The 57,671-nt window shown below is 42.6% G+C and carries 49 protein-coding genes and 3 tRNA genes (2 of these 52 cut by a window edge); 35 read left to right on the forward strand and 17 right to left on the reverse strand.

Annotation, left to right across the window (positions count from 1 at the left end):
• A protein-coding gene (locus ACSX1H_RS03990) for a DEAD/DEAH box helicase (protein WP_439182373.1) crosses the window boundary here: on the forward strand, nt 1–1,254 show its 3' portion. The gene continues 72 nt to the left of window position 1, outside the view; 1,254 of the gene's 1,326 nt are visible here — the last part of the coding sequence; its start codon lies beyond the left edge, outside the window; it ends in the stop codon at nt 1,252–1,254.
• A 7-nt stretch (nt 1,255–1,261) separates the two neighbouring features.
• Here the strand turns inward: ACSX1H_RS03990 and ACSX1H_RS03995 are convergent, their stop codons facing one another.
• Both ACSX1H_RS03995 and ACSX1H_RS04000 read right to left on the reverse strand, forming a co-directional pair.
• A complete protein-coding gene (locus ACSX1H_RS03995) occupies nt 1,262–1,999 on the reverse strand; it encodes an NAD-dependent epimerase/dehydratase family protein (protein ID WP_439182375.1) in 738 nt (245 codons plus the stop codon).
• A gap of 2 nt (nt 2,000–2,001) precedes the next feature.
• Nucleotides 2,002–4,062 carry a S9 family peptidase gene (locus ACSX1H_RS04000; protein ID WP_439182376.1) on the reverse strand — a complete coding sequence of 687 codons (2,061 nt, stop codon included), beginning with the start codon at nt 4,060–4,062 and terminating at the stop codon, nt 2,002–2,004.
• 119 nt (nt 4,063–4,181) lie between these two features.
• Here ACSX1H_RS04000 and ACSX1H_RS04005 point away from each other — a divergent pair, with 119 nt between their 5' ends.
• Nucleotides 4,182–5,057, forward strand: a complete 876-nt coding sequence (locus tag ACSX1H_RS04005) for a DMT family transporter (RefSeq protein ID WP_439182377.1) — start codon at nt 4,182–4,184, stop codon at nt 5,055–5,057.
• Nucleotides 5,058–5,103: 46 nt separating this feature from the next.
• Here ACSX1H_RS04005 and ACSX1H_RS04010 read toward each other — a convergent pair whose 3' ends face one another.
• Nucleotides 5,104–7,368: an aconitate hydratase gene (locus tag ACSX1H_RS04010; protein WP_439182379.1), complete on the reverse strand. Its 2,265-nt coding sequence runs from the start codon at nt 7,366–7,368 to the stop codon at nt 5,104–5,106.
• A 192-nt stretch (nt 7,369–7,560) separates the two neighbouring features.
• On the opposite strand from ACSX1H_RS04010, the gene ACSX1H_RS04015 reads away from it, so the two are divergent.
• The 6 genes from ACSX1H_RS04015 to ACSX1H_RS04040 all read left to right on the forward strand — a co-directional run bounded on the left by ACSX1H_RS04015 (nt 7,561) and on the right by ACSX1H_RS04040 (nt 17,109).
• A complete protein-coding gene (locus ACSX1H_RS04015; RefSeq protein ID WP_439182381.1) occupies nt 7,561–8,805 on the forward strand; it encodes an ABC transporter permease in 1,245 nt (414 codons plus the stop codon).
• Between the two features lie 330 nt (nt 8,806–9,135).
• The gene (locus tag ACSX1H_RS04020; RefSeq protein ID WP_439182382.1) at nt 9,136–13,698 is read left to right on the forward strand and encodes a T9SS type B sorting domain-containing protein; all 4,563 of its coding nucleotides are present in this window, start codon (nt 9,136–9,138) and stop codon (nt 13,696–13,698) included.
• A 19-nt stretch (nt 13,699–13,717) separates the two neighbouring features.
• Nucleotides 13,718–14,725: a PorP/SprF family type IX secretion system membrane protein gene (locus ACSX1H_RS04025; protein WP_439182383.1), complete on the forward strand. Its 1,008-nt coding sequence runs from the start codon at nt 13,718–13,720 to the stop codon at nt 14,723–14,725.
• Between the two features lie 204 nt (nt 14,726–14,929).
• Entirely contained in the window at nt 14,930–15,427 is a 498-nt protein-coding gene (locus tag ACSX1H_RS04030; protein WP_439182384.1) for an SRPBCC family protein, read from the forward strand.
• Nucleotides 15,428–16,061: 634 nt separating this feature from the next.
• Nucleotides 16,062–16,592 carry a CIA30 family protein gene (locus ACSX1H_RS04035; protein WP_439182385.1) on the forward strand — a complete coding sequence of 177 codons (531 nt, stop codon included), beginning with the start codon at nt 16,062–16,064 and terminating at the stop codon, nt 16,590–16,592.
• 10 nt (nt 16,593–16,602) lie between these two features.
• Nucleotides 16,603–17,109 carry a lipocalin family protein gene (locus ACSX1H_RS04040; RefSeq protein WP_439182387.1) on the forward strand — a complete coding sequence of 169 codons (507 nt, stop codon included), beginning with the start codon at nt 16,603–16,605 and terminating at the stop codon, nt 17,107–17,109.
• 54 nt (nt 17,110–17,163) lie between these two features.
• On the opposite strand, the gene gap is transcribed toward ACSX1H_RS04040, so the two are convergent.
• The 10 genes from gap to ACSX1H_RS04090 form a co-directional block, all read right to left on the reverse strand.
• The gene (gene gap / locus ACSX1H_RS04045; protein ID WP_439182388.1) at nt 17,164–18,171 is read right to left on the reverse strand and encodes a type I glyceraldehyde-3-phosphate dehydrogenase; all 1,008 of its coding nucleotides are present in this window, start codon (nt 18,169–18,171) and stop codon (nt 17,164–17,166) included.
• A 285-nt stretch (nt 18,172–18,456) separates the two neighbouring features.
• Nucleotides 18,457–18,966: an HPP family protein gene (locus tag ACSX1H_RS04050; RefSeq protein ID WP_439182389.1), complete on the reverse strand. Its 510-nt coding sequence runs from the start codon at nt 18,964–18,966 to the stop codon at nt 18,457–18,459.
• Nucleotides 18,963–19,496: a TetR/AcrR family transcriptional regulator gene (locus tag ACSX1H_RS04055; protein WP_439182390.1), complete on the reverse strand. Its 534-nt coding sequence runs from the start codon at nt 19,494–19,496 to the stop codon at nt 18,963–18,965. The genes ACSX1H_RS04050 and ACSX1H_RS04055 overlap by 4 nt, the downstream gene beginning before the upstream one ends.
• Nucleotides 19,497–19,684: 188 nt before the next feature.
• Complete coding sequence (locus ACSX1H_RS04060) at nt 19,685–19,819, reverse strand: hypothetical protein (protein WP_439182391.1); 135 nt, start codon at nt 19,817–19,819, stop codon at nt 19,685–19,687.
• A 205-nt stretch (nt 19,820–20,024) separates the two neighbouring features.
• Entirely contained in the window at nt 20,025–20,516 is a 492-nt protein-coding gene (locus ACSX1H_RS04065; protein WP_439182392.1) for a hypothetical protein, read from the reverse strand.
• Nucleotides 20,517–20,674: 158 nt separating this feature from the next.
• Nucleotides 20,675–23,968, reverse strand: a complete 3,294-nt coding sequence (locus ACSX1H_RS04070) for a YCF48-related protein (RefSeq protein WP_439182393.1) — start codon at nt 23,966–23,968, stop codon at nt 20,675–20,677.
• Nucleotides 23,969–24,181: 213 nt separating this feature from the next.
• A complete protein-coding gene (locus ACSX1H_RS04075; protein WP_439182395.1) occupies nt 24,182–25,372 on the reverse strand; it encodes a S8 family peptidase in 1,191 nt (396 codons plus the stop codon).
• A 367-nt stretch (nt 25,373–25,739) separates the two neighbouring features.
• Nucleotides 25,740–28,127: a polysaccharide biosynthesis tyrosine autokinase gene (locus ACSX1H_RS04080; protein ID WP_439182397.1), complete on the reverse strand. Its 2,388-nt coding sequence runs from the start codon at nt 28,125–28,127 to the stop codon at nt 25,740–25,742.
• Entirely contained in the window at nt 28,111–28,887 is a 777-nt protein-coding gene (locus ACSX1H_RS04085; protein ID WP_439182399.1) for a polysaccharide biosynthesis/export family protein, read from the reverse strand. Before ACSX1H_RS04085 ends, ACSX1H_RS04080 begins: the two co-directional genes overlap by 17 nt.
• Nucleotides 28,888–28,891: 4 nt before the next feature.
• Nucleotides 28,892–30,094 (reverse strand): hypothetical protein, encoded by a 1,203-nt coding sequence (locus ACSX1H_RS04090; RefSeq protein ID WP_439182400.1) that lies wholly within the window; start codon nt 30,092–30,094, stop codon nt 28,892–28,894.
• 221 nt (nt 30,095–30,315) lie between these two features.
• On the opposite strand from ACSX1H_RS04090, the gene ACSX1H_RS04095 reads away from it, so the two are divergent.
• Both ACSX1H_RS04095 and ACSX1H_RS04100 read left to right on the forward strand, forming a co-directional pair.
• Nucleotides 30,316–30,675 carry a BlaI/MecI/CopY family transcriptional regulator gene (locus ACSX1H_RS04095; protein ID WP_439182401.1) on the forward strand — a complete coding sequence of 120 codons (360 nt, stop codon included), beginning with the start codon at nt 30,316–30,318 and terminating at the stop codon, nt 30,673–30,675.
• Nucleotides 30,676–30,680: 5 nt separating this feature from the next.
• Entirely contained in the window at nt 30,681–32,255 is a 1,575-nt protein-coding gene (locus tag ACSX1H_RS04100) for a carboxypeptidase-like regulatory domain-containing protein (RefSeq protein ID WP_439182402.1), read from the forward strand.
• Between the two features lie 69 nt (nt 32,256–32,324).
• On the opposite strand, the gene ACSX1H_RS04105 is transcribed toward ACSX1H_RS04100, so the two are convergent.
• Nucleotides 32,325–32,996 (reverse strand): hypothetical protein, encoded by a 672-nt coding sequence (locus ACSX1H_RS04105; protein ID WP_439182403.1) that lies wholly within the window; start codon nt 32,994–32,996, stop codon nt 32,325–32,327.
• Nucleotides 32,997–33,152: 156 nt separating this feature from the next.
• Between ACSX1H_RS04105 and dapA the strand changes: the two genes are divergently transcribed.
• Together dapA and ACSX1H_RS04115 are read left to right on the forward strand one after the other, a co-directional pair.
• On the forward strand, nt 33,153–34,043 hold the full coding sequence (dapA, locus tag ACSX1H_RS04110) for a 4-hydroxy-tetrahydrodipicolinate synthase (protein ID WP_439182404.1): 891 nt from the start codon (nt 33,153–33,155) through the stop codon (nt 34,041–34,043).
• Between the two features lie 134 nt (nt 34,044–34,177).
• On the forward strand, nt 34,178–34,918 hold the full coding sequence (locus ACSX1H_RS04115) for an NADPH-dependent oxidoreductase (protein WP_439182405.1): 741 nt from the start codon (nt 34,178–34,180) through the stop codon (nt 34,916–34,918).
• Between the two features lie 56 nt (nt 34,919–34,974).
• On the opposite strand, the gene ACSX1H_RS04120 is transcribed toward ACSX1H_RS04115, so the two are convergent.
• Nucleotides 34,975–36,045 (reverse strand): Ldh family oxidoreductase, encoded by a 1,071-nt coding sequence (locus tag ACSX1H_RS04120; RefSeq protein WP_439182406.1) that lies wholly within the window; start codon nt 36,043–36,045, stop codon nt 34,975–34,977.
• A complete protein-coding gene (locus ACSX1H_RS04125; protein WP_439182407.1) occupies nt 36,046–36,804 on the reverse strand; it encodes an SDR family oxidoreductase in 759 nt (252 codons plus the stop codon).
• Nucleotides 36,805–37,015: 211 nt separating this feature from the next.
• On the opposite strand from ACSX1H_RS04125, the gene purL reads away from it, so the two are divergent.
• The 5 genes from purL to ACSX1H_RS04150 all read left to right on the forward strand — a co-directional run bounded on the left by purL (nt 37,016) and on the right by ACSX1H_RS04150 (nt 43,096).
• Nucleotides 37,016–39,241 carry a phosphoribosylformylglycinamidine synthase subunit PurL gene (gene purL, locus ACSX1H_RS04130; protein ID WP_439182408.1) on the forward strand — a complete coding sequence of 742 codons (2,226 nt, stop codon included), beginning with the start codon at nt 37,016–37,018 and terminating at the stop codon, nt 39,239–39,241.
• A gap of 88 nt (nt 39,242–39,329) precedes the next feature.
• Nucleotides 39,330–39,848 (forward strand): TlpA family protein disulfide reductase, encoded by a 519-nt coding sequence (locus ACSX1H_RS04135; RefSeq protein WP_439182409.1) that lies wholly within the window; start codon nt 39,330–39,332, stop codon nt 39,846–39,848.
• A gap of 110 nt (nt 39,849–39,958) precedes the next feature.
• The gene (gene ubiE / locus ACSX1H_RS04140) at nt 39,959–40,687 is read left to right on the forward strand and encodes a bifunctional demethylmenaquinone methyltransferase/2-methoxy-6-polyprenyl-1,4-benzoquinol methylase UbiE (protein ID WP_439182410.1); all 729 of its coding nucleotides are present in this window, start codon (nt 39,959–39,961) and stop codon (nt 40,685–40,687) included.
• A 44-nt stretch (nt 40,688–40,731) separates the two neighbouring features.
• Complete coding sequence (gene porT / locus ACSX1H_RS04145; RefSeq protein WP_439182411.1) at nt 40,732–41,451, forward strand: type IX secretion/gliding motility protein PorT/SprT; 720 nt, start codon at nt 40,732–40,734, stop codon at nt 41,449–41,451.
• Between the two features lie 67 nt (nt 41,452–41,518).
• Nucleotides 41,519–43,096: an NAD(P)/FAD-dependent oxidoreductase gene (locus tag ACSX1H_RS04150; RefSeq protein ID WP_439182412.1), complete on the forward strand. Its 1,578-nt coding sequence runs from the start codon at nt 41,519–41,521 to the stop codon at nt 43,094–43,096.
• A gap of 3 nt (nt 43,097–43,099) precedes the next feature.
• Here the strand turns inward: ACSX1H_RS04150 and ACSX1H_RS04155 are convergent, their stop codons facing one another.
• On the reverse strand, nt 43,100–43,867 hold the full coding sequence (locus ACSX1H_RS04155; RefSeq protein ID WP_439182414.1) for a TrmH family RNA methyltransferase: 768 nt from the start codon (nt 43,865–43,867) through the stop codon (nt 43,100–43,102).
• A gap of 135 nt (nt 43,868–44,002) precedes the next feature.
• On the opposite strand from ACSX1H_RS04155, the gene tamL reads away from it, so the two are divergent.
• From tamL to rpoB, 18 genes are all read left to right on the forward strand, one after another.
• Nucleotides 44,003–46,321 carry a translocation and assembly module lipoprotein TamL gene (tamL, locus tag ACSX1H_RS04160; RefSeq protein WP_439182415.1) on the forward strand — a complete coding sequence of 773 codons (2,319 nt, stop codon included), beginning with the start codon at nt 44,003–44,005 and terminating at the stop codon, nt 46,319–46,321.
• Nucleotides 46,322–46,633: 312 nt separating this feature from the next.
• Nucleotides 46,634–47,710, forward strand: coding sequence for a class II fructose-bisphosphate aldolase (fbaA, locus tag ACSX1H_RS04165; RefSeq protein WP_439182417.1), 1,077 nt, complete (start codon nt 46,634–46,636; stop codon nt 47,708–47,710).
• A gap of 90 nt (nt 47,711–47,800) precedes the next feature.
• On the forward strand, nt 47,801–49,117 hold the full coding sequence (locus tag ACSX1H_RS04170; protein WP_439182418.1) for a sodium-dependent transporter: 1,317 nt from the start codon (nt 47,801–47,803) through the stop codon (nt 49,115–49,117).
• Nucleotides 49,118–49,128: 11 nt separating this feature from the next.
• Nucleotides 49,129–50,052 (forward strand): helix-hairpin-helix domain-containing protein, encoded by a 924-nt coding sequence (locus ACSX1H_RS04175; RefSeq protein ID WP_439182419.1) that lies wholly within the window; start codon nt 49,129–49,131, stop codon nt 50,050–50,052.
• Between the two features lie 150 nt (nt 50,053–50,202).
• Complete coding sequence (gene rpsU, locus ACSX1H_RS04180) at nt 50,203–50,394, forward strand: 30S ribosomal protein S21 (RefSeq protein ID WP_212188067.1); 192 nt, start codon at nt 50,203–50,205, stop codon at nt 50,392–50,394.
• A 74-nt stretch (nt 50,395–50,468) separates the two neighbouring features.
• On the forward strand, nt 50,469–51,374 hold the full coding sequence (locus ACSX1H_RS04185) for a tyrosine-type recombinase/integrase (RefSeq protein ID WP_439182420.1): 906 nt from the start codon (nt 50,469–50,471) through the stop codon (nt 51,372–51,374).
• The gene (hpf, locus tag ACSX1H_RS04190) at nt 51,371–51,670 is read left to right on the forward strand and encodes a ribosome hibernation-promoting factor, HPF/YfiA family (protein ID WP_439182421.1); all 300 of its coding nucleotides are present in this window, start codon (nt 51,371–51,373) and stop codon (nt 51,668–51,670) included. The genes ACSX1H_RS04185 and hpf overlap by 4 nt, the downstream gene beginning before the upstream one ends.
• Before the next feature lie 187 nt (nt 51,671–51,857).
• Nucleotides 51,858–51,940: transfer RNA gene (locus ACSX1H_RS04195), tRNA-Tyr, on the forward strand.
• Between the two features lie 77 nt (nt 51,941–52,017).
• Nucleotides 52,018–52,090, forward strand: a tRNA-Gly gene (locus ACSX1H_RS04200).
• A gap of 85 nt (nt 52,091–52,175) precedes the next feature.
• Complete coding sequence (gene tuf / locus ACSX1H_RS04205; RefSeq protein WP_439182423.1) at nt 52,176–53,363, forward strand: elongation factor Tu; 1,188 nt, start codon at nt 52,176–52,178, stop codon at nt 53,361–53,363.
• Between the two features lie 46 nt (nt 53,364–53,409).
• Nucleotides 53,410–53,482 (forward strand) — tRNA-Trp (locus ACSX1H_RS04210).
• 59 nt (nt 53,483–53,541) lie between these two features.
• On the forward strand, nt 53,542–53,736 hold the full coding sequence (gene secE / locus ACSX1H_RS04215; protein WP_439182424.1) for a preprotein translocase subunit SecE: 195 nt from the start codon (nt 53,542–53,544) through the stop codon (nt 53,734–53,736).
• Nucleotides 53,737–53,756: 20 nt separating this feature from the next.
• Nucleotides 53,757–54,302, forward strand: coding sequence for a transcription termination/antitermination protein NusG (gene nusG / locus ACSX1H_RS04220; RefSeq protein WP_439182425.1), 546 nt, complete (start codon nt 53,757–53,759; stop codon nt 54,300–54,302).
• A 106-nt stretch (nt 54,303–54,408) separates the two neighbouring features.
• Nucleotides 54,409–54,852, forward strand: coding sequence for a 50S ribosomal protein L11 (gene rplK / locus ACSX1H_RS04225; protein ID WP_439182427.1), 444 nt, complete (start codon nt 54,409–54,411; stop codon nt 54,850–54,852).
• A 19-nt stretch (nt 54,853–54,871) separates the two neighbouring features.
• Complete coding sequence (rplA, locus tag ACSX1H_RS04230) at nt 54,872–55,567, forward strand: 50S ribosomal protein L1 (protein WP_439182429.1); 696 nt, start codon at nt 54,872–54,874, stop codon at nt 55,565–55,567.
• Between the two features lie 28 nt (nt 55,568–55,595).
• Nucleotides 55,596–56,114 carry a 50S ribosomal protein L10 gene (gene rplJ / locus ACSX1H_RS04235; protein WP_439182430.1) on the forward strand — a complete coding sequence of 173 codons (519 nt, stop codon included), beginning with the start codon at nt 55,596–55,598 and terminating at the stop codon, nt 56,112–56,114.
• A 33-nt stretch (nt 56,115–56,147) separates the two neighbouring features.
• Complete coding sequence (rplL, locus tag ACSX1H_RS04240) at nt 56,148–56,525, forward strand: 50S ribosomal protein L7/L12 (protein WP_439182431.1); 378 nt, start codon at nt 56,148–56,150, stop codon at nt 56,523–56,525.
• 101 nt (nt 56,526–56,626) lie between these two features.
• Nucleotides 56,627–57,671 carry the 5' portion of a DNA-directed RNA polymerase subunit beta gene (rpoB, locus tag ACSX1H_RS04245; protein WP_439182433.1) on the forward strand. It continues 2,765 nt past the right edge of the window, so the window shows 1,045 of its 3,810 coding nt (coding positions 1–1,045); the start codon lies at nt 56,627–56,629; its stop codon lies off the right edge, out of view.

Raw genomic sequence — 57,671 nt, forward strand, 5'->3', positions numbered from 1 at the left:
GAAGCAGCCATAAATGCCATCAGTCAAAGGCAAGATACTGTATTACTTTCACCCACAGGGTCTGGTAAAACACTGGCCTTTCTGTTGCCGCTGTTGGAGCAGCTGGACCGTAACTCGAACAATGTTCAGGCGCTCATTCTAACACCAGCTCGTGAGTTGGCCTTACAGGTGGAGCAAGTATTCAGGCAGATGCAAACCGGGTTTAAAGTCAATTGTTGCTATGGAGGCCACGCTATTCGCACCGAAATTAATAACCTGAAGCATCCACCGGCGGTGCTGATTGGAACACCCGGACGAATTGCCGATCATCTGCGCCGCGACTCATTTAATCCATCCGATATTCGCTTTTTAGTGCTCGATGAATTTGATAAGGCGCTGGAGTTGGGCTTTCAGAAAGAGATGAAGGAAATTGTGGCGCAACTCAGAGCGGTGAAGCAGCGGGTGCTGACGTCTGCGACGCCGATGGACGAAATTCCCCCATTTACTCAACTCCGCAACCCGGTTGAATTGGACTATACGTATGAAAAAAAGCAGCCTGATGGCCTGCAGCTCAAAGCGGCCCGGGCCGATGAGAAAGATAAACTGGCATTGTTTGTACGCCTCATTGGTCAACTCGGAAATGCGCCTATGCTGGCTTTTGTGAACCACCGTGAGGCGGCTGATCGAATTAGTAATCATCTAAATGATCAGGGTGTGGCGCACGATGTGTTTCATGGAGGGATGAAACAGGAGGATCGGGAGCGGGCTCTGATTAAATTTCGCAATGGCAGTCACCACCTGCTTATTACTACCGATTTGGCGTCGCGAGGCTTGGATATTCCTGAGATTGAATATGTCATTCACTACCATTTGCCGTCCAAAGAAGAGGCGTTTATTCACCGTAATGGGCGAACGGCCCGGATGCATGCCGATGGAACGGCTTATGTGTTACTATCAGAAGGCGAAGAGCTGCCTGAGTTTATTCCTGATACAATAAGTTTTGAAGAGGTGATGCCAGAAGCCATATTGCCAGAAGCACCTGATTGGCAAACGGTTTATATTGGAAGTGGCAAAAAGGATAAAATTAACAAGGTGGATATTGTCGGCTTATTCCTTAAAAAAGGAAAGCTTCAAAAGGATGACTTGGGCTTGATCGATGTGTTGGACCACAGTGCTTTCGTAGCCATTCGTCGAACCAAGGTAAAAAAAGTCTTACAGCTCCTGAAACACGAAAAGATAAAAGGCAAGAAGCTGAAGATGGGCGTATCGAAGTAAATCGCTTTTATGCGATATCGGCGCCCTCGTAGGCAACTGTACCCAGCGACACATCTTGCGCTTTTTGGTACATGGCTTTTGCAACCCTGCTTGCCTCAATAGCCCGGTATTTGCGAAGGCTTCCAAGCATTAGAGGGTTAAACAATCGCATTAGTTGCTCCGATATTTTTTCGCCGAAGCGAAACTCCCTTCGCTGGCCTAAAAGTAATGAAGGTCTGAAAATATGAATGGATGGAAGTGTGAGTGCCGAAATATCTGCTTCCATCTGTCCTTTAGTGCGCAGGTAAAAATTGGAGGAGTCCGGGGTGGCGCCCACAGAACTGATAACAGAGAAAAGCTTGCATTGATGGGTGTTTGCCCATTTGGCCAGTTCAACCAAGTAGGTTCTATCCACTTTGATAAATGCTTCTTTACTGCCAGCTGTTTTAATGGTGGTGCCCAGGCAACAGAAAACATCATCAACCTTTATTTTGGTGTGGTAATCGCCAAGAAAGTTAAAGTCAATAACGATTTCTTCAAGCTTAGCGTGCTTATCGAGCGATGGGCGTCTAACTAATGCGATGACTTTGCCGTATTGGTCGCTTTGCAAAAGTTGTTGCAAAAGCGATTGGCCAACTAAACCTGTGGCACCTGCTATCAGAGCTGTTTTCATCTGTTTGTATATTATAATTATTGGTCGTTTTCTGTTGTAAATTATAAACAGAGGATGAATTGTTTTTATGCACTCATCCTCTGTATCATTCATATTTAGTAGTTCCAGTCTAAGCCATACTGGTCGCTGATGTCCAGAGGTGGCATCGGGCCGTTCAATGGCTGCAGGTTTTTAACGTACCAGTCCATCCAGGCTATCTGGCGATACAATACATCTATGCGTCCTACCTGCTTACGGTTGCCATGGCCTTCGCCGGGATATTGCACCAACCGTACTGCAGGGTGGTTATTCATCTTCATGCGGCGGTACAGCTCCAGGCTTTGTGAAGGATGAATACGTGGATCGGCTGCTCCTCCATAGATCAGAGTGGCCGTTTTACTTTTGTGGGCATGGTAAATGGGGCTTTGTTTCAGGTTCATTTCCCATTGCTCTTCAAGAGGCTCACCACTGTGGACATGCAATTCTTCATAGGCAATGTCGGTAGTACCTTTTTTACTGATCACATTGGTGATGCCCACAAATACTGCGGCCGCCTTGATGTAATCAGTATAGTAGGTGGCAAACCAGGCCGAGGCATAACCGCCGTACGATCCACCTGCCATACCTACACGGTTGCGGTCGGCTCCATAGTTTTCTACCAGATAATCGATACCATCTGCCAAGTCATCAAATTCTTTACCAGCAGGATCTTCGAAGCCTTGCATGGCAAAATCGACCCCATAACCGGTGCTGGCGCGGTAGTTAAAGTAGGCGACCAGGTAGCCTTTTCCGGCCATCACTTGTCCCGGTGTTGAGTAGCCCGTGAGCCAGCCGTTGGAGTGGTGCGACTCAGGACCTCCGTGTACATAGACGATTAAGGGGTATTTTTCACCAGCTTTGTAGCCAACTGGTTTCATTAGCAGTCCTTCAATATGCAGACCGTCTCTGGCTTCAAAATTAATGATTTCTTGCTGCCCAAACTGGGTAGTAGCTAGTTCGGGGTTGATATTGGTTAATGCGTTCAATGCACCTTTGCCATCCCAGGTGTAGATGTTGGACATATCCGTGGGAGTACTGCCTGTAAACGCAAATGATTTAAAGTTGTTAGAGAAGAGAGGCGTGCTAAACATGATGCCTGATTCTTTACTATCTAACAGCAGCTGACGCTTTTGATTCTTCAACGCGATGGTGTACAATTTGGGGTAAACACCTTCGTGTGCCAGGTACACTATTTCTTTACTGTTTTTCCAGTTGGCCCAGCTAATGTGTCCTTTGTAGTTGTTGGGCGTGAGGTTTGTAATCGAACCATCTTCCAGCACAACTTTATAAATTTGGCTAACGGCATGGTCGTTCAGGTTTAAAGCTCCTGTGTAGGTCAGGTGCTTGCCATCGGGACTGAAACTGTAGTTGCCCAGCTTGCCAACATTATTCAATACCTGTTTTAGAGCCATTGTTTTCAGGTCGTAAATATGGATTTTACGAAACATGTACCTTTGATCAATAAGTTTTAAAGCCGTGGCACTGTAAGCCAATTGTTCACCTTGATGATCAAAGTTGAAATCCCACACGTTAACACCTTCTGTTAATTGTACCTCCTTAATGGGGTCAAAATTATCATCCAGTTCGATGAGGTGAAGGTTATCATTCTTGATGTTTTCTTCGTAGTAGATGAAATCGTAACCGCGTTTCTTTAGTTCCTTTTCTTTCTCAGAGGTGGGGCTTGCAGAGGTGTAGGCAAACCCTCGGCCGTTGGGGTGCCACGCAAAAGTACTGACACCGGCTGGTGCATGACTCACCTGTTTGGCAGCACCTCCGGCAACGGGTTGCACAAAAATCTGATAGCTGCCGTTTGTAAGTTTTTTAAAAGCCAGGTGTTGGCCATTGGGACTCCAAAGTGGCGCATAGGCTTTTTCTTCCTGTGCAAACAGCGCTTTGCTTTCGCGGGTATCTAAGTTGGCCACCATGTATGTGCTGTGGGCGCCACCAGGAGCTTCATTAGCTGTTCGGGGTGTGTAAATGGTGTAAATCAACTGCTTGCCATCGGGATGCAGTTGAACGCTCCGGCTTGATTTTAACTGTAGGAGTTCGCCCGGAGTGAGTACATTTTGGGCCTGTAAGACTGAGCCGGCTAGAAGACAGACGGCCAGAAAAAGGCTGCTTTTTATAAAAGTTTTCATGTTATGTGTTGATTGAATTTTGATTAAAGATAGAAAGAATGTAAAGTTTTTAATGAGGTTTATGCGAGTTGCAGGCTCTTAGGTGTTAAAAATAAGTTAGTTTCGTACAAAAAATATTTATGCCTTGGGAAAAGAAATGGTTTCAGTTTAGCATCCTGTTGCTGCTTGCCTTTATTTGGGGGAGTTCATTCATTTTAATGAAGATTGGACTGAAAAGTTTTGATAGCATGCAAACGGCTTCGTTAAGAATAGGATTTGCCTCCTTATTTTTGTTACCCTATGCATTGAAGCATATCCGAAAACTGCGTAAAAAAGATGTATTCCCTCTGTTGATTGCCGGTTTCGTTGGCAGTTTTATTCCGGCCTTTTTATTTACAAAGGCACAAACACGCATCGACAGTGCCCTGGCAGGTATGCTTAATTCCCTTACTCCCGTTTTTACCATGGTGGTGGGGTTTCTGGTATTTCGTGTAAAGGCCAGGCTTTATCAGGTAATTGGTATTACATTGGGAATGTTGGGCGCACTCGGGCTGATTGCTTCAGGTAATGATGTAGCGCTAAGTAACATCAATAGTTACGCCTTTTTTATTGTGCTGGCAACTGTTTGCTATGCTTTTAATATCAATGTGGTCAAAACCTACTTGACTCATTTGAATGGTGTTCAGATTACTTCTTTATCGTTTTTATTTATTGGCCCTTGGGCGGTTGCCTATTTTTTCACCACAGATTTTATCAGTGTGCAGCAGAAGGTGGACTGGTCCCTTCATTTGGGAGCGATTGCATTGCTGGGAATACTGGGAACTGCCTTAGCCATGTTGATGATGAATACGCTGATACGCTACACGTCTGCAGTATTTGCTTCTTCTGTAACGTACATTATTCCTGTTTTTGCTATCGGCTGGGGATTGTTGGATGGAGAAGTGATTACCCTTTTGCACATCTTATTCATGGCGGTGGTGCTGTTGGGCGTATATCTGATTAATCGAAAAAAATAAAGGCCGTCTTATTCAGACAGCCTTTAATTCTTTAGCGAATTTATTGCTAGTTTGTTTGTCTTTTAATCAGGTTTAGTGCCGAACCTGCTTTAAACCAGGCAATCTGCTGCTCGTTGTAAGAGTGGTTGGTTACAATCACATCTTTTGAACCATCGGCATGAACTACCTCTAGCTGCAATGGTTTTCCAGGTGCAAAGGCATCCAAATCCAGGAAGTTAAAGGTATCATCTTCTTGGATTTTGTCATAATCGGCTTCATTGGCAAATGTTAAGCCAAGCATCCCTTGTTTCTTCAGGTTTGTTTCGTGAATGCGGGCAAAACTTTTAACCAGAACAGCACGAACACCCATGTGACGTGGTTCCATGGCTGCATGCTCACGCGATGAACCTTCGCCATAGTTATGATCACCGACCACAATGGTTGGGATGCCCTGTGCTTTATAAGCTCTTTGTGTAGCAGGTACCTCCCCATATTCGCCCGTCAGCTGGCTTTTCACCTTATTGGTTTCCTCATTAAAGAAGTTAACCGCACCAATCAGCATGTTGTTGGAAATGTTATCCAGGTGGCCACGGAATTTTAACCATGGGCCAGCCATTGAGATGTGGTCAGTCGTACACTTCCCTTTTGCTTTGATTAGAAGTTTGGCACCAGTAATATTTTTGCCATCCCAGGGAGCAAAAGGCGTTAGTAGTTGCAGGCGTTCACTTTCCGGGTTAACAACCACTTCTACGCCAGAGCCATCGGCTGCAGGGGCCTGATAACCGGCATCTTCCACATCAAACCCTTTAGGAGGCAATTCATGACCAGTAGGTTCGTCCAGTTTCACCTCTTCACCGTTTGCGTTTTTCAGGGTGTCTGTTATGGGGTTGAAACCCAAATCACCAGCAATTGCCAAGGCTGTTACCAGTTCGGGTGATCCTACAAACGCATATGTGTTTGGATTACCATCGGCACGCTTGGCAAAGTTGCGGTTAAATGAGTGTACAATGGTATTTTTTTCTTGTTTTTCGGCACCTGTGCGCGCCCACATTCCAATACATGGTCCGCATGCATTGGCGTAGACTTCACCACCCATCTGGTTGAAAATATCAATGAGACCGTCGCGCTCAATGGTGTAACGCACCTGCTCAGAGCCCGGGGTGATTTTGAACTCGCCGGCTGCTTTTAGTTGTTTGTCAGCTGCTTGCTTGGCAATAGAAGCTGCACGCGAAATGTCTTCATAAGAGGAGTTGGTACACGAACCTATCAGACCTACTTCCACTTTAAGCGGCCAGCCATTTTTCTCCGCTTCTTCTCGCATTTGAGAAATAGGTGTGGCTTTATCCGGAGTAAATGGTCCGTTCAGGTGCGGTTCCAAAGTGTTGAGGTCAATCTCAATTACCTGGTCGAAGTATAGTTCAGGATGGGCATACACCTCGGCGTCGGCAGTTAAATGTTCTTTAACTTCATTGGCCGCAGCGGCCACATCGGCACGGCCTGTTGCTTCCAGGTAACGGGCCATGGACGCATCGTAGCCAAAGGTTGAAGTGGTAGCGCCGATTTCGGCTCCCATATTACAAATGGTACCTTTACCGGTGCAGCTCAGTGATTCGGCTCCTTCGCCAAAATACTCAACGATGCAGCCTGTACCACCTTTCACTGTCAACAGTCCGGCTACTTTCAGGATAATATCTTTAGGAGCAGTCCAGCCATTCAATTTACCAGTTAGTTTAACGCCAATCAGTTTAGGAAACTTTAGCTCCCAAGGCATGCCAGCCATTACATCAACGGCATCGGCACCGCCAACCCCAATGGCAATCATCCCTAATCCACCGGCATTTACCGTATGCGAGTCGGTACCTATCATCATACCGCCCGGGAACGCATAGTTTTCCAGTACTACCTGGTGAATAATACCCGCGCCTGGTTTCCAAAAGCCGATACCATATTTGTTAGATACTGAACTCAGAAAGTCGTACACCTCTTTATTGCTTATCTCAGCCACAGCCAAATCCTTGTCGGCTCCCACCTTTGCTTGTATCAGGTGATCGGCATGCACCGTTGAAGGAACAGCCACCTTAGGTTTGCCGGCCTGCATAAACTGCAATAAGGCCATTTGGGCTGTTGCATCCTGCATAGCTACGCGGTCAGGATTGAAATTGACATAAGAAGCACCACGTCCGAAGGCCTTTTCAGGCAGCGAATCGGCCAGGTGAGCATACAAAATCTTTTCGGTTAAGGTGAGTGGTTTGTCGAGCAGCTGACGTGTTTTTGCCACTTTATCGGGCAGCTCGGCATACACCTTTTTAATCATTTGAATATCAAAAGCCATTTTACTATCGGTTTAGTATAAATAAGTTTGCTATTTCCTTTAGTTTTAGAATGAATAACAAACTTACTAAAAACTGCTAATTTATTATCACTGTTAAAACAGTTCAGAACCAAATTGGTTGTTCAAATAAGGGGTATTAGGATTCTTTTATTAACTTGATGCCTCGTTAAAACCAGCAATAATCTAACCATTATGAAGTGGACGCTTATCTATGAAAATCTGCGCATTGCCCTTGGCTCAATCCGCACAAACCTGCTACGGACGATACTTACCATCCTCATTATAGGTATTGGCCTCACCGCTTTAATTGGGATATTAACAGCTATTTCATCGATTGAAAAAACCATCAGCAATAAATTTACGGGGATGGGAGCTAATTCATTCACCATTGAAAACCGGGGGATGAATGTTCAGATAGGTAAGGGTGAATTGCGTAATAAACGCTACGGTTTTATATCTTTTAAAGAGGCCATGCAGTTTAAGGATGAATTTGATTTTCCTGCCATTGTTTCTGTATCGCATGAAGCCACAGGTTCGGCAACGGTTAAACACGAATCGGATAAGTCCAATCCAAACGTGGCTGTGATTGGGGCTGATGAGAATTTTCTGGCGGTGGAAGGGCATACCATTCAGTATGGACGAAATTTTACCAAGCAAGAAATAAGTGACAACCGGCACGTGGCCATATTGGGTAGCGATTTAGCAAAAAAAGTCTTTCCATATCATCCAAACCCTGTTGATAAGGTGATTATATCAGGCGGTGCCAAATACAAAGTGATTGGGGTCCTCGAAGAAAAAGGGGCAGGCTTTGGCTCACAGAGTGATAATATTCTGTTATTGCCGGTAACCAATGTGCGCCAGGTGTTTAGCCGGCCCAATATGTCGTACAAAATGGTAGTTAAAGCCAATGACAGCGGACAGGTTGATGTGGCTATCTCGGAAGCGACAGGCTTGTTTCGGATAATCAGGCGTTTAACGGTTCATGATGAAGCGAATTTTAATGTTAATAGAAGCGACAACCTGTCGAGGCTCCTCATTGAAAGTACGGGTAGTGTTACATTGGTGGCGTTTATCATTGGGTTGATTACTTTGATTGGAGCGGCCATTGGCCTCATGAATATTATGCTTGTTGCCGTTGCTGAAAGAACCCGCGAAATTGGAATCCGCAAGGCAATTGGGGCCAATAGTAAGGCCATTCGAAATCAATTTCTTTTTGAATCCATTATTATCGGTCAGCTGGGAGGGGTAATCGGCATTGTGGTTGGGGTATTGGTTGGCAACCTGATGTCGATGGTGATGGAATCAGCGTTTATAGTGCCCTGGTTATGGGTTATCGTAGGCTTTGTCGTGTGTTTGGTTGTGGGGGTGTTATCTGGGCTCATCCCAGCACTTAAAGCATCCCGGCTCGATCCCATCGAATCGCTGCGCTACGAGTAGGCTGCTTGCGTGTTTTTTAAACTTGTTTTTAGCTGGTTGGTCCTTTTTTTTCTTCATACAAAGGAAAAAAATAGTAGAGCATCCTAATTTACTATTTGATAGTGAAATAGTGGTGGAATGAGTATTATGTAACAGAGTTTAGAGCGCCCGACTGATTAAAAATGTGAGTAGAACTGCAACCTTAGGCCAATTGTGTGCGTAACGGTGTATGTATTCGTACAAAAAATATGAGTACAGGGGAGTTATTTAGTTTAGGTGGTTTTAAAACGCATTGGTAATAAACACGTGAGAGTTGGACGGTATCTTACATCTCACCTAACATTCACCAAAATGAAAAAGATATATCTTTACCTGCTGTTGTTAACTATTTCAACATTAGTTAATGGACAGATAGGACGTGAATTCTGGTTTGCAGCGCCGGATGTATGGGAGGGCTATGGCGATGCTCCTGTGGTTTTACGTGTTACAACATACGATGAAGCGGCAACTGTTACAATCAGTTTGCCCGCGCAAAATGGGCAGGTTTTGAGCACACAAACTGTTGCCCCTTATTCGCATATGGGCATTCAGTTAAATAAGGAGGATGTTGAAAACAGCCCATCCAACCAGGTAAATAATAAAGGGTTGCTGATAACTTCAACAGCCAACATATCGGCCTACTATGATGTCAGCGCTATCGATAATCCTGATAAATTTATTTTAAAAGAAGATAAAGCCCTTGGGTTCGACTTTTTTGTTCCATCGCAAAATGTGTATGGAAATAATTCGGAGTATGGGGGTAATGCTAACGAAAAGGCGGATATTGTTGCCACAGAAGATAATACAAGCGTTACAATTATCCCTGCAGTAGATGTAACGGGGCATTCAGCAGGCATTCCTTATACAATTACATTAAATAGGGGGCAATCCTACTGTATCGAATGCCGCGATATTTCCCCGGGAGCTTCTCTCGCCGGCACGCAAATTTCAGCTGATAAACGGGTTGCGGTAACAATCTCCGATGATGGTATTATTGAGGATGTTAATAGTTTTCCACATGATTTAATTGGCGACCAGCTGGTGCCTGTCAATGTTATTGGAAACGAATACGTAGCAATGAACACCAGTAAAGCGGCCTCCAGTTACAAGAATCAAAATTCGGTGCAAAAGGTATTTGTGTTGGCCATTGAGGATAATACGCTGGTATTTACCAATAACACTACAAAAAACACCAAGGCCTTGCAAAAGGGAGAGATGGCTGAATTCGACATCTCCGATCATGCCCTTTACATATTTGCAACCAAAAAAGTGTATGCCTACCAGTTGACCGGGTTGGTGAATCCCAATACGCCTACCGTTGCCAACGAAATAGGCAGTGCAGTGCTGCCCAGCTATAGCTGTAATGGCTCGAACAGTGTGTCGTTTACAAGGGTTTTTAACCGCGATTTTTGGGTAAATATTATTATCAAACGTAAGGATGTTAAGAACTTTGTGTTGTACGACAGCGACGGAAATGATATCAATGTAGTTAAGTACATCAATAGCTGGCAAACCGTACCAGGTCAGGATACCGGTCAGGAAGCATGGGTATGTTGCGCAGTTAACCTCAATAATTTAAGCACAGGGGTGCCTTACCGCCTCGAAAATAGTAGCGGCTTATTCCATTTATGCATTCTGGATGAAAGTGATTCGGATGCCACAGGTGGCGGAACCAGCTTTGGCTACTTTTCATCGTATAATTCATTCTATGCTGGCGGAGCCGGCGATAAATGTCTGGGTGAGGAGATTGCTCTGGAGGCGAAGGGAGGCATGAAAAATTACACCTGGTATTCTGTGGAAACAGGTAACCAGGTCTTATCAACCGACCGGGTATTTAATGTGAGTGAAAGCGGCAAGTACTGGGTGGAAGCTGAGGTTGAGTTTGGAGGATGTATTGCAACGGATACCTTGGATGTAAACTTTACATTTCCGGAGGTTGAGCTGGGGAACGATACCAGCGTTTGCGAAGGCGAACTACTCGATTATGCAGTGGATGGTGATTATAGCTCTTATTTATGGAATAATGGCGCTACAGGTTCTCAAATACAGGTGGTGGCCGATGGCAACATTTCTGAAGTAAGCGTGTTAGTGACTGATGCAATGGGCTGTTCCAATAGTGATACTGTAAATATTGATGTAAAGCCTGTGCCGGATATTGTGCTGGATGCCACAACCGTTTGCCAAGGAACGGCTGTAATTAACATCACTGGTTTTGCCCGTTATGAATGGCGGTATAATGGTGTGCTTTTAAATATTGATGAAACGCAGAACTGGATTATCCCTTCTCAGAGCGGCAGCTATACGCTGACTGCCTGGACAACTGATGGCTGCTCCATTAGTGAGTCAATTGAAATTACTGTGTTGCCCTTACCTGTTTTTGACCTGAATGATCAAACTGCTTGTGCCGGAAGTACGGCCACTATTACTGGGCCGGCCGGTTATGCTGGTTATCAATGGAGTACCGGCGAACAAAGTCAATCGATTACCCGAAATATGCCGGGTTCTTATTGGCTCGAAGTAACCGATGCCAATGGCTGTGTGGCACGCGAAGAAGCCCAAATAGCTTTTCATGAACCATTGTACCTGGATTTGGGACCGGATAGAGAGGAGTGTGTAGGTGTTACTTTAACCATTTCCAATGAGAGTAATTATAATGATTTTAACTGGACTTTTGAGCCGACAAATAATCCTGGCACAACAATTCCATTGAACCCAAACCCCGAACATCAGTACCAAATTGTTGATGCAGCAGTGGATAACAGTGGAACCTATAGCCTTGTGGCCACTGATGTGAACGGCTGTCCGGTGAGTGATGATGTTACTATCACATTCCATACAGCGAATCCTATTGATTTAATTATTACCAAAGATCTATGTGATGGCGATGCCGTCGAAGTGATTGCCAGTGAAGGTTACGACAGCTATTCATGGACCGTGGATGGGGTGCTGAGACCTGAATATGATGATAACAGTATTGTGACCAATGTGTCCAATGGAGCGGTGTATGAGGTGATTGCTACTGCTGGAACTTGCGTTAAGCGAAACGAAATTACAGTCGTAGAGCATGGTTTGCCAGAAGTGAGCTTGCCAGATGTATTCTCACTCTGTGATGGAAGTGAGCAGGAACTGATGGTAGAGAGTTACACTTCGTTTGATAATGCTCAGTTTGACTATTTGTATTGGAATGCAGATGCTACAAGCCGCTATGACGACTGGCAAACAGCATCCTTAACCATAAGCAATCCGGGGGTATACTCGGTTACAGCCGTAGATGAGTTTGGGTGCAAGGCCTCTGATAATGTAACAGTAAATACAATTGCCACTGCGCCTATCGATCTGGGACCAACACAGGCGGCCTGTGATTACAATGTAATTGAATTGACCAATCCACGCGCCGATGCGCAAAGTTATAGTTGGTTCCGTCTGGGTGCTGCGGGCGAAACACATTTACTTGATAATACTGCTCTTAGTGTTGATGCATCAGGAACTTACCTGCTCAAAGTAATTGACGCTAATGGCTGCGAGCTGGCTGATGATGTAGTGGTTAATGTTCATCCTTCTCCGGTGGTTGAACTGGGCGATGACATAAGCAATTGTGGGGAGCTGTCTATAAGTATCTCTCCCCGGGCTGATTATACCCAATATCAATGGAACGATGATCCGGCTCTCAATACGAATAGCCTACTCGTTAATCAGTCAGGCAACTATAAGTTGGAAGTTTCGAATAGCTACGGTTGTCAGGCAGAAGATAATATCAATGTATCAATATTTGAAAACCCTGTGGTCGAATTACCCGATTTTATCGAGTGTGCGGGTACACAGGTTGAACTTTCCGGCCCCGCAGGCGACTATCGCTACTTGTGGAGTAACGGATCAGTGAACCAAACAATTACAGTTGGGTACGGTAATTATGCACTTAAGGTAATGGATACCAATGGATGTATAGGTACCGGGCATGCGTCTGTAGTGTGGCGACCAGTTCCGGCTGTCGATTTGGGTCCTGATAAAATAATATGTCCGGTGGATACCTGGGTGTTAGATGCCGGTGATGGTTTTGCCTCCTATTTATGGCACAACGGTGAAACCTCACCATCCATCACAGCCAACCTAATGGATACGGTCAATACTGTGATTGTAACCGATGAGTTTGGTTGTTCAGGGTTCGATTCTCAAACCTTAAAGCACAAAGTAGCCGAACCGCTAGGCTTACTTTCCGATACCTCTGTTTGTGCATTCGAGAGCCTTTGGGTTGATGCAGAAGCTGGTTTCGACCAGTACCTGTGGAGTACCGGAGAGGTGATGCCTTCCGTAGAATTAGATACGGCTGGTACCTATTGGTTGCGAGCTTTTGACGGCTGTGTGTGGGCTACTGATACCATGCAGCTGGTGGTAAATCCAACACCTGTCATTGCCTATTTAGACACTTCTATTTATGCTCAGGCCGTTGTGATGGCCGAGGGTGGAACAACACCTTACTGGTATGCCATAAATGATGAGCAGCTGCAGGAAAACAATGTATTCAGTAATTTAAGTAATGGAGAGCATGTGTTTTTGGTAGAAGATGCCAATGGTTGTTTTGCAACCGATACTTTGCTGCTGGATAATATATTGGAGATTAAGGTGCCTCCTATACTGACACCTAACGGGGATGGTTATAACGACAGATGGCACGTGAGTGGTCTGGATAAATTGCCTGATTCGATCATTCGTGTGTTCGATCGCTATGGCAAATTACTGGTAGAGTTTTATGCTTCAGATCCACCTTGGGATGGTAAATACCTTGGGAAACCTCTTCCTTCCGATGCCTATTGGTATGTCATTCATTTGATGCCAATTGACAAGATTATGAAGGGACATGTGACGATTAAACGATAATTAACTATAATAATGTGCTGTGCGGAAGCTGGGGATCATATTAGTCATTCTTCTTACTATGCAGGCAGGAAATGCTCAAAAGTATTACCTGACTAATCAGTATGTCTATGATTTGTTTCAGATGAATCCGGCTGCCGCAGCTTTTCACAAGAACTGTTTTACAGCCACCGGCATTTTTCAAAAGCAGTGGTTTGGAACGGATTTATCACCAGGCTATCAGGTGTTTAGTTTTCAAATGCCTGTTTTGCAGCAAATGGGCTCGGGTACCTATATCTACAACGATCAAAATGGCTACTACAAAGAAATGGGCTTGCACCAGGCTTTCTCATATGAGCTGCAGTTAAAAAAGTCGAAGCGGCGAGCCATCACCTTATCTTTTGGGCTGGCTTTTACGCTTGAGCAGAGTTCTTTGCAAGTAGATGAATTGATGGATCCTGATTATTTCGATCCATTGCTCAATGGTGGAAACCAGAGTGGATGGGGCTTTAATGCGAGTACTGGCGTATTGCTAAAGTATAACGACTACCATATTGGGATGGGCATCACGAATTTGTTACCTCAAAATAATTCGTTATACGGGCATGCCGATGAGCCTCCGCTAACTACCGATATCCATATTCATGCAGGAGGAAGCTATAAAGTTCCAGATCGCGACTTTTACGTAGAACCCACACTCTTGTATCGTCGCAATATGTATGTTGACAGCCGCCTCGATGCCAACTTAAAGTTGTATATGCCAACGCCCGATCCTGATTGGGCTACCTGGGGGTTAGTGGCCTACCGCCATACCACTGAAAATAAGCTGGGTAAATCATTGGGTATGGCGTTAACCGGAGGCATCGTTTATAAGAATTTCAGCGTCGGTTTGGAGTATCAGTTTGGTTTAACAAAGGCACGCTCAGCTTATGGTAACAGCTATCAGTTGGTAATAAATTACCGGGTGTGTCGCGACAGGAGTAAGAGTGCTATTCCATGTTCGATCGAACGACGAAATAAGCGCCATAACTATAAGTTTCTTAGCTATTAATTTCCTTGTTTTTTGAAGTTATTCGTTAGTTGCTGCTGGTATCTGCAGGTTTTCACGATGGATTTGTCTATTGTTATTCATTAAACAATAAACATAAATCAACTGTTTTAATTATCAGAAGATTGAGATAGGCTTGCACACATTAGCTGCAGGTCTTTTGGAGTCGAACCCTATCCGTTCTTATAAACCTGTAAAACCAATAAAATGGCTTTTTATCAATTCAAACGGCAACAAATTATTCCGGCATCCAGGCAGGATGTATGGGATTTTATAGCCTCACCGGTCAACCTTAAAAAGATTACGCCTCCTTCGATGGGTTTTGATATTTTAAATCCCGATTTGCCAGATAAAATGTATGAAGGGATGATTATTCACTACCAGGTCAAGCCCATGAAATTTTATGCCACCAGGTGGGTCACTGAAATTACCCATATACAACCCGGGCATTATTTTGTTGATGAGCAGCGAATGGGGCCCTATCGAATGTGGCATCATCAACATTGGGTGACAGAACACGAGCAAGGCGCTTTAATGACTGATATTATCAGCTACCAACCGCCATTAGGGTGGATAGGCCAACTGGCAAATGCAGTGCTTATCAAAGGGCGTTTACAGGATATTTTTAACTTTCGTGAAAAAGCCATTAGGGAGCAGTGGCCGTCGCCACTGAATATTGAAAGGGGCAGTGGTGAGGCCTTCTAAAAATTAAGTGCTGCTATTTGTATAACAATAGGATGGTGGTTAGGCCGATATTGCAGTAAATCGGCACAATAAATTTTAGCGCTTACATGGTCGATTGCCTTTTCAATGAAGTTGATAGTCCTATCAAAAAAGTGCAAAGCAGTATTGACAGTGCTGCTTTTTTCTTTTAATATGCAATTGAATACTACCAAATTGCGATTAATTGTCAGTAAGAAATCGTGGGTACGGGCAAGCTGTTGTAGGTGGAGGTTTATTAATAAGTAGGACAATTTTTAAATTCTCACATTTGGGTGGTGGATGCTTAAACGGATAGCACTTTTACCTGATGCAATGAATGCTGCCTGTTCCTTTTAAGGTATAATAATGGTGTATGATAATCATTCGCAGTAATTAACAGGAGCAGTTATTAAAGTCACCACCCTGTTTCTGCCAATACATCTGTTTAGTAATCTGTTATAAAATATAAACATTCTGGTGTTTTAGTGGTTTAACAAACTAAAGCGCACCTGCCGAAAACTGATGCGAACTTTTGGTGTTTAGAGTGCATCAACAGGTCGGGTAAAAGACTTTCGGGTCAATAAAGAGGTGTTTCAAATTGTTTTAATCATCCGATTGTTATTAACTGCGGGTTATCATGAAGTGGATGCTAATAATAATGTTGAGTATGGGTTTATCAGGAAAGCAGGTCATTATCGACTTTACTAAGGAGAGTGATTTAATTGGTTGGCAAGTAATTAATGACGGAGTGATGGGTGGAGTATCCGAAGGCGATTTGTTTGTCAATAAAGAAGGCCATGGCGTGTTTCATGGATTTGTTTCGACAGCTAATAATGGAGGTTTCTCCATGGTTAGGTTCCAATTTAACCCGGTTGAAGTTAAAACAGCTACCGTGGCACTTTTAAGAATTAAGGGGGATGGCAAGCGCTATCAGTTCAGAGTTAAAAGCAGTAGAAACGATCGGCACTCCTACGTTCAGTTTTTTCAAACAAATGGCGAATGGCAAGAGGTGGAAATTGAGTTGGGTGAAATGCGTCCGAGCTTTCGTGGGCAAGCACTTAAAATGCCCAATTATCCTGGTAATGTTATGGAAGAGGTGGCTTTTCTAATTGGCAATAAAAAGGCAGAGCCGTTTCGTCTGGAAATTGATTATATACACTTAAAATAGGTCTGTACTTATGAGTAGATTTCTTTTTTTAGCCCTTGTTTTAATGGTTTCCTACAGCTGTCAGGCACCCCGGGAATTATCAACGGTTGCATCGGTTAATTTTGAGCGTTATGCAGGAACGTGGTACGAAATAGCCCGGTTGCCTAATCGGTTCGAGGAGGGGTTGGATCGGGTTTCAGCCACTTATACATTAAAAAGCGATGGTGATATCGAGGTTCTTAATCAAGGCTATGATGAATCGGGTAATGTGAAAGCCAGCACGGGGAAAGCCTATTTGCCTGATGAAGGTAAGCCGGGACGCCTAAAGGTGCAGTTTTTCTGGCCTTTTGCAGGTGATTATTACATTATTGAACTCGATGAGGCATACAACTATGCTTTGGTAGGAACACCGTCGCGCAAGTACCTGTGGATTTTGGCTCGGGAAAAACAATTGCCTCAAGATAGAATAAATTACCTTGTTGAACTGGCTCAAGAGAGAGGGTTTGAAACTGAAAACCTACTTTTTGTAAAGCAATAAACACAAAAAAGGCTTCCCTTGTGAGGAAGCCTTTAATATGATTGAAAGATTCAATTATTTTACTGAATCCATGTACTCGATCAATTCACATACTTTAGCTGAGTAACCCATTTCGTTGTCGTACCATGATACAACTTTTACGAAAGTGTCAGTTAAAGCGATACCTGCTTTAGCGTCGAATACTGAAGTTTGAGTCTCACCGATGAAATCGTTAGAAACAACAGCATCTTCAGTATATCCTAAGATACCTTTCAATTCGCCTTCTGAAGCTTCTTTCATTGCAGCACAAATCTCTTCGTAAGAAGCACCTTTTGCTAAGTTTACAGTTAAGTCAACAACTGAAACATCAGGAGTTGGTACACGGAAAGCCATACCAGTCAACTTACCATTCAACTCAGGAATTACTTTACCAACAGCTTTAGCAGCACCTGTTGATGATGGGATGATGTTTTGACCAGCACCGCGTCCACCTCTCCAGTCTTTAGCTGAAGGACCGTCAACAGTTTTCTGAGTAGCAGTAGTTGCGTGAACAGTAGTCATTAAACCGTCAACAATACCGAACTTGTCGTTCAATACTTTAGCGATAGGCGCTAAACAGTTAGTTGTACAAGAAGCGTTTGACACGAAAGTCATGTCGTTAGTGTACTTAGTGTTGTTAACACCCATTACGAACATTGGTGTGTCGTCCTTAGAAGGAGCAGACATAACCACTTTTTTAGCACCAGCGTCGATATGACCCTGAGCTGATTCTTTTGTTAGGAAAAGACCAGTTGACTCAACTACATAGTCAGCACCTACAGCACCCCATGCAATGTCAGCAGGGTTTCTTTCAGCAGTAACACGGATTTCGTCACCGTTAACAATTAACTTACCGTCTTTTACTTCAACAGTACCGTCAAAGCGACCGTGTGTTGAATCGTACTTCAACATGTAAGCCATGTAATCTACATCGATCAAGTCGTTAATAGCAACTACTTGAACTGTTCCTTTAGCTACAGCCTGACGGAAAACGAAACGTCCGATACGGCCAAACCCGTTAATCCCAATCTTGATTTTTGACATTTTATTGCTTTTTTAAGAATTGTTTTAATAAGGTCTTCGAAAATGCAACGCAAAAGTAGCAAATCATAATTAAATCATCAAGGAATAAGAAAATGATTTTCTTAATAAAATTTAATTTTTAGACCCTGAAATTGCATCTGACATCTAGGGAGATAAGCGTTTTTTTGATTTTTGAAAATAGGGTAGAGGAGTAATCGCTTATTCATCAAATATTTGTAAATGAAGCACAAAATAAGGCTTCAACATTTCATCCATACCTGGTTATTGTAGCTCATAATTGGCCAGCTACTTCCAGTATTTAGGGTATTTTCTGTTGCTGCTTAGGTTGTTGAATATTAAAGCAATGGCAGTGATGATAAAGGCACCGGATAAAACAGGGTTCAAGATAAACAGAAATGATTTGGCGCCAAGGATAACAACTAAAGGATTGGCACCCGCTGGTGGATGTGTAGTGCGTGTGAGTTGCATGATTCCAATGGACAGACCAACCCCAATTGCCAATGAATACCAGGTATTCCCAAGTAAATAGAGGCAAACAAGGCCGATCAGGGTGGAAATGAGGTGTCCGCCAATGATGTTTCTGGGTTGTGCTAACGGACTGTCAGGAACACCGAAAGCCAGGACACATGTTGCTCCAAAGGGCGCCATTAGAAATGCAGATCCCGTATGATGGGTCAATAATGAAATAGCAGCAATGGCAAGAAACCCGCCTATGGCTGATGTTGCAGAAAAATGGAGGCCCAAATGCTGTGGACTAGGGTCGTTGGTTTTAAATTTTGAAAAATAGGGATTCATAAAATCATGTTTTTAAGAAGGAGGATGGTTTTTTCAATGGGTTGTTGACTGCGGTACACCTGGCTTTCAATCAGACAGGACTCGAATAGCATAAATACATGAAATGCTGTTGTTTCATTTTCTATCAGTTCAGAAAACAGATTTTGTACTTCTGTTTTGTGTTCCTGAATAATCTGATGAATCCTTAGATTGGAAGTCTTTAGCTCGGCAAGCATGTTGAGAAAAACACACCCGCTAAAGTCTTCTTTAATATTCATTGTCTTGAGGTAATCAAACGCTTTTAAAATTTTGCCATGCGTATTTTCCACTTGGCTTAGTTCATGTTGTAAACCTTCTAGCCAGGTGTTATGCCTGTGGTTTAAATAGGCGATGGCCAGCTCTTCTTTTGATTTGTAATGGTCGTAAAAACTAGCTTTGGCAACCTTTGAGTCTCTAATTATCTGGTTGATTCCCGTAGAGTTATAGCCTTGCTTATGAAATAGCTCTTTTGCAGTATCCAGTATTCTTTCCTGAGGTTTGTTTGTTTTCATAGTGCAAATATAAAGCAAAAAACAGAATAGTCTGTCTGTTTTGTGAAAAAATAAAAAAAGCAACGCGGCTTTTAGCAAATTGGCTCTAAATAATAAGGTGGATGCTTGGGTATACGACACAAAAAAGTAACATAAAAGAATGGTTTTCCTTCTTTTATGTTACGCTTTGATGCTTTTAGCTGCAGTATTTAGGCTCTGGCAGTATTATTGTCAACCATTACTTCTGCTTGTCCGTAGGCGGGACAGTCTTCGGTGCTTTTGCAAGAGCTCATCCCCAACACCAACAAAAATAGAACAGCGGCAATCAACGAAATCTTTTTCATCTTTTTTATCCTTTACTTGTCTGTAAAAATAGGAGAATATGGCAAATCTCCAAAATATTAAACTTACAAGGCTATAAACGATAAAAGTTTAATTGGGTTACATTTATATGGCTGCATCTTGCGCAACAGGCCGCTTTTATTTATGAATGGTTGATTTTTTTACATGAATTAAAAAAAGAGGCTGCATCATGCAGCCTCTTTTCCTTTAATCTTCATCTTCATTATTTTTGCGCTGTGGCCAACGAATGGTTTCATCATCTATCCATTCGGGACCAATCTGAATAGAGGTGATTGCCTCATCATCCAGCCAAATATTGATATTTTCTTTCTCAAATACATATAGCTCCTTATCATCAAAGCCATCTTCTTTCATGTCTTCTACCTCATAATCTCCCAGTTTAAGAGTTTCTAATGAAGCCAGAAAATCCTCTTTAGACATACCTACCTTAATGGCGTTATGAAGGATGAAGTTGTCTGATTCAAAGGAAATTTCAACTAATTTGTAATCCTCTTCCTTGTCAAACGACATGGAAATACCAAATTCATCGTAATAAAGTACATTCGCTTCGGCGCCTTCTCCGTAGTCTTGTACTTCCGTTTCATCGGGATCGCCTAAGTAGTTTGATACTTCATGTTCTTCCATCCCGAATTTGATGTTGCCGAATCCTATGTGCGGCAAAATGGCTTTTGGTGTCATTTTGTATTAAATAAAATTAAAAAGTTTACGGGGTAAATATAGAAAACCCCTTTGACATAATCTACTGTTTTTGCTAAGAGTAAGTTGTCAGGTTAAAAAAAGTCTGCTGACGTAAATGTATTATACATCAGCAGAATGGTTAAATATCAGTTATACAGTTAATTCCATTGAGGTACTCGGCCCTTCGTATAGGGTGCATTTAAATTATCCATTTGTTTCCTTAGAGCAGGAAGTTTAGTTTCAAGCAGTTCTTCAACCTGCTTCAATACAGGTGGAAACTGCTCTTTCAGCAGGGCAAAACTGGTTTTGGAGGTGTTTGTTATATCCGAAGTACTATTTATTTGCGCCCATATAATGCTGTTTAGGCGTTTCATTAAAGGCATTTCGGCGGGTGGAACCTCTTCCCAGCTGGCTTTGGCTTTTGGTCCGTTAAAGGCAAAGGTGATGTTATAAAGCTCTTTCTCAAGTTCATTGAGTGAAGGCAGCACCTGCTCATGAGCGCCTGTTAGGGGCAGCGCCGTTTGTTTCATGCTGGCTACTTCCTCTTTGATTTCATTTACCAGGGCGAGGGTTCCATTCATGGCTTTCGAGAGCTCACTAACTTCTCTTTGGAATACAACCATGGCTGGGCGGTCGTTGGCCGGAAGGGTGACATTATTAAGCGCTTTAACTTCAAAAGCGGATGGCCCGGCTAGCAGTTTGGCTTGTCCGTTTTTCACCTGACTAATTTCCACTGTGTATTGGCCCGGAAGCACAAATATTCCGCCTTCTCTTTTTTTGAAAGGGTCGAACTTTTTCGACTTGATGATTTCGGTGCTATTATAGCGTAAATCCCAGTTAAAGCGACTGATGCCTTTGGATGGCTTTTTAGTAAACGTACGCACTACACTGCCCGCGTCATCTTTTATGGTGACAAGCAAATAAGCTGGTATTTCGCTTTCTTCAGCTTCCAGTTGGGCCCAGCTGGGTTGAGGGATGCGTTCTCCTTTTTCAAACAGTCTTTTCTCTTTTTCTCGCCGCAGTTCACGTTGAGTTTTTGGGGTGTCTTTCTGGTAAAAAGTAAAGGTGGCGCCAAAATCAGGGTTGGGTGCTCCGTAATAAGTTGCCCCTTGTCCGTATATCTTATCCACTTGCATAAAAAGCAGGCCAGGCTTAATGGGAAACAGGTGGGCCTCTTTCTCGGTAAGCTCATTGGATAGTTCACGAAGAGGCGCATAATTGTCCAATACATAGAATCCGCGGCCAAAGGTGGCCAAAACCAAATCGTTTTCGCGCTCCTGAATAGCTAAATCGCGCACTGCTATGGTGGGGATTCCAGCCTTTAGCTGTGTCCAGTTCTGACCATCATTAATGCTAAAGAAAATACCAAACTCGGTACCTGCAAACAAGAGGTCTTTACGTTCGGTATCCTGTTCCAGAGTATGAACAGTTCCGTTACCTGGCAGGTCAGACGAAATGCTGGTCCAAGTTTTCCCTTTGTCGGTACTTTTAAGAACATAAGGTGTGAAGTCATCACTTTTCATGCCGTCAAAAGAGGCATACACCACATTTTCGTCGAAGCGCGATGCGTAAATATCGCTCACATAGGTGTGGGCTGGTACACCTGGGAAAGAGGAAATTTTGCGCCAGGTTCTTCCGTCGTCTTCTGTCACCTGGATGACGCCATCGTCACTACCCGCATAGATCAGGCCAGCCTTTAAGGGCGATTCATCCAACGATACAATGGTGTTGTATTGCGAGGTTGAAACGTCTTTAGCCACCGCATCAATGCTCCAGTATTTATCCATTACAGGCCAGGTATTGCGATCTATTTGTGCCGTCAGATCCTCGGAAATGACTTCCCAGGTATTGCCGCGGTCGGTGCTTTTAAACACTTTATTGGCTGCCATGTAAATGGTGGTTGGGTTATGCTTGCTCAAAATTAGAGGGGCATTCCAGTTCCAGCGATAGGTGAGTTCATCTTTACGTGGCTGTGGTTTGATGCTGATTTTTTCGCCGCTTTTTTTGTCGTAGCGCACCACGTTTCCATATTGCCATTCACTGTATACGATATCTGGATTGGTGGGGTCAACACGTGACCAGAAACCATCCCCAAATACCGTTACGATCCATTCGCCCGATGTAACACCAAACTCTGATGTATTGCGAACCGGGCCTCCCAAAGTGGCGTTATCCTGCGTGCCGCCATATACATTGTAGAATGGGGCGGCATTATCAACGGTGACACGATAAAATTGGGTGACTGGTAAGTTGCTTATCTGACGCCAGGCTTTTCCTTCGTCGTAGGTGATGTACACCCCTCCATCGCCACCGATCATAAAGTGTTTGTTATCGCTGGGATCAATCCATAGGGCATGATCGTCCACATGGCGGTCTTTGGTGCTCAGTTTTGTCCAGGTTTTGCCGCCATCCTTAGTAAGGTGCGAGAAGGTTTCAACCGAGTAGACTTTATCAAACTCAACCGGGTCGCAGTAAATCTCATTGTAATACTGGCCGCTGGAGTGGTGGTCACTCATCTTGTTCCACGACTCTCCCCGATCTGAGGTTCGGAAAAAACCGCCTGATTTATTGGCTGCTTCAACAATGAGGTAGAGCACATCGGGGTTTTGAGGTGAAATGGCAATGCCCATGCCTCCAATATGTTCGGTTGGCAGACCACTCATGATTTTTCGCCAGTTTTGACCAGCATCGGTCGATTTATAAACTGCTGATTCGGGCCCTCCGCCTACCTTTGTGTGCACATGGCGTCGGCGTTGTTCAGTTGTGGCATAAAGAATATCGGGGTTGCGCGGATCGCAAATAATATTGTTAACTCCTGTGTGCTCACTAATGTTAAGTACTTTTGTCCAGTTTTCGCCACCATCAGTTGTTTTATATAAGCCACGGTCGCCACCACTGCCCCAGGCCGATCCTTCTGCTGCTACATACACCACATCTGAATTGCGCGGGTCAATTAGGATCATACCTATCTGGCGCGACTCTTTCAAGCCCATATTCTTCCACGATTTACCGCCATCAACTGTTTTATAAACACCATCGCCATAGCCTAGCGCCCGTTGGTGATTGTTTTCACCTGTGCCGGCCCATACGACATTGCTGTTATTGGGATCCATGGCCAGGCAGCCAATAGAGTAGGCGCCGTATTGGTCAAAAACCGGTTCGAAAGTGATGCCTTTGTTGGTTGTTTTCCAGATGTTACCGCTGGCAACGGCCACATAAAATTCAGAGTGGTTAGTTGGGTTAACTGCAAAATCGGCAATGCGGCCTGATGTAAAAGCCGGGCCAATGTTCCGGAATTTTAGTCCGTCAACCAGCTCACTGTTGATGGGATGCTTTTCAGTATTGGAGTCTTTATTCTTCTTTTTTTGTGCAATTGTTGGTCCACCACAAAAAAGTAATGTACCCGCCAATAGGAGCGAGCAGAGTTTTCCTAACTTTCGATTGATCATCATAGATTATTTTGGAGTTGAATATTAATTTGATGAAATCGAAGATATGAAAAATCTGCTGTTTCTGAAGGAACAGACTATTTATTAGTGATTTGTTTTAAGCTCCAAATGTCGTTAGTTGAAATTAAATCTAACCCAGGGCGTTTGATTCAAAATACTACCCATTTAGCGTAAGTTAGAAAGAAGGGCCGCTGTTGGGCGACCCTCTTTAAACCTTTATAAATGTGCTATTGGATCCGGATCCCCATCCGGGTCGTTATTTACATATCCGTCTGTTGAAAGATTATTTGTGAGTAGCAATAGTCCGCAAACGTGCGGGGCTGCCATTGATGTTCCACTCAATGTGGCGTACCCACCGCTTTTGTAAGTTGATTCAATGCTGTAGCCTGGGGCGCAGAAGTCAACACTAGAACCGTAGTTAGAGAAATAGGCCCAGTTATCATTGATGTCCATGGCTGAGATGGTATAAATGTTGGGTCCATTAACCCGGGCGGGTGAATGATTGTTGGCATCATCTGATTCGTTACCGGCGGCCAGAACAAATTTGAGTTGAGAGGAAGCGTTTAATACGGCTTCATCCAATGTAGTGGAGATACCTCCTCCTAGGCTCATGTTGGCAACATCAGTAGAAGCTGCATTGGCTGCAACGTAGTCAACACCGGCAATAACTCCGGAGGTTGTTCCGTTACCCCGGCGATCAAGTACCCTAACCGGAACAACTAATGCGCCTGGTGCCACACCAACAACGCCAATGCTATTATCTAATGCAGCTACCGTTCCAGCTACATGGGTGCCGTGTCCGTTTTGATCATCGGGCGTATCTTTAGGTCCTAAGAAGACCGCCGCGCGCTGTACATCAACGTTTAGGTCGGGGTGATCCAAATCAATGCCCGAGTCAATGATCCAGGCAGTTTTGCCTGCACCACTTTGCGGAGCACCAACTCGTGTTATGCCCCAAGGCGTTATTTGAGTGGGGTCTTCGCCACCAACCGGTTTTCCCTTGCCAGATGGGGGAGCTAATGTGATGATTTTATCACGTTCAACCCTTTGAACACTCGCCTCATTTTTTAATAATTCAGCTTCGCCCTCAGAGAGTTCCAGCGAGAAGCCTTTAATGGCTTTACCATAGATGTGTTTCAGCTGTTTGCTCTTGATTTTGTTTTTTGCCAAAAGTTTGTTGGCATGTTTATAAACCTTTTCTTTTTTGGCAGAAAATGATTCGCCTGCCACATCAAAGGTTGCTTCTGTTTTGAGTACAACAATGTAATTGTTAAGATCTGTTTTAGCACTTTTAAGAGTACTTTCTGGTGTTACCTGTTCTTGCAGAATTGTGTTCTCTTTTTCACAACTGAAAAACAACATGGCCGATAAGGCGATAGCCAATGTGTAAAACAAACTTCTTTTCATGTTTTGACGATTTTTGGTGTATATTAATCCAACCAATAACCGACAAAAGATTCATATTGTCAATCAAATTACTAAAAAAGTTAAGTTGTTCACCTTGGGAGATAGCTATTTGGTTATTTTATAGGTTGTAGATTGAATATTGAGATTGTTAATCTATAACTCTAACTATCAAGGCTTAGTAGAAGTTATTATTTTCTCTAAATTGAAGTTGTGAATTTTCAGCAGCCAATTGACTTTGTTTAAGTATACATGTATTTGACTTAGATGATTGCCAAAGTTGGTTAAATAGGAATGGAGGTGATAGTTCCAAATTATATTCGGACTTTATCCAATCCTTTTTTAAGAGTTTACGGAAGGGGCATGTGGCTTAACTGCCATATCCATAGCCGTACCCATAGCCATATCCGTAGCCTTGCCCATACCCAAAACGGTTGTTTTTCACTTTAATATCATTGATAATGACTTTAAATGAATCAACATTCTTCAACCGAAGGTCGTTAAATAAATGTTTCAAAAGGTGACGGTGCGAGCGGTCGTGGCGGACAATGAACAGGTGCTGATCGGCATGTGGCAGCAGTGAAAGGGCATCAGCCACCCGTCCGATGGGGGGCGTGTCCATAAAAATGCAGTCAAACTCTTGTCGTAAACAGGCGAGTAGCTCACTTATTTGTTGGTCTCTGCTTAATAGTTCAGATGCGTTTAACGGTTTTGCACCTGCCGCTATGAAACTCAGATTTGGCTGTTCACTTTGTTGTATTATATCACCGATTTGTTGAACCTGATTGGTTAAATATTCGGTAACTCCTTGCGCGTGATTGCTCGTGTTCAGGTAGTTCTCCATTTTGGGCTGGCGCAAATCAAAATTAATCACTACCACTTTTTTCCCCATTTGCGCATACGAAGCAGCCAGGTTAATGGTGGTAAATGTTTTTCCTTCGCCCATATTGCCCGAAGTTGTCAGGAATACCTTCTGGTCTTTGTAATTATTTAGCTGGTGATTGATGTTGGCTCTGAGCGAGCGGAACGATTCGGCTACCAGCGAACCAGGCTTGGATTGCACCACAAAAGGAGCCTCGTGCTTATTGTGAATAATGTGCCCAATAATCGGATATTGTGTCAGGCTGCTAATATCTTCATTGCTTTGAATACGGTCATTAAACAACAAAATTAACCAGATTAGCCCCATCGATATCAGCAGTGCTATACCTATCGATTGGCTGTATATTTTAGAGGCTGGTATACTTATGTTTTTGGCCTGTTCGCCTCTCGCCAGGTCCAATACCTCGTGGCTGGGTAAATTGGATGCTTTAGCAATTTGCATTTCCGAGCGTCTGGTTAATAAAAGCGTATATAACTCTTCGTTTATTTCGTGGCGCCGTTGAATGGATACCAGCTGTTGCTCGTGGTGGGGCAGCTTACCCAGATTCTCTTGTGTCTGTAGAATCTTTTTTTCATTGTTTTTTATTTCATTCTGGATGGTTGCAATTGAGCTGTTGAGAACGTTAAGAATTGTGCCTTTAAGTTGTTTGACCTCAGCTTTATTGTGTGCCAGTTGAGGGATATCCTTTTTCGTTCGGTTCTCAATGTCTTCTATTTCCAGGTAGGTGGCAAACAGTTGGTTCATCAGTGTCATCAGCTGCGGATTATCCAGCTTAATGGCTGTTGGGGGAACGATTTCGTCAACTGCCTCATTCTCAAGTAAATAACTTTTTAAATAGCTGTAGTATCGGAGCTGCAAATTAAGCTCTGATTGTTGCGACTGAAAATCGCTGAGTTTGCCATAAATGGCGTTTTTTCGCACATCGAGCTCAATGCCACCGTTTTTTTTAATCACCTGTTGTATGGATGATTCGGTCAGGCTCAGTGAGTCGTGCACCTGTAAAAGCTGACTGTTGATAAAGTCAATGGTTCGTTCTTTGATTTTATTTTTCATCTGCACTTCTTTCCATAAAAAAGCCGATGTCAGCTTATTCAGAAAGGTGGTGCCGAGTGCAATATTTTGTGTTTTAAAAGAGATGTTTAAAATGGACGAATTATCAACTTCATCAATGTTGAAATTTTGAAAGTGTTCAACGCACTCGTGTTGGGTTTTAAATTCGAACTTGTATTGCGCCTTTTTAACTGGTTTTTGTGTGGTATTGATAGCAAATGCACAATAGTCTGTAATAAAATATGTATTAACAGGCAGTATGGTGTCTACTGCTAAATTCGCCACATTTTTTTCAATTTTTTCTGTTTGATAACTATATAAAGAAGCTTGCTCTTTATGTGTGGTCAGATGGATGCTGCTGTCGTTCAAAAATTCAACAGCAAAAGTGGTATGCAAAGGCTGAAGGTGCGTTTGCAGGTAATCCACCTTGAAGCCCGGTGTTGGGTATACAAGAAGTTGATTGCCGTAAGCATCTTCCTGAAACACTCTGATTTCAAAGCCCAGGCCGTTAATCGTTTGTTTAATAAATTCGTAGGACTTTAAAACTCCTTTCTGATTGTTGATTTTAGTGGTTGCTTTGTTTAACTGCGGCAGGCCCAAAATGTTGTTGGGATCCATTTCTTTTTCATCCTGAACCAGCAGTTTGGTCGTTACAAGATACTCAGGCAATGAAGTGGCATTAATATAAAAAGCAATGCAAGCTGCTGTTGCCAGCGCAATTGCCATTAAGGGCCAGTATTTTAAGCCTCTTAATGCAAGCTTTATATAATGCTCAAAATTGACCTGAGTATTTGTACCTGCTTCCATATTATTTTGTGATTGCATAAATTGATAAGGCTATCGAGATAACGCCAGCCACAAGTCCGTATGGGAACTTTTCAAAGGCGTAGGTTTTCGAAGGCCTTGGTTTAATGTAAATAACGTCATCGGGTAGAAGAAATAGGTATTCCGACTCCAGAATTTTGCTATCTGTTAAGTCAAGCTTTTTCACGATGCTGCCGTTGGCACTTTTTCTCACGAGTGTTACGTCGTCAGCCATGGCAAAATCTTTTAAACCACCCGCCATGCTCACCGCCTGAAGGATTGTAATCTGCTCCCGGTCAATCGAATAGCTGCCTGGACTTTGCACTTCACCTAAAATGGAAATGCGGAAATTAACTAATTTTATTTGTACGGTTACGTCTTCAAAATACTCTTCTACAGCTCCCTGTATGGCATTTTGTGCCTCTTCTATAGTCAGCCCTTTTACCATTACCTTATCAATAAATGAATATTGCACATAGCCTTCTTCATCCACTTTGTAGGAGTTCAGATAAATGTATGAGTCGTTCATCAGCTCAGGGAAATCAGAACGGAAAAATTTCGATGTTTTAACATCAGAGCTATATACTTTCAAATACAGATTGTCGCCGTAATTAATTTTATAGGCGTCTCTTTGTGAGTTAACAAACTCCTGACTATAGTCGGCAATTGTTAACGGCTGTATAAGCTCTGTTTTTTTTAGGCTTATACATGAGCTTGAGATAAGAGTAAAACAAACCGCCACGGTGATGGCTAGTTTGTTCAGTAATTGATCACGTTTCATAGTATTATTTGTTTAACCTTGTTAACTTTAGTGCATCACTCATTTCAATCTTTTGACCATTTAAATAGGCAACCGGAAAGGATCTGGTCGCTCCAATCATCTTCCATTTTTCAATGGTCAACCTATAGGATGAGCCAATCGTAATCTGGTATTTATACCAGCCTTCTTCTTTAATTTCACGTACCCGGTCGTGTCCGTTATGTAACTGAGCTATTTCTTGGCTTGTCAGCGGAGTTCGGCTGGCCGCCAATTGAAGTACAAAAATGAGCTCTTGCGTTTTAGGCGTTTGCTGATAAATATGCTTTACGGTATTCCACAGATCGAGGCGCTCTTCTCCTTTGTAGGCCACCAGGAATGCATTTCTATACCCATAGGTACTAATGGTGGTGCGGGCCTGTTGGTAATTTTCGCCCGCTGCAATTTGGTATTTATACCATTGGTCTTCTTCAATGATACGCACCTGTTCCGGGTCGACCTTCAACTTTTTAATTTCGTAGGGACTTAAAGCTTCCCGGCTGGCTGCCAACTGAATATAGTATTCAATAGTTGTGTTGCTGTCCGTGTACTCTGATGGCTCACTGGTGTGATTATTATACTTCTGTTCAGTAATTTGTGTGCCTGACGGGCTCGTATTAGAGGCTATCAGCTCGGCACCTGTGTCTGGTTTTTGTTTATCAGAAGCTGTTTGCTGGGCATAGTCATTGCTGCTGGGTTGTTCATACTTATAGTCGGTCTGGTTCAATGGTTTATGCATGTACTGATACCAGGCTTGTGCTAATGATGTTTTGGTGTAAGTGATATCGTACTCATGAATAAACAGGCTGTTTGGGCTGCTTTTTGACCGAATTATTTTTTGGGTATTGATGTTTGGGTGTTTATAAGCGGATGGCACCTTGTTGATGGCAGCAGGCTTGACTTTAAAGGTATCTGCATAATTGGTAAAAGGGCTGTATCCTTTTACTACAGTGAGTGTCGAATCGGAAATGGCAGGCGTGTTTGTGCGGTGTGCACTGCTATCTTTTGACGAAGAAGGATTACCGGCCCAATGCCCTTTGACGATTGGAGTGAGCGGTTTGGCTGTGTCAGTTTCAACGGAGCAGGTATCATCAAAAATTAAAACATCCTTATTAATTACTGTCGTTTGGGCATTGCCAATGAGACAATGCACGAGCAGGTAGCCACAGAGGGCTATTATTTTCGAATCCATAATATAGTTTTTCCCAACAAACAGCGCTTACGTCTCATTCATACAATGGTTACATTTATTTTAACTTCGACCGAAGATTTTTTTATCTAAAGGAATAGTTGAAATACTAAAAAAATAGTACTATAATTGTAGTAGTGTATTTTTTATGGTCACTTTTTCCAGAATGAAGTGATGTTCATATTGGTTTTATCGATAACTATATATTATATAAATAAATAATCATGAAACAGTTGACTAAAGCGGAAGAGGAGGTAATGCAAATTCTGTGGACAATCGGAGAGGGGGTTGTAAAGGATATTCTGTCAGGATTTACAGATAAACAACCCGCCTACAATACGGTTGCAACGGTATTAAAAGTTTTGAAGGGAAAAAAGGTGGTAGACTTTAGGAAGGTTGGAAACGTCTATGTTTATTATCCATTAATTTCAAAGGCAGACTATTCTTCGTTTCAGATGAAGCACCTTTTGAAGAACTATTTTGGAGGTAGCTTTACCCGCTTAGCTGCGTTTTTTGCGAAAGACAATAACATGACAATTGAGGATTTGGAGGCGATGTTAAAAGAGGCAGAACAAAAGAAATAGACCTTATGGAACTACTTACCTTTTTTGCAAGATCAATTCTTGTATCGTTCCTTTTCTTAATTGTTTATCAGTTATTCTTAAGCAGGGATGCGCATTATGTTGCTAATCGCTTTTTTCTGCTAGGAGGGCTGTGGGCATCGCTGATGTTACCATTTGCGGAGTTAAATTATTCGGTGGTTATTGATGTCGTTGATGGAGCTGATGGAAGGGCGTTGGTTAGTATTGCAGACACTGCTATTGATGCTATGCCTGCGGTTGAAAAGAGCATGGTTAGTTGGCCGCAACTGCTTTTGGCGGCTTACGGTTTGATTGCAGGAGTTTTTGTATTGCGTTTGGTGGTAATGGTTATTCGTATGCAGCGCCTGGCAAATGCTTCGGAGCAGCTGCTGATTGATGGCGTTTTAGTTTGCATTAACGAAAAAGTGGATGAACCATTTGTTTTTGGGAAACGTATTTTTCTGAAAAGCAAGCATTACCTGACACCACAGAATGCTGAAATACTGGTTCATGAGCGCGAGCATTTAATGCAGCACCATTGGATTGATGTATTTGTCAGTGAGCTGGTAATTGCCGTTCAGTGGTACAATCCGTTTGCATGGTACTATGCCCGACTGGTCAAACAAAATTTAGAATTTTTAGCAGATCGGGGCGTGTTGAAAAAGGGCTTTCAATTGAATAAATACATACAACATATTATTTGTGAAACAATGGGAGCGGAAGCGTCAGTGCTAGCCAATCACTTCCGGTTCTCCCAAAATAAACGACGACTAAAAATGATGAAAAATGACAAAAATTCCAAATGGCGACTCTTGAAGTTGCTGCTGGTGCTGCCACTTGTTGGTAGTTTGCTTTGGGCTTTTAGTGAGCCTGTTTATGAGTATCGTTCTAATTCTGAAACAATAAACGACACGCAACCTCAGGAGAAGAAATCGACTTTTATGATGAAAGGAAAAGCGGTTGTATTTGATAAATCATTTGTTCAGGATGATGGAAAAATGACGGTTGTTCAAAAGCCATTGCCAGGTACTAGTATTATTATTAAAGGCACAACACGGGGGTGTGTGGCCGATATGAAGGGAGAATTTGAATTGGAAGTTGCTGAAGATGATATACTGGTCCTGTCTTTTGTCGGCTATAATACACAGGAGGTTAAAGCTGATAAGGTTATTCCTAAGCTTATTACCATGGTTCCTTCAGTCTATGAACTGGAGCCATCAGAAATAAAGGCAAGGCCCAAGGGTGAGCCGATAATTGAACCAAATACGAAGGATGGGAAGCCTGTCTTTTTTATTGTGGAGGAGATGCCTTCTTACAATGAAGGAGAGGAAACATTTGCTAACAAGCTTCAAAAAAAGGTAGATGCTGTTAAGCAAAAAGAAGAATTAAATGGAAAAGTCAAAGTTCAGTTTATTGTAACTGAAGATGGCCAATTAAAAGATATTAAGGCTATTAACCGTGTAAATGAAATAGAGGCAAAGTATGCTGTTAAAATTATTTCGGAATTGAATGACTGGAAGCCGGGCAAGCAGCGTGGTAAAGCAGTGGCCACAAAGATTGTGATGCCAGTGGAGTTTGACTGATAGTAAGAAGTTGATAAAGAATAGCCCTTAAGTTTATGAAAGCAGAAGGGCTATTTTTTTTTTAGACAATTATTTCTGTTTATAAGCTGTTTTTAAGTTCTTCAGAATGGTAAAACCTCTATCCACATCTTCATCGTTTACTATGATGGTGAATTCATTTGTAGTGGAAATTACTTCTTTAATATTTACTCCTTCCCAGGCAATGGCTTTTAGAATGTGGTAGTAAAAGCCTGTTATCTGCACGTTAGCGGCTGGCAGCTTAAGGGTAATAGCCGAAAGCTCTCCTTGCTTAAGTAAACACTCTTCTTCTGCAAAGTATTTTTCAACCAGTTCTTCGTATGTCGAACTGACCACCAGATTCGATTCAAAAACCCCTCTCACAAGTGTGTAGAAGACATCCTGCTGATTGCTGATGTCATGCATCACCTTTGTGTGGCTGTTAAAAATGGTAGTGCTGTTGCGAAAGGTGTAATCCGTTAGGTTTGAACGGACAATGATATCACCTAATGATTCGAGAAGTTTCTGAAGATTTCGGTTCAGCGAATAGTCTAGCTGTGGGGTCAGTCGGTTCAGTGCCATTACAATAGCGCCCTGTTTCACAGGTTTTTCAGTAAGTTTTTCCACCATTGGTTGTATCTGCCGCGCTAGCGACGATATGTTTAGGAGCCCTTCGCAGAGCGCTTCTATAACAAATGGTTTGACTTTAATGACTGATTCAACAGCCTGACTAACTGTTTTCATGGTTTCTGATTTTGTGACAAAGATATAAAATGTTAAGATATTAACAAAGTGTTATAAAGAAGTTTTTTTTGTTGAAAAACTTTTGTAAGCCCAAAGCATTTGATATTTTTGACACTTGATAAGAAGAATTGTATTATTGGTCGAAACGATATAGGGATGAAGAAATTTGATTTAAAAGGCTCAGTGGTAGCTATAGTAACTCCATTTAAAGAAAATGGTGAGATTGATGTGGAAGCCTTTGATAAATTGATCGACTGGCATCTGGAAAACGGGACGAACGGAATTGTGGTGTGTGGAACAACGGGTGAAACGCCTGCCTTAACTGGCGATGAGGATGCTTTTTTAATTGAGCGGGCCGTGAAACAAGTAGCTGGTCGTATACCTGTAATTGCTGGTACAGGCAGTAACTCCACCGAAGAATGTATTAAATACACGCGCAATGCTAAAGCAATGGGGGTTGATGCTGTATTGGTGGTTGGACCCTACTACAATAAACCAACCGATAAAGGCATGTATATCCATTTTTCATCGGTTGCACAAGCTGTGGATATACCTATCATTTTATACAATGTACCAGGACGCACAGGTTCCAGTATTTCAGTTGATACGGCCATAAAATTGGCTAATGAGTTTCCCAATATAGTTGGAATTAAAGAAGCATCGGGCGATTTAGCATTGTTTGCCGAACTTGTTGCCAAGCGCCCCGATGGATTTGTGATATATAGTGGCGATGATTTTTTGGCTGCACCGGCCAATATTTTGGGAGCAGATGGTTGTATCTCAGTAATTGCCAACGTCATTCCTAACGATTTTGCACAGCTAATGGAGGCTTCGTTGAATGGAAAGGTAGAGGTAATGAACGAATTATTCTATAAATATCGCCAGCTGATGGATTTGATGTTTGTTGAGTCGAATCCCATGCCTGTCAAAACGGCTTTAGCCGCCATGGGAAGAGTGAATGAGGTATTTCGTTCGCCTATGTGCTCCATGGATGCAGAGAATAAGAGTCAGCTTCTGGATGAACTTAAAAAACTAAGTATTATTTAAATATTTAAGTTGTTGTTGGATTGGATAAAAAAGAGTGCTTCAACGGGAGTACTCTTTTTTTGTATTGGCAGACGTCATGGTATCATGTGTATATATTTTTTACATTTGAAGCACAAACTCAAAAGACAATTGTAATGATTGATATTCTTAAAAATCGCAGAACTATTCGTAAATATACCAATCAGAAGATTGAGCAAGAGCTGTTGAACGAGGTGCTGGAGGCAGGTGTTCGAGCTTCTACTACCGGTAATATGCAGGTGTATAGTGTGGTGGTAACTCGCGACGAGGCTATGAAGGAGAAATTATCGCCCTGTCATTTTAACCAGCCCATGGTGAAGCAGGCGCCCGTTACGCTTACTTTTTGTGCAGATTTTAATCGCTTTAATTTATGGTGCCAGCAAAGGAATGCCGAGCCCGGGTATGATAATTTTATTTCATTTGTAACGGCAGCTATTGATGCCCTGTTAGTGGCACAGAATGTGTGTGTGGCAGCCGAAGCTAAAGGGTTGGGCATTTGTTATTTGGGAACGACCACCTATCTGGCCAACCAAATAATTGAAGTTTTGGAACTGCCTAAAGGAGTGGTGCCTATTACCACAGTAACTCTCGGCTATCCGGATGAGCAGCCCAATCAAGTGGAGCGTTTGCCGCTGGAAGCAGTGGTGCATTACGAAACTTACAGTGATTACAGTCCGGATGATATCAATCGTTTGTACGCTGACAAAGAGAGCCTGGAAGTGAATAAGGCCTTTGTTGCCGAAAATAACAAAGAGACATTAGCACAGGTTTTCACTGATGTTCGCTACAAAAAAGCGGATAATGAGCATTTTAGTAAGATGCTGTTAGAGGTGCTTAAAAGTCAGGGATTCTTGTAATTGGCTGATAAAAAGGATAATTGGAGAAGTGCATCATGCGGTGCACTTCTTTTTTTTTACAAAGCTTTAATTCCTAATTCCTTACTCAGAGCTTTTAGATCTTGCAGTACTTGTGGGTGAATGGGGATGCCTAACTGCAGGCGTTCGGCTTCAATTGTTCGTTCCTGGTCGCCGGGTATCTGCACTTTTTCTCCGTTGACGCTATGTGCATTTCGAAACGTCTTGATCCAATTATCCATGTGTGCTTTAAAGTCTTCAGCCGGCCTAAAGGCGTCAATGCGCATCGCACCAACAAAATGTCCAATGCCCTCGCCAACCTGCTGGGGCAGAGGCGGGAGAAACGCAACAAAAGGCGGTACCCAGGGGCCGTAGTTAGCTCCGGATAAAACAGCTGAGAAAATATCTACCCAGGCACCTAAGCAATAACCTTTGTGGGAGCCACGTTGGCGATCGGAACCTAAGGGAAGCATTGCACCTCCGTTTTTCAATGCCTGATTGCTGGTAGTGGCTTGGCCCTCCTTGGTTTGTGCCCATCCTGCAGGTATGGGGGTATTCTGGCGTTCGCAGACTTCTAGTTTGCCATTGGCAGCTGGTGTAGTTGCCATATCCATCACAAATGGAGGTTGCTGACTGGCTGGTATGGCTACCGCTATGGGGTTGGTGCCTAACAGGCGATCTTTTGAAAATGTTGGCGCCACCAGAGGGCTGGCGTTGGTCATGCAAATGCCAATCATGTCGTGCTGAAGGGCTTGCATCGCGTGGTAGCCGGCAATGCCAAAATGGTTGCTGTTTTTGACAGCTACCCAGCCGGTTCCGGCGTTTCGTGCTTTATTAATCGCAATGTTCATGGCTTTTTGTGCAACCACTAATCCGGCTCCCAAATCGCCATCTACAACAGCTGTACTTGGTGTTTCGTGGGTAATTTGGATGTCGGGTTGCATATTTAGGCGCTGTTGTTGCCATAAGCGAATATAGCCGGATAGCCTGGCCACTCCGTGCGAATCAACTCCTCTTAAGTCCGCAGCCACTAGTGCCTCAGAGGCCAGTGCTGCATGTTCTGCACTGGCACCCGAAGCTAAGAAAGTGGCTTTAATAAAACTTTTAAGCTGTTTAGCTGTGTATCGCATTTACTCCTCTCTGTGGTTGTAAACAGCACTGGCTTGCGCACTTGGCATAATCAGCATGTCGTTAATATTAACATGCGCCGGACGGGTAACCATAAATTCAATGGCATCAGCAATGTCCTCCGCATATAAAGGCGTGATGCCTTTGTACACATTATCGGCTTTGTCTTTGTCGCCATGGTAGCGTACAATGGAGAATTCAGTTTCAACCATGCCCGGTGATACTGAAGAAACTTTGATATTGTAAGGCAATAGGTCTATGCGCATGCCTTTGGTGATGGCCTCTACAGCGTGCTTGGTGGCGCAATATACATTGCCATTGGCATAGGTTTCTTTGCCGGCAATGGACGACACATTGATGATGTGCCCTTGTTGGCGCTCCATCATTCCGGGAATAATAAGTTTAGAAAGGTAAAGCAGCCCTTTCACATTGGTGTCAATCATTTGTTCCCAGTCGCTCCATAAGCCATTGTAGATGGGGTCGGCCCCGGCAGCAAGCCCTGCATTATTAACCAATACATCAATGTTTAACCACTCGGCAGGTAGCTTCTTAAGTGCCGCTTCTATTTCTGATGTTACTTGTATATCGAAACACAGCGTGACCGTTTGGATGGGAAGGTTTTGTAGTTCGGTTTTAAGTTCTTCTAGTCGGGATGCTCTTCTACCGGTAAGAATAAGGTTATAGCCTTGTTGTGCCAGTTTTTTTGCGGTGGCCTTGCCAATACCGGATGTTGCACCGGTTATCATTGCTATTTTTTTCATAGAACTTACTTTAGTTAGTCTCCTTCAGTAAGAAAGGGATATAAAAATTTTTGATAAATGTTGTTTGATGGCTTTTTTTAATTGCGCTCTTCCGTTTGGTATTTGTGTTATTTTTTATACTTTCAACATGAAAAACACATTAACCGAAAACCCTTTACAAATGTATATTAAATTGTTTCTGCTTAAAAGAACAATTCAAAAATGCTGAACCATGAGCGCGAATTTACCATCATTAGAAGAAGCGGAGAAGTTAGAGTTAACTTCAGAGGAATTTGAGAAGATTAAGAGCCTGTTGGATCGCCATCCCAATGCCTTGGAACTGGAATTATTCTCCAGGTTTTGGTCTGAGCATGCCAGTTATAAAAATTCAATTAAATGGTTACGAACCCTACCAGTAAAAGGAGGGCAGGTGTTAGTTGAAGCTGGCGATGAGAGTGCGGGAGCCGTCGATTTAGGAGATGGAAATGCCTGTGTTTTTAAAGTGGAATCACACAATAGCCCGTGTGCTATACAGCCGCGTTTGGGAGCTTTTACAGGTTTGCGGGTCGTGATGCGCGATATTGTGTCGATGGGGGCTAAGCCAGCAGCTTTTCTAAGCTCCTTAAGGTTTGGCGACGGAAAGCGCGATACGGCCAGGTGGTTGTTTGAAGAGGTGGCCGAAGGTATCTGTGAATTTGAAAGAGGTTTTAAGGTGCCCATCGTGGGTGGCGAAACATTTTTCTCCAGAGGGTACAACACAACGCCAGTTGTTAATAACATGGCCATTGGTATTGTGCCTCGTGATAGCATTATCTCCGCCAAAGCCCAAGGGGATGGAAACATCCTTCTGATTGTGGGAGCCCGAACGGGTAAGGATGGCGTTGAAAGAGGCGTGTTTGAAACAGATATCCTGGCCGAGATTGATACACCACCTGTATCTATCGACCAGATGATGGATGCCTCGGTAGAAAAAGAGTTGTTTGAAGCGATACAGTACCTGAACAAACATGTGAAATTGATTGGTGTGCAACCTATCGGTACGCAAGGTGTGGCTGGTGCAGCCGTGGAAATGGCGGCCCGTGGTAAATCGGGTGTTCACATTGATGTGGAAAAAGTGCCGCAACGCCAAAAAGGACTGGAAGTAAAAGATATTTTATTATCCCAAACATGGGGAAGAGTGCTTGTCTGTATCAAGCCCGAAGAGCTGCCAAAACTGAAGGAGCTTATCGAGTCGCTTGAGGTGGCAATGGCGGTGATTGGAACAGTTACCGACTCTAATAAAGTGGTTTGCTCATATAGTGGTAGTGTGGTGGCTGAACTGCCGGTGGGAATAGCCATGTTAGGAGACGAAGCGCCCGAGTATGAGCGCGAGTATGTCGAGAATAAAGAAAAAGCCCCAGGCATTAATCTTGATATCTACGATGAGCCCGATCACTATCCGGATGTGGTTAAGAAAATGCTTTCTAATCTTAATGTTACTTCTAAGAGTTGGTTAACCAGTAAGTTTCATAAGCAAAATGGAGATGCTGATGATGGGGATGAATACCCTTCTGATGCAGCTTTTATTGATATACAAGGTTCGGATAAAGCCTTGACAGCAACCATGGATTGTAATTCGAGGTACATGAAGTCAGACGCCTTCATAGGGGCGCAAATTGCAGTGGCCGAAGCAGCACGAAATATTGTTTGTGCCGGGGGGCAGCCGCTCGCTTTGTCCGACTGTTTGAATTTTGGGAATCCGCACGACCCGAAAGTATACGGAACGTTTGTCGATTCGGTTAAAGGGATTACCAAAGCATGTAAAGATTTTGACGTGCCGGTTGTGAGCGGGAACGTTAGCTTCTATAATCAGCGCTCCGAAGATGGACAGCTAAAGCCGATAACACCAACTCCCGTTATTGGAATGATTGGAGTGGTGGCCGATAAAAAGCATCATAGTACCCTTTCATTCAAGCATAAAGGCGATATGATCTTTTTGGCGGGGCAATCGCGAAACGATGTGAATTCCTCCGAATATGCCAGTAGTATTTTGAATATTAAAAAATCGGCAGCCCCTTACTACAATGCGGAAGAGGAAATAGAACTGCAGCAGGTAGTTGCCTTGATGATACAGAAAGGACTGGTGCGATCGGTACATGACGTATCGAATGGGGGACTGTTTTTCACCCTGCTGGAATCAGGCATTCCACTGGAGTTTGGGTTTGATATAACATCAGATGCAGAGGTGCGCAAAGAGGCCTTTTTATTTGGTGAGTCTCAAAGTCGGGTGGTTGTTTCTGTTGCACCCGCCAAACAGGATGATTTTGTTGATTTTATGATGGAAACCGATGTGCCATTTTCTATTCTTGGGCACGTAACCAAAGGTGAAGTAAGGATTGATGATGAATCATTTGGTTACATTAGTGAGCTGAAGGAGGCCTTTGAACAAAAGCTGGAAACCTGGGTTGAAGGAGAGTGATTTAGAAGAAGCCTGTCGAATATGCAGTGAAAGAGAGTACTAGTGGGTTCTGGCAGGTGGTGGATGTATTAATATAGCGTAGAACAATATGAAGTTGAAATTAAGATTACTTTCAGGTGTTTGCCTGATTTTAACGGCAAGTATGCTGGTTGCATGGGTGGGTGCCGATGAAGCTGATAAGGTCAAAGTTGGAGAGCAGGCCCCGGCATTTACCATACAGTCACCCACGGGTGAATTGACGAATGAAGATTTAAAGGGGAAAGTTGTTTTGATTAATTTTTTTGCCACCTGGTGTCCGCCATGCCTCAAAGAGTTACCGGTTTTGCAGCAGCAGGTTTGGGAAAACTATAAAAATCGCGAGGACTTTGTTTTGTTAGTGGTTGGCCGGGAACACTCACGGAAGGAGCTTCAGGAGTTTGCCGCAAAAAAGGGGTTCGATTTGCCTTTTTGTCCTGATGAGGACAGGGAAGTGTTTAGTCTCTTTGCCACACAATCAATTCCCCGTAATTACATTCTTAATAAAGAAGGTAAAGTTGTTTATGCTTCCAAAGGGTACAGTACAGAGGAGTTTAATCACATGCTTGAAGTGTTGCAGACACAGTTTTAAGTAATATAAAAAAAGATATAAAGAGGATGTTGTTTTATAAGCAGCATCCTTTTTGTTAATGCACATAAATCCTCCCTTTTTTATACTTTTGACGAAAATCAATTACACAAATGACTGTAAAGCCATATACACCCGAAGGGTCAAAGAAGACACAGGTAGCGGGCATGTTCAATAATATTGCTCCCAAATATGATTTTCTAAACCACTTTTTATCATTGGGTATTGATAAGATTTGGCGAAAGAGAGCCATTAACTTACTGAAGGAGATAAAGCAACCGTTAATTCTGGATGTGGCCACTGGAACCGGCGACCTGGCTCTGGAGGCGCACCGCCGTTTGGGGTGCAAGGTTGTGGGGGTCGATATTTCAACCGAGATGCTCAAAGTGGCCCGCGAAAAAATTGCCAAGCGCCGGCTTGAGGAGGTGATAAGCGTTGAAGAAGGTGATTCGGAAAATCTGCCTTTTGAAGATAATTCGTTTGATGCAGTGATGGTGGCGTTCGGGGTGCGTAACTTCGAGAACCTGAATAAGGGGCTGACGGATATGGCACGCACCTTAAAACCGGGGGGGAAGATGGTTGTATTAGAATTTTCGAAACCAGCTTATTTTCCATTTAAGCAATTGTACCTCTTTTATTTTCGCTATATACTGCCATGGTTGGGAGGAATTATTTCAAAAGATAAAGCGGCTTATACCTATCTGCCTGAGTCGGTGTTGAGTTTTCCCGATGGCCAAAAGTTTGATGCGGAACTGGTTAAAGCCGGCATGACGCCCATCAAGCGCTATAAGCAAACATTGGGCATTGCAACCATTTATTTATCTGAAAAGAGGGCGCAATAAAATGCATATTTATCAGTTTATAAAGTAAATTCAATAAATATCTCTTGAAAAAAACCGTTCTCTTTATACTGTTCGTGCTGCAGGTGGCTTTGTTATCCGGCCAGGGTAAGAATAGCCGAATTGCCAACCTGCGTTCTTTTGATGAGCGCCCGTTGCATTTTGGTTTTCTGATAGGCATTAACACGATGGATTTTAGGGTATACAATACCGGTAAAGCCATCAACGAACAGGGAGATGTGATGTATGGAGATGTATTAACCCTCACTCCGGGGCTTAATATTGGGATTGTTTCAAGTTATAAACTGGCGAATAATCTGAATCTGCGGTTTTTGCCAGGTATCAGTTTTGGTCAGCGTAACTTAAGCTATATCCATTACGATAAAGATGGTAATTTTCTTGAGCGGGAGGAGCCCATAAAAATTAAGTCGACGTTTCTTGAGTTTCCTCTCTTGCTAAAATACAATGCTTTCAGAATGCATAATGCAAAGCCTTACCTTATTGGTGGGTTCAATGCACGATACGATCTGGCAAAAAATAAGCAGGACAGGTTACTGCTCACTTCTCTGGATGGTTATTTTGAGTTTGGTGCGGGCTTCGACTTTTACTTGACCTACTTTCGTTTGTCTGTGGAAGCAAAAGCATCTATTGGACTGGCAAATATCTTAAATCCAGATGGTACCGGGGAACCGGGTGATATGGCCTATACGCAGGCATTAAACGAGCTCAATTCCCGAATATTTTGCCTGACCTTCTATTTTGAATAAATTCAATTACTTTTGCGTTTTGATTTGTTTTATTCCTCTCGGAGTAAAATTTAAATAACTGCATAGAATGAAACGCGAAATTGTATTACGACTATCTCCCAAGGAGGCTGCTGATAGTAAGTTAATTAAGTCATTGGTGGCTAAGAAAATGAAGGTGGCTGAGAGTAAAGTGACCTCCATTAGAGTTGTAAAGCGCTCCATTGATGCACGGCAGCGCATTGTGCTGGTGCAGTTACACATTGATGCCTATGCCAATGTCATGCCACCGAAAGAAAAGCCCGTTGAATTTTCCTATCAAGATGTGAGTCATAAGCCTACTGTGGTGGTGGTGGGAGCGGGTCCGGGAGGATACTTCGCCGCCCTGAGACTGATCGAATTGGGTCTGCGCCCCGTAGTTTTGGAGCGTGGTAAAGGTGTCAATGAGCGGAAAAAGGATTTGGCCCTTCTTAACCGAAATGAATCGGTCAATACCGAATCGAATTATGCGTTTGGAGAGGGTGGAGCAGGTACTTTCTCTGATGGTAAACTCTACACGCGCAGTACCAAACGAGGGGATTTCAAAAAAGTGTTGGAGGTGTTTAATTTTCATGGTGCCAGCGAAGATATTTTAATTGATGCCCATCCGCATATTGGAACCGATAAGCTGCCAGAAGTGATCAAGGCCATGCGTCAATCAATTATAAATGCAGGTGGTGAAGTATACTTTAATACAAAGGTGACCAGCCTAATTATGAGTGACCGAAAGATTAAAGGTGTTGAAACGCAAGGAGGTGATAAGATTTTGGGTGAAGCGGTGATTTTGGCAACAGGGCATTCGGCACGGGATATTTATTATATGCTGGATGCTGAAGGGGTGGTATTAGAAGCCAAAACCTGGGCCATGGGCGTGCGGGTGGAGCATCCGCAAGAGCTAATCGACCAAATTCAGTACCATTCACCAAAGGGGCGAGGAGATTATTTGCCGGCGGCCAGCTATAGTTTATCTTGTCAGATTGAAGAAAGAGGCGTGTACTCCTTCTGTATGTGTCCCGGAGGTTTTATAGTACCGGCCATGACCAGTGCTGATGAGATGGTGGTAAACGGAATGTCACCTTCGCGTCGTAATTCGCCCTGGGCCAATTCAGGCATGGTGGTTGAGGTACAACCCGATGACATTGGTGAGTTTCAGAATAAAGGCGTATTGGGTGGTCTGGAGTATCAAAAGGAATTGGAGCGTCTGGCTTTTGTTAACGGAGGTCGAGGGGTGGTGGCGCCAGCTCAGGCTTTGGCCGACTTTGTAGATGGAAAGCTGTCGTTTGAGTTACCCGATTGTTCATATATACCTGGTTTGGTGGCTTCCCCATTGCATTTTTGGTTACCCGAAAATGTAGGGCAGCGTCTGCGTAAAGGTTTTGAGTATTTCGATCGGAGAGCCAAAGGGTTTGTTACCAATGAGGCACTGGTGGTTGGAGTTGAGAGCCGGACATCTTCACCTGTTCGCATACCGCGAGATAGAGTCACATTTCAGCATGTTCAGGTCGAAGGGCTATACCCGTGCGGCGAAGGAGCTGGTTATGCCGGAGGTATTGCGTCTTCTGCCATTGATGGTGAAAAGTGCGCCGAAAAGGTGTGGGAGTTTTTAACCGGAAGCACCCTGGAAGCATAGGCACTATTTGGCTTGTCGTCTGAATTCAGCACAAGTGATAGCTGTTGCTACTGATACGTTCAAAGATTCAGAGGTAGGGATATCGGATGGGAAAGAGGGAATAAACAGGCGATGAGTAACGTAGTGCTCCACTTCCTGACTGATGCCTTTGCCTTCGTTGCCCATCACGATCAAACCCTGGTTTTTTAAAGCTTGCTGATAGATGTTGTTTCCATCTAAAAAGGTACCGTAGACAGGTATGTTCAGACTTGTATATTCTTTCAAAAAAGCCGATGCATCAACATAATGGATAGCAACGCGACTGATGGCTCCCATAGTTGATTGGATGGTTTTGGAGTTGTACACATCAGCACAGTTTTCTGAGCAAAAAACATTGGTAATGCCAAACCAGTCAGCCAGCCTGATAATTGTACCCAGGTTGCCCGGATCCTGAACTTCATCCAGTAGTAAACAAAGCTCATCTTTAAGTGCATCGAACGAAAATACAGATGCCTGTTGCTTGAAAATACCAATGACTTGTGGCGGGCTTTTGAGTGTTGATATCTTTTTTAGTGTCTCGGGAGTGGCGCTAATAATTTCTGGTAAGTCACGAACGATGGAAGCGTGAGATTGAAGCCAGGAATCCGTGGCAATAAGCGATTCAACGGGGCAGTTCGAACTAAGTAAATCCGTGACCAGCTTATGGCCTTCCGCTACAAACACTCCATTTTGGTCTCTTATTTTTTTTCTGTTTAACGACAAAATGAACTTTTGCTTATTTTTACTTAGCATATTACAAAGTTGTTTTGAATTAGAATAGTGTTTATGTGGCACAAAGTTATATCTAATCGACCGAATTAAATATCTTTATGGCAAATTAACGCAAATAATAGCCAAACCTATCACCAGGGAGCAGTGTTTGATAAAATGAAGGGGTATAATAGCTTAGTAGTCGTTGGAGTGATGATTTTGTTCGGGCTGGTTGGTTGTCGTTCAACCAAGTACGTTCCGGATGGTGAATATTTGCTGAATAAAGTAGAGGTTGATAACCAGGCCAGAGATATATCCAAGGAAGAAATTAAATATTACATACGGCAGAAAGACAATGTAAAAATACTTGGTTTCTGGCGCTTTCATCTAGGGATTTATAACCTATCGGGGCGCGATAATAGCAAGGGATTTAACAAGTGGTTGAGGCGTATTGGGGAGGAGCCGGTATTGTACGATGAGTTATTGAGGGAGAAGTCGAAAGAGCAAATAACGCTATTTCTAAAAAATAAAGGTTACTACAACGCGCAGGTTACTGATACGGCCTACTTTCATAAAAACAAAAAGGCCAAAGTTAAATATACCATCAAAGCCGGTAAGCGCTATAGTATCAATAATCTATCCTACCGAATAGAAGATGACTCCATCAGGAAGTATGTCTATGCCGATACCAGCAGAACAGTCTTAAAAAAAGGGGCGCCTTTCGATGCTGATTTGCATGATAAGGAACGCACACGCATCACTGAAAATATGCGGAATGAAGGTTACTTTGGCTTTCGGAAGGAGCACATGTATTTCCTGGCAGACAGCACAATTGGCAACCACCAGGTCAACGATTCCTTAATTATAGTAAAAGATAGGATTCAGAAGCAGGGAGCAGGCGATTCCATCGTAAATCACCGAAAATACCGAATAAAAGATGTGTATTTTTTGGTTGGTTACGATCCGCAAAAGGGCCTTCAGGGAGGTGCTGATTATCTTAAGCAGTTCGATAGTCTAGAATACGAAGGCTGTAAAATTTTGTATGGCGAAAACCTCAAGTTTCGGGCTGATGTTCTGGTGAATTCCAATTATATTTTCCCGGGAGATTTCTACAGTCAGGAGCTGGTCAATAAAACACAGTTGCTGTTATCGGAGCTGCAGTTGTTTCGATTTGTGAACATACGGTTCAGAGAACTGGAGGGGCAGACGGATGAGCAAGGAAATGGGCTGTTGCAATGTATGATTCAGTTGTCGTCATCGAAATTGCAGAGCTATACAGTTGATGTTGAAGGAACCAACTCATCTGGTAACCTGGGTGCAGCCGGTAGTTTTAAGTACAAGCATAAGAACTTTTTACGCGGAGGTGAAGTTTTTGATATGCGTTTCAGGCTTGCCGGAGAAAACCAGGTGGCAAAAGATAAGAGCTCTTTTCGCACCATGGAAGTGGGAGGTGATGCTGTGCTGACCATTCCTAAGTTTTTGATTCCTTTTAAGGTTGAAAACTTCAGGAGGCGGTTTAATCCCCGCACCAATTTTTCGCTGGCCTACAACTACCAGAAGCGTCCTGATTATACGCGGACGATTGCCAACGGGCGTGTTGGTTACTCCTGGAAATCATCGCCCTTGGTTAGTCATTTTCTGGCACCAATCGATTTTAGTGTTATTAACGTGCCCTATCTGAATCCTGATTTTAAGAAAGGAATTGAAGATAGTTTTTTGAAATATAGCTACGAAGATCACCTTATTAGCAGCAGTACTTATTCGTTCACTTATAACGAGCAATCCATAGCGGGCAATAGAAATTATCACTTTTTTCAGGGCAACATCCAGTCGGCCGGTAATATAATTGACGGCCTGTCTTCCCTTATTTCAAAAAGTACAGAAGAAGGGTATAACGAAGTGCTGGGTATCAGATATGCACAATACATAAAGGCCGATGTTGACTGGCGCTATCACATTTATGTCAACAAGGTGAATTCCTTCGCTTATCGCATGTTTATTGGAGCCGGCTATCCGTATGGGAACCTTACTGTACTGCCGTTCGAAAAACGGTATTTTTCAGGAGGTGCTAACAGTATTCGAGCATGGCCGGTAAGAGGTTTAGGCCCTGGCTCATACGAGGAAACACAGCTCAATTATTACAACCAAACGGCCGACATAAAGCTTGAACTCAATGCTGAATACCGGTTTAAACTGTTTTGGTTGCTTGAAGGTGCTTTTTTTGTTGATGCAGGTAATATCTGGACCATCCGCACTACAGGCGATGAAGAGATCGATACCAAGGGGCTGTTTAAATTCGATAATTTCTGCAAACAGATAGCTGTTGGCGTGGGAGCCGGCGCCCGACTCGATTTCAATTACTTTGTATTTCGCCTGGATATGGGAATCAAGGCCCGCGACCCCATACTGCCTGAAGGTCAGCGATGGGTGCTGGGTAAAAGAGCCATAACCTGGGACGATATGGCGTTTAATTTTGCAATCGGATATCCCTTCTAAAAGAGATGTCAACAATAGTTAAACTTCTTTTAAGAACTCAAAAATAAAATTCCGTAACTTTTCAATAAATATTGTCATTCACGTTTCTTTTTGCCCATTCGTAAAAGGGTAATATTTACGAAAAGCATTGACAAACAAAATAATAAGTGATATATATCATATAATTGACTTATAGATTGTAATCCAATTAACACCGTAAGTGTAAGTGATTGAAGCTTGAGCGCTGAAGAAATGTAATTTTTTCTCGATGATTTTCACTAATTTCGTACAGATTTTTAGAAAACTATTATTTCGAACTATAAATTAAAAGCTATGAAGCGAGTATTAGATGTTGTAAAACCTGGTGTTGTTACTGGTGATGACTTAGGTAAACTTTTAGCAGTAGCAAAAGAAGAAGGTTTTGCAATGCCTGCTGTAAATGTTGTTGGTACAGATTCTATTAACGGTATTCTGGAAGCTGCAAAAGCAGTGAACTCTCCTGTAATGATTCAGCTTTCAAATGGTGGAGCTGCTTTTTATGCCGGAAAAGGCTTAAAATTAGAAGGTCAACAAGCACAAATCTTAGGTGCTATTTCTGCTGCTAAACACGTTCATACTTTGGCTGAAGCTTATGGTGTGCCTGTGGTATTGCATACAGACCATGCTGCTAAGAAATTATTGCCTTGGATTGACGGCTTGTTAGATGCGAGCGAAAAGCATTTTGCTGAAACAGGTAAGCCACTTTTCAGTTCACACATGCTTGACTTGTCTGAAGAGCCATTGGAAGAAAATATTGCTATCTGTAAAGAATACCTGACTCGCATGAGTAAAATGGGTATGACTTTGGAGATTGAATTAGGTATTACAGGTGGTGAAGAAGACGGAGTTGATAATTCAGATGTTGATAACTCATTGCTTTACACTCAGCCTGAGGAAGTTTGTTACGCTTATGAGCAGTTGTTGGAAGTGTCACCAAACTTCACTATTGCAGCTTCATTTGGTAACGTACACGGTGTTTATAAGCCAGGTAACGTAGTGTTGAAGCCATCTATTTTGGATGCTTCTCAGAAATACATTCAGGAAAAGCATAACACAGCTGATAAGCCAGTAAACTTTGTATTCCACGGAGGTTCTGGTTCTTCTTTAGAAGAAATTCGCGAAGCTATCGGTTATGGCGTTATTAAAATGAATATCGATACCGATACTCAGTGGGCAACATGGGATGGTATCCGCAAGTTTGAAGCGGCTAATCGCGACTATTTGCAGGCACAAATCGGTAACCCAGAAGGGGACGATAAGCCAAATAAGAAATATTACGATCCACGCGTATGGTTACGCAAAGGTCAGGAGACCCTAGTAGAGCGCTTGAAAGTGGCTTTTGAGGATCTTAACTGTATCGATCGTTTGTAATATATTGATTATATGCAATCAAAGGGGGCACATGTATATGCATTGTGCCTCTTTTTTTTTAAATTGGTCTTTTATTAATTTACTAAAACTATGAGTTCTACATCAAGAGACGGTTTTACAAATAAGTTTGGAGTGATAGCAGCAGCTGCAGGGTCGGCTGTGGGCTTAGGTAATATTTGGCGTTTCCCCTATGTAGCTGGGGAAAATGGAGGGGGTGCTTTTTTGTTAGTGTATCTGCTGTTTATTTTGATAATTGGTTTGCCGGTAATGCTGTCGGAGCTGTTAATCGGACGCAAGGCTCAAAAAAATGTGTTTGGTGCTTTCAGAACACTGGCGCCCGATAAGCCAATTTTCATATCAGTTGGTATCATGGGGGTAGGTGCAGCCTTTATGATATTGGCATTTTATGCAGTAGTTGCAGGATGGACTCTTGAGTATGCCTACCTGGCTGTAGGTAATCAACTGAAAGGGATGGATGCTGCTGAGTTATCCACTTTTTTTAACGACTTTTCATCATCGACCACAGGGCCTCTGATTTGGATGGCAGTTTTTATGGTGTTAACTGCTGGTATTGTTATAGGAGGAGTCAAAAATGGAATTGAAAAATACACAAAGGTGCTGATGCCCCTATTGTTGGTTATAATCATTATTTTGTGCATTAATGCCCTGAGTCTTGATGGGGCTGAAGCTGGTGTGGCCTTTCTTTTTAAGCCCGACTTTTCAAAAGTAACCGGAGGGGTTATCCTGGAGGCTCTTGGGCAGGCTTTCTTCTCCCTGAGTATTGGTATGGGAGTAATTGCTACGTACGGATCTTATATTCAGAAAAAAGAAAACCTGATGTTCACCGCCTTGTCGGTATCATTTGCGGATACCTTGATTGCAGTGCTGGCAGGGGTTGCTATTTTTCCGGCGGTTTTTGCCTTTGGTATTGATCCCAGCTCTGGTCCGGGTCTGGTGTTCGAAACCCTGCCAAATGTATTTAATCAAATGAGAGGTGGCTATGTGTTTTCTATTGCCTTCTTTTTACTGTTGGTAATTGCAGCTCTTACCTCTTCTGTTTCATTGCTCGAAGTGGTAGTGGCCTATTTTACAGAGGAGCTCAAGATGAAGCGCAAGTCTGCTACCTGGCTGGCAGGAGGAAGTATTGCTGTTCTGGCTGTTTTTTGTGTGATCTCCGATGGAGTATTTGAATTCTTTGATTGGACTTCATCCAATATTCTGCTGCCGCTGGGAGGAATCCTGATTGCAATTTTTGTTGGGTGGGTTCTTGGTAAACAGAAGATGAGAGAAGAACTTGAAGCGCATGGCGGAAAAGTAATACTTGTAGGATTTCTGAATATCATTCTAAAAGTATTTGCACCTTTGGCCATAGGCTTTGTATTTCTTAGAGGCTTGGGCTTGTTATAAAGCAAATTGCTATGTGGCGTGACTTGTTAATGCTGACGAGAAGAGAGCAGGTTGGGTTTTTGATGCTGACCATTATTCTTTTGGGCGTTATTGGATTGTTTTTTGTCCGTGACTTTAGTAAAGAAGAAGTGGTTAGTGATGAACTTCAGAACTGGCTTGCTGAGGTTGGCATTAAAGAGTCCGTTACGGAACGAAAAAGTAAGCTAGACACCGTTTTCTTTTTCAATCCCAACATTGAAAGCATTCAGCGCCTGCAATTATTAGGATTTAATAATCATGCTATCATTAACCTGCTCAAATATCGGGAAGCTGGTGGTGAAATTAAATCGGCAGCGAAACTGAAAACAATTTATGGTGTGGATTCGGTTTTGTTTGATAAATTGGAGGCATATGTGCTTATCGATGATAATGTGGGTCGCTCTTTTCAGGATGCTGAACAAGGCTATTCGCATAGTCGATCGAATAAGAAGCAAAACTCTAAGATGATGGCGGCGCAGTCGTATGTGCCGGATAAACCATATCAGATCGAAATTAATTCGGCCGACACGGCTATCCTGACACTAATTAATGGCATTGGTCCAGTGTTATCGCGACGAATTGTAGCATACAGAGAAAAAATAGGGGGCTATTATTCCGTTGATCAGCTTAAAGAGGTGTATGGCTTAAAAGGGGAGGTTGTGGATGATAACCGGATGATGTTGACTGTGGATGAAGGCCTTATTGAACCTGTTGATATTAGTAAGGCCAGCATAAGACAGATGAAGAATCATCCTTACCTTGACTTTTACATGGCAAAAGATATTTACGAATGCCGAAAGCGGGGACAGCTTGAATCAATTGAACAGTTTAAAGATTCAGCCGCATTCATAAAGGCCGATATGGTGAAGTTGCAGAAGTATTTTATAGTAACAGAAAAAATTAGTGCAAATAATTAATCAAAAACAGCGGTGAAAATTTGTTGTAATCAGTAAACTTCATTTTCTTTGCAGCTGCAAAAATTTGAGGTGTGTGTTAAAATAAATTCAAGCTATTGAATTTTTGTAGTTTAATGATTAATTTTGCGGTCCAAATAAAAAGTAAGCGTTATGATAGTAATTCCTATTAAAGAGGGCGAAAATATTGAAAGAGCCCTAAAGAAATTCAAAAGAAAATTTGAGAAGACAGGTGCTATGCGTGAGCTAAGATCTCGTCAGGCATTTACTAAACCTTCTGTAATTAGAAGAGAACAAGTAAAAAAAGCGATATACATCGAGCAATTGCAGCGCGAGTCTGAATAAATTGCTTGCGGAGGGCGTCGGTTTACTGCTTTTTTTGTATATTCGTTAAAAGCATAAAGTGACACCCTCTGTTAATGCAAAACTTAGAATCTTTCTATAAATACCTGGAGTTTGAGCGGCGAAATTCTCCGCACACAATCACTGCTTACAAAAGCGATGTACAGCAATTTTGTGAGTTCTTAAGTGGTGAAGGAATCGAACTTTGGGAACAGGTTACTTCAAAAATCATCCGTTCCTGGATGGTTACAATGGTTAACGATGGTGTGACAGCACGCTCCGTTACCCGAAAAATTTCCACCTTAAAGGTATTGTTTCGATACTTGATGCAACAAAAGGTTGTTGAATCCAATGCTGCGGAACAAGTTATCACCCCCAAGTTGCCCAAGCGGCTACCAGTCTTTGTAAAGGAGCAGGAAATGGATTTGTTGCTCGATGAAGTGCCGTTTGGCGATGATTATGCCGGAGTACGCGATCGACTGATTATTGAGATGTTCTATCACACAGGAATGCGCCTTGCTGAACTGGCTGGTTTGACGGATGAACAAATCGATTTGGCAAATGGCATACTGAAGGTCAGAGGGAAGCGCAATAAAGAGCGCATTATTCCTGTAATTAAAGAACTAAAAGTATCTCTTGTTCGTTATTTAAACAGGCGCAATAGTGAATTTCCTGAGCGGACAAATACTTATGTATTCCTTACAGGCAAAGGCTTGCCGGTATACCATAAGTTGGTTTATAGGGTGGTAAACAAGTATCTGGGGCTGGTGTCTACTGTAACAAAAAAGAGTCCTCATGTGATACGACACTCTTTTGCTACGGCCTTACTTAATAGAGGGGCCGAATTGAACGCAATTAAAGAGTTGATGGGGCATGCTAATTTAGCTGCAACAGAGGTTTATACGCACAATACTTATGCGCAATTAAATTCTATTTATAAACAGGCTCATCCCAGAGCCGAAAAGATGGAGGATTATTTATGAATATTACAATTCAATCCGTACGCTTTACTGCGTCAGCACAGTTAGAGGAGTTTGTTCAGCACAAAGTAGGGAAGATGGTGCAATTCTTTGATGGAATTGTTTCAGCTGAGGTGATACTCAGATTGGATAAGTCCGATTCGACGGAAAATAAAGTGACCGAAATCAGTCTTAATATTCCGGGAGGTGAGCTGTTTGCAAAAAAGCAATGTAAGACTTTTGAAGAAGGGGTGGATTTGTCCGTTGATGCCCTGCGTAAGCAGCTGATTAAATGGAAGGAAAAGGTGAGAGCTAAATAGGTAAAAAAAAGAATCATTTTTTTGTGTTCTTGAAAAATAATTATACATTTGCACACCGATTTTAGGGTCGTATTTATACCCTAAAGCGCTATAAATAGGCTGATTGACCTTGGTTATCGGCCTATTAAACTGAAAAATAGTTAGTGATTACTAGCTGTAAAGGTCTTTAAAATATTGAAAAAAATTGGGGGAGATACCAAAGTGGCCAACTGGGGCGGACTGTAACTCCGCTGACTTATGTCTTCGTAGGTTCGAATCCTGCTCTCCCCACTTTTTTAGGAACAAAGTCTTTTTTTTGCTGACATTAAGGTTTAATTTACTTACCTTTAACGTCCTGCAAAGAAAATGCGGGAGTAGCTCAGTTGATAGAGCATCAGCCTTCCAAGCTGAGGGTCGCGGGTTTGAGCCCCGTCTCCCGCTCTCTTTTGGAGCTATGATGATGATTCCTTAAAAGTAATTTTAAATTAAGATTTAATTTATATCTAATTGTCTAATATTTCGAGTTATGGCTAAAGAAACATTTGTAAGAACGAAGCCTCACGTTAATATCGGAACCATTGGTCACGTTGACCACGGTAAAACTACTCTGACTGCTGCAATCACTAAAGTATTGGCAGATGCAGGTCTTAGTGAAGCTAGAGACTTCGATCAGATTGATAACGCTCCTGAAGAAAAAGAAAGGGGTATTACAATTAATACTGCTCACGTTGAGTACCAAACAGAAAACCGTCACTACGCGCACGTTGACTGTCCAGGTCACGCCGACTACGTGAAGAACATGGTAACTGGTGCTGCTCAGATGGACGGTGCTATTTTGGTGTGTGCTGCTACTGATGGTCCTATGCCTCAAACTCGTGAGCACATCCTACTTTGTCGTCAGGTAAACGTTCCTAAAATCGTTGTTTTCTTGAACAAAGTTGATATGGTAGATGACGAAGAGCTTCTTGAGCTTGTTGAAATGGAAGTTCGTGATCTATTAAGCTTCTATGAGTTCGAAGGTGATGATTCTCCAGTAATTATGGGTTCTGCTCTTGGTGCATTGAATGGTGAGCCAGAGTGGGTTGCAAAAGTAATGGAATTGATGAACGCTGTAGATGAGTGGATTCCACTTCCTCCACGTGATGTTGAAAAGCCATTCTTGATGCCTGTTGAGGATGTATTCTCAATTACAGGTCGTGGTACTGTAGCAACAGGTCGTATCGAAACTGGTGTTATCAACTCAGGTGAAGAAATGCAGATCATCGGTCTTGGTGCTGAAGGTAAGAAGACTGTTTGTACTGGTGTTGAAATGTTCCGTAAGATTTTGGATCGCGGTGAAGCTGGTGATAACGTAGGTCTGTTATTACGTGGTATTGACAAGAAAGAGATTAAGCGTGGTATGGTATTGGCTAAGCCAGGTTCAATCACTCCTCACTCTAAGTTTAAAGGTGAGATTTATGTATTGAAGAAAGAAGAAGGTGGTCGTCACACTCCTTTCCACAACAAATACCGTCCTCAGTTCTACTTGCGTACACTTGACGTAACTGGTGAGATTACTCTTCCAGAAGGAACTGAAATGGTAATGCCTGGTGATAACGTTACAATTACTGTAGATTTGATCTACCCTGTAGCATTGAACCAAGGTCTTCGTTTCGCAATCCGCGAAGGTGGACGTACAGTAGGTGCTGGTCAGGTTACTGAAATTCTTGACTAATCACTATTAGAATATTGATAACCGGAAGTACGCTTCCGGTTATTTTACGGGTGTAGCTCAGTTGGTAGAGCACTGGTCTCCAAAACCAGGTGTCGGGCGTTCGAGTCGCTCCTCCCGTGCTGAAAGCGCCGGTTTTAGATTGAAGAAATTTAGGACCGGCAAACTAATGAAAAGTACTATGAGTAAGATAACAACATACTTCAAGGATGTGCAAAATGAATTAGTTCATAAGACATCATGGCCGAGTTGGCCAGAATTGACTAACAGCGCTATTGTGGTGATGGTAGCTTCTGTTATTATTGCAGGAGTTATCTTTGCAATGGATTATTCGTTTGATACAATTCTTGAATGGGTATATAATCACCTTTACTAATAAATAAGGACTCTCAAGTAATGGCAGAAGTCAGTAAGAAATGGTATGTTCTCCGCGCAATTGGAGGAAAAGAGAAGAAGGTAAAAGAGTATGTTGAGAGCGAAATCGCCGGTTTAAAACTGACCGATTACGTTAGTCAGGTGCTGATACCAACCGAAAAGGTTTACCAGATTCGTAATGGGAAAAAAGTAAGCAAAGAACGCCCTTATTTACCCGGATATGTTTTGGTTGAAGCAGCCATGGTTGGTGAGATACCACACATCTTGAGAAATATACCAAATGTTATCGGGTTCCTCAATGATAATGATGAAACACCCGTACCTCTGCGTCCTTCCGAAGTGAACCGGATTTTAGGTAAGGTAGATGAGTTGAATGAGACAGATGAGGAAATCAACGTACCTTATTTTGTTGGGGAAACAGTTAAAGTTATTGATGGTCCGTTTAATGGATTCAATGGCTTGATTGAGGAAGTCAACGAAGAGAAGAAGAAATTAAAAGTGATGGTGAAAATTTTCGGACGAAAAACACCATTGGAGTTGAGTTTTATGCAGGTTGAAAAAGAGTAATAGCTTAGTAAGAATGGCTTCCATGTAAACTTCGGTTTGCATTTACAAGTGACAGTTCTTTTTAATACCTGAAAACTATATTTACTAATAAATACGAATTGCTACAATGGCTAAAGAAGTAGAAACCTTTATCAAACTTCAGATCAAAGGTGGTGCAGCAAATCCTTCACCTCCCGTAGGACCAGCTTTAGGTGCTAAAGGAGTGAACATCATGGAATTCTGTAAGCAATTCAATGCCAGAACACAGGATAAGGCTGGTAAAGTGTTACCTGTGGTAATCTCGGTGTACAAAGACAAATCATTTGACTTTGTTATTAAAACACCTCCGGCAGCCGTTCAAATTATGGAAGCAGCTAAACTTAAAGGCGGTTCGGCAGAACCTAACCGTAAGAAAGTTGGTTCTGTAACCTGGGAACAGGTAAGAACGATTGCTGAAGACAAGATGGCTGACTTGAATTGTTTTACTGTAGAATCTGCAATGAGGATGATCGCCGGTACCGCCCGAAGTATGGGAGTAACCGTAAATGGTGAATTCCCTGGTAGTAACTAATTAAGACCTTTTTGCGAAAATGACAAAACTAACAAAAAATAAAAAGTTAGCGTTAGAAAAATTCGATACCTCAAAGCAGTACGGCCTTGAGGAGGCAGCAAAATTGGTAAAGGAAATCACCACTACCAAATTTGATGCCTCTGTTGACGTTGATGTGCGTTTAGGAGTTGACCCTCGTAAAGCAAATCAAATGGTTAGAGGGGTTGTAACTTTGCCTCATGGAACTGGTAAGGAAACACGCGTTCTTGTAATGTGTACTCCTGACAAGGAAGAAGAAGCAAAAGCTGCAGGTGCGGATTATGTTGGATTAGACGAATACATTGAGAAAATCAAAGGCGGTTGGACTGATGTAGACGTGATCATAACAATGCCTAGCGTGATGGCTAAAGTAGGTGCTTTAGGGCGTATTTTAGGTCCTCGTGGCCTGATGCCAAACCCTAAGAGTGGTACCGTAACAATGGACATCGCTAAAGCTGTTAACGAAGTTAAAGCTGGTAAGATTGACTTTAAAGTTGATCGCTATGGTATCGTTCATACCTCAATCGGTAAAGTATCATTTACTGAAGATAAGATTGTTGACAACGTAAAGGAATTTATAAGCACAATTATGAAGCTTAAGCCTTCTGCTGCAAAAGGAACTTACGTAAAGAGTATTAGTCTTTCTAGTACCATGAGTCCTGGTATTCGCATCGAACCTAAGTCGGTTGATGCTTAATGTTTAACTTTTAAAGAACAAAGGAATCATGAGAAAAGAAGATAAAAGTACATTAGTCAACGAATTGCTGACAAGCCTGAGTGAGTACAGCCACTTTTATGTGACTGAGGCAGGAGGTTTGAATGCAGAAAAAAGTAGTAAGCTACGTCGCGAGTGTTACAACAAAGAAGTGAAAATGGTGATGGTAAAAAATACCATCTTCAAGAAAGCTTTGGAGCAACATGAAGGCGAGTACGATGAACTATATACTACATTAACCGGAACAACTGCAGTCATGTTTTCGAACGTGGGCAATGTTCCAGCTAAGTTGATTAAGGAATTCTCTAAAGCTAATGAGAAACCTACCCTAAAAGGGGCATATGTAGAAGAATCATTCTACGTAGGAGCAGATCAACTGGAAGCACTATGTAGCATTAAGTCTAAGGACGAACTCCTTGGCGATGTTATCGGATTACTACAATCTCCAATGAAGAATGTTGTTTCTGCGCTTCAATCTGGAGGATCAACTATACATGGTTTATTGCAAACCTTAGCAGAAAAAGAATAATAAAAGTACAAACAATATTTAATAAATAGAAAAATGGCTGATATCAAGAAGCTTGCTGAAGAGTTAGTAAATTTAACTGTTAAAGAAGTTAACGAACTTGCTGAAGTATTAAAAGAAGAGTACGGTATCGAACCTGCTGCTGCTGCTGTAGCTGTTGCTGGTCCTGCTGCTGGTGGTGACGGTGATGCTGCTGCTGAGCAAACTGAGTTTGACGTAATCTTAAAGTCTGCTGGTGGTTCTAAATTAGCTATCGTTAAATTAGTAAAAGAAATGACTGGCGTTGGTCTTAAAGAAGCTAAAGAATTAGTTGACAAAGCACCAGCTCCATTGAAGGAGAAGATTACTAAGGAAGAGGCTGAAGCATTAAAATCTCAATTAGAAGAAGCGGGAGCAGAAGTTGAACTTAAGTAATTTTAGTCCTATATAAGGATATCCGGTTTAGGAATCAGTGTACTCTGGCTCCTAAACCTTTTTGTGCTTTTATATTTTAGGTTCAATAAATTAGTTGATAGATGACTCCAAATACTACAGAAAGGATTAGTTTTGCTTCCATCCAGAACAGGTTAAATTATCCTGATTTACTGGAGGTTCAATTAAAATCTTTCCGCGAATTTTTTCAGATGGGTACTACCCCTGAAGAGCGGACAAAGGAGGGGTTGTATCAGGTATTCAACGAGAATTTTCCAATTACCGACACAAGAAATAACTTTGTGCTCGAGTTTCTTGATTTCTCGATTGACCCTGCTCGTTACACCATCCCTGAGTGCATTGAAAGAGGTTTAACCTACAGTGTACCTCTTAAAGCCAAGTTAAAATTGTACTGTACCGACCCTGAACACGAAGACTTCGATACGGTAGTACAAGATGTTTACTTGGGAACCATCCCTTATATGACAGATAAGGGGAGCTTTATTATAAATGGAGCTGAGCGTGTGGTTGTTAGCCAGTTGCACCGTTCGCCTGGTGTTTTCTTTGGCCAAAGCGTGCACGCCAACGGTACCAAATTATACTCTGCACGTATAATCCCTTTCAAAGGATCATGGATCGAGTTTGCAACCGATATCAACAGTGTGATGTATGCCTACATCGACCGGAAGAAAAAACTTCCTGTAACTACACTGTTAAGAGCCATCGGATACGAAGGAGATAAAGACATCCTTGAAATATTCGACCTGGCTGACGAAATCAAAGTTAATAAAGCGAGTCTTAAAAAAGTTGTTGGACGTAAGTTAGCAGCCCGTGTTCTGAAGAGCTGGATTGAAGACTTTGTGGATGAAGATACTGGTGAAGTAGTATCGATAGAGCGTAATGAGGTGATCATAGATCGTGAAACCATCATTACTGAAGAACATGTAGACGAAATTATTGACTCTGGAGCAAAAACTATTCTACTCCATAAAGAGAATCAAAACCTTTCTGATTTTGCAATTATTTACAATACGCTTCAAAAGGACCCTTGTAACTCCGAAAAAGAAGCGGTTGTTCACATCTATCGTCAATTACGAAATGCTGAGCCACCTGATGAGGCCACAGCACGTGATGTAATCGATAAGCTGT

It is taken from the genome of Carboxylicivirga taeanensis (assembly GCF_051851475.1).
GTDB classification, from domain to species: domain Bacteria; phylum Bacteroidota; class Bacteroidia; order Bacteroidales; family Marinilabiliaceae; genus Carboxylicivirga; species Carboxylicivirga taeanensis.

Bases quoted from the DNA above. Each gene is read 5' to 3' on its own strand.
- ACSX1H_RS04125 (WP_439182407.1), bottom strand. From the start codon at position 36,804: ATGAAAAAAATAGCAATGATAACCGGTGCAACATCCGGTATTGGCAAG.
- ACSX1H_RS04155 (WP_439182414.1), bottom strand. From the start codon at position 43,867: ATGCTAAGTAAAAATAAGCAAAAGTTCATTTTGTCGTTAAACAGAAAA.
- gap (WP_439182388.1), bottom strand. From the start codon at position 18,171: ATGTCAAAAATCAAGATTGGGATTAACGGGTTTGGCCGTATCGGACGT.
- ACSX1H_RS04150 (WP_439182412.1), top strand. From the start codon at position 41,519: ATGAAACGCGAAATTGTATTACGACTATCTCCCAAGGAGGCTGCTGAT.
- ACSX1H_RS04075 (WP_439182395.1), bottom strand. From the start codon at position 25,372: ATGAAAAGAAGTTTGTTTTACACATTGGCTATCGCCTTATCGGCCATG.
- ACSX1H_RS04105 (WP_439182403.1), bottom strand. From the start codon at position 32,996: ATGAAAACAGTTAGTCAGGCTGTTGAATCAGTCATTAAAGTCAAACCA.
- ACSX1H_RS04015 (WP_439182381.1), top strand. From the start codon at position 7,561: ATGAAGTGGACGCTTATCTATGAAAATCTGCGCATTGCCCTTGGCTCA.
- ACSX1H_RS04055 (WP_439182390.1), bottom strand. From the start codon at position 19,496: ATGAAAACAAACAAACCTCAGGAAAGAATACTGGATACTGCAAAAGAG.
- ACSX1H_RS04005 (WP_439182377.1), top strand. From the start codon at position 4,182: ATGCCTTGGGAAAAGAAATGGTTTCAGTTTAGCATCCTGTTGCTGCTT.
- rpsU (WP_212188067.1), top strand. From the start codon at position 50,203: ATGATAGTAATTCCTATTAAAGAGGGCGAAAATATTGAAAGAGCCCTA.
- secE (WP_439182424.1), top strand. From the start codon at position 53,542: ATGAGTAAGATAACAACATACTTCAAGGATGTGCAAAATGAATTAGTT.
- ACSX1H_RS04020 (WP_439182382.1), top strand. From the start codon at position 9,136: ATGAAAAAGATATATCTTTACCTGCTGTTGTTAACTATTTCAACATTA.
- ACSX1H_RS04115 (WP_439182405.1), top strand. From the start codon at position 34,178: ATGATTGATATTCTTAAAAATCGCAGAACTATTCGTAAATATACCAAT.
- ACSX1H_RS04095 (WP_439182401.1), top strand. From the start codon at position 30,316: ATGAAACAGTTGACTAAAGCGGAAGAGGAGGTAATGCAAATTCTGTGG.
- ACSX1H_RS03995 (WP_439182375.1), bottom strand. From the start codon at position 1,999: ATGAATGATACAGAGGATGAGTGCATAAAAACAATTCATCCTCTGTTT.
- ACSX1H_RS04030 (WP_439182384.1), top strand. From the start codon at position 14,930: ATGGCTTTTTATCAATTCAAACGGCAACAAATTATTCCGGCATCCAGG.
- rplL (WP_439182431.1), top strand. From the start codon at position 56,148: ATGGCTGATATCAAGAAGCTTGCTGAAGAGTTAGTAAATTTAACTGTT.
- ACSX1H_RS04100 (WP_439182402.1), top strand. From the start codon at position 30,681: ATGGAACTACTTACCTTTTTTGCAAGATCAATTCTTGTATCGTTCCTT.
- ACSX1H_RS04085 (WP_439182399.1), bottom strand. From the start codon at position 28,887: ATGAAACGTGATCAATTACTGAACAAACTAGCCATCACCGTGGCGGTT.
- ubiE (WP_439182410.1), top strand. From the start codon at position 39,959: ATGACTGTAAAGCCATATACACCCGAAGGGTCAAAGAAGACACAGGTA.
- ACSX1H_RS04035 (WP_439182385.1), top strand. From the start codon at position 16,062: ATGAAGTGGATGCTAATAATAATGTTGAGTATGGGTTTATCAGGAAAG.
- rplK (WP_439182427.1), top strand. From the start codon at position 54,409: ATGGCTAAAGAAGTAGAAACCTTTATCAAACTTCAGATCAAAGGTGGT.
- ACSX1H_RS04010 (WP_439182379.1), bottom strand. From the start codon at position 7,368: ATGGCTTTTGATATTCAAATGATTAAAAAGGTGTATGCCGAGCTGCCC.
- dapA (WP_439182404.1), top strand. From the start codon at position 33,153: ATGAAGAAATTTGATTTAAAAGGCTCAGTGGTAGCTATAGTAACTCCA.
- ACSX1H_RS04070 (WP_439182393.1), bottom strand. From the start codon at position 23,968: ATGATGATCAATCGAAAGTTAGGAAAACTCTGCTCGCTCCTATTGGCG.
- ACSX1H_RS04065 (WP_439182392.1), bottom strand. From the start codon at position 20,516: ATGACACCAAAAGCCATTTTGCCGCACATAGGATTCGGCAACATCAAA.
- ACSX1H_RS04120 (WP_439182406.1), bottom strand. From the start codon at position 36,045: ATGCGATACACAGCTAAACAGCTTAAAAGTTTTATTAAAGCCACTTTC.
- nusG (WP_439182425.1), top strand. From the start codon at position 53,757: ATGGCAGAAGTCAGTAAGAAATGGTATGTTCTCCGCGCAATTGGAGGA.
- rplA (WP_439182429.1), top strand. From the start codon at position 54,872: ATGACAAAACTAACAAAAAATAAAAAGTTAGCGTTAGAAAAATTCGAT.
- ACSX1H_RS04175 (WP_439182419.1), top strand. From the start codon at position 49,129: ATGTGGCGTGACTTGTTAATGCTGACGAGAAGAGAGCAGGTTGGGTTT.
- tamL (WP_439182415.1), top strand. From the start codon at position 44,003: ATGAAGGGGTATAATAGCTTAGTAGTCGTTGGAGTGATGATTTTGTTC.
- ACSX1H_RS04040 (WP_439182387.1), top strand. From the start codon at position 16,603: ATGAGTAGATTTCTTTTTTTAGCCCTTGTTTTAATGGTTTCCTACAGC.
- fbaA (WP_439182417.1), top strand. From the start codon at position 46,634: ATGAAGCGAGTATTAGATGTTGTAAAACCTGGTGTTGTTACTGGTGAT.
- ACSX1H_RS04185 (WP_439182420.1), top strand. From the start codon at position 50,469: ATGCAAAACTTAGAATCTTTCTATAAATACCTGGAGTTTGAGCGGCGA.
- purL (WP_439182408.1), top strand. From the start codon at position 37,016: ATGAGCGCGAATTTACCATCATTAGAAGAAGCGGAGAAGTTAGAGTTA.
- rplJ (WP_439182430.1), top strand. From the start codon at position 55,596: ATGAGAAAAGAAGATAAAAGTACATTAGTCAACGAATTGCTGACAAGC.
- ACSX1H_RS04050 (WP_439182389.1), bottom strand. From the start codon at position 18,966: ATGAATCCCTATTTTTCAAAATTTAAAACCAACGACCCTAGTCCACAG.
- ACSX1H_RS04080 (WP_439182397.1), bottom strand. From the start codon at position 28,127: ATGCAATCACAAAATAATATGGAAGCAGGTACAAATACTCAGGTCAAT.
- tuf (WP_439182423.1), top strand. From the start codon at position 52,176: ATGGCTAAAGAAACATTTGTAAGAACGAAGCCTCACGTTAATATCGGA.
- ACSX1H_RS04090 (WP_439182400.1), bottom strand. From the start codon at position 30,094: ATGGATTCGAAAATAATAGCCCTCTGTGGCTACCTGCTCGTGCATTGT.
- ACSX1H_RS04170 (WP_439182418.1), top strand. From the start codon at position 47,801: ATGAGTTCTACATCAAGAGACGGTTTTACAAATAAGTTTGGAGTGATA.
- hpf (WP_439182421.1), top strand. From the start codon at position 51,371: ATGAATATTACAATTCAATCCGTACGCTTTACTGCGTCAGCACAGTTA.
- ACSX1H_RS04000 (WP_439182376.1), bottom strand. From the start codon at position 4,062: ATGAAAACTTTTATAAAAAGCAGCCTTTTTCTGGCCGTCTGTCTTCTA.
- ACSX1H_RS04135 (WP_439182409.1), top strand. From the start codon at position 39,330: ATGAAGTTGAAATTAAGATTACTTTCAGGTGTTTGCCTGATTTTAACG.
- ACSX1H_RS04060 (WP_439182391.1), bottom strand. From the start codon at position 19,819: ATGAAAAAGATTTCGTTGATTGCCGCTGTTCTATTTTTGTTGGTGTTG.